The sequence below is a fragment of the Vibrio sp. TRT 2004 genome (genome assembly GCF_050113735.1).
Taxonomy (GTDB): Bacteria; Pseudomonadota; Gammaproteobacteria; order Enterobacterales; family Vibrionaceae; genus Vibrio.
In genome coordinates, this window is the sequence record NZ_JBNJOH010000018.1 from 1 (window position 1) to 57,671 (window position 57,671).

Consider the following 57,671-nt stretch of genomic DNA (forward strand, 5'->3'; position numbering starts at 1 on the left):
CCGAATACATTAGCGCAAACCAACTCCGTTATTACTAAATTGTAGTTGCAATAACGGGGCGGACCATACATTTTTATAGGTCGTTGGTAGAAGTCGCAGGCCGCAATGTCTGCACTCCTAACGATAAGTTATCGGTTTCATAACGTTATATATTGGCATCAACAATGTCGAAGTGAGTTTCATTAATGGCAGAAATCCTTGTCTATACTGAAATTAATTGAAGTTTTGCTCATGGCTATAAAAAGTTAGTTCTGGAGGAAATGAATTGATGTCAGCAGCACTTTTCCGTGGTGTCAGATACACCACTTTACTGAGTTTAGCTCTTAGCCTCATTAATCTCGCTTATGCGCTTCCTGCCCCTAAATCAGAGCCAGTTCTTTGGGTTTCGGGCAATATCACCCAATCTAACTCTAATCAGGGTGTCGTGTTTGATGAAGAAATGCTCCTCGCGCTAGAGCAAGGATCTATCATGACCAATAACCATGTTGTCGAACAAATCGTCGAGTATACCGGCCCTAAGCTTGTCTCAGTGCTTGATTATGTCGGTGCTGAGGGAGAAACGTTGAAGGTAGTTGCTTGGGACGATTACGTGGTGACGATGCCGATCGCCGATGCCGAAAAGTACGGTTTGTTGCTTGCCACTCACGAAGCCGGAAAGAGGATGACAATCGACGACAAAGGCCCCTTCTTTATTGTGTATCCATTTTCAGAGAATCCTGAACTGAGAAACGACTACTACTATAGTTTGTCGGTTTGGCAGGTAAAGGAACTGGTCATTGAGTAAAGATATGGATAAACCACTCCTCACGCAGGGGCGCTTATTTGTCATTGTTACATCAGTGCTATGTGCGGTACTGATTGTAATGGTGGTTTACTTTTTTCATTCTATGAGCGAGTTTCAGCGAATTCCGCCGCAGCCGTACGTGACAATCGTGAACAATAACATCTCCGCTAAAGGTAAGTTATTGATGCTCAAGCTGGAAATTATTGAGTTTTCACGTGACCGCTCGGAACGGTCTTTGGCGAGAATGAAGATGAAGGCGCGCGTCTATCGCTCCAGTATATTACAAGATTTGCATGCGGAGAGAACCGTTCAGATTCACCAACAGTTTGGTGACGTAAAGAAGTTAGCATCGATTCGTGCCAGATTAGATGCGCTAGGCAACAATCTAGATCAGATGACGTTGGATGAGAGTGAGCTGAAGATGAAAACCGTGTTGACTCAGTTAAATAGCCTCTACTCGCAACTCAATGTTTATATGTCATCGTTCGTCTCTGAAGTGCAAAAAAATCAGATGATGTTTGTACAACAGAAACAGCAGTTCTACAGCCAGCAATACACCTATCTCGCGGTCATTTCTGCTTGTTTGGCAATGATGGTTGGTGTGATTTCATGGATGTATCTCAATCAAATTAAACTGAGTCGAGACTTAAAAGAGCGCACGGATAAAATGGAAGAGGCTAAGAAGCTTGCCGAGCAAAGCGCGACGGCTAAAGCGCGATTTCTTGCCAATATGTCCCATGAGATGCGAACACCACTCAATGCGGTTATCGGCTTGAGCCACAAAGAATATTACCTCAACACAGACGAGCAGACGCGCAGTTTTGTGGCCATGATTAATGACTCTGGGAAACACCTACTAAAGCTCATCAATAGCGTGCTGGATTTGAGTAAGATCGAGCAGGGCAAGATGAAGCTTGACCGAGACGTTTTTTACTGTAGTGAACTCATCAAATTATCCAAGACCATTTTTGTTGATACCAACAAACCCGATGTTGAGATTATGTTTTGCTCACCGATGGAGAAGGACTACAAGATTGTTGGTGACAAAACGAAGTTACTGCAAATCATCAATAATCTTAGCTATAACGCCCTCAAGTTTACTGATAGCGGATATGTCGATGTATCGTTATCGGTTGAGACCCTAGACCAACAACGCTATCTAAAGTTATCGGTGATTGATACTGGTATTGGAATGTCGCAACAACAACTTAATAAGGTGTTTGAGGAGTTTGTTCAGGCAGATGACTCAATCACGAGGAAGTACGGTGGTACGGGATTGGGGTTATCCATATGTCAGTCACTTATCAACATGATGAAGGGTACATTAGAGGTGCAAAGTGAGCTTGGGCAAGGAACACAGTTCAACGTATCCATCCCCGTTGTAGTAGAAGGAGAAAAGACGATTCTCTGTCCACAGATTCGCAATCAGCGCATACGAGTTGTCGCGCAAGATATCCGTGTACAAAGGTTAATTTCGTCAGAGCTGAACCAACTTGGATTGTTTGACGACAACGGAGAGCTGACCGTTCACTACCTCAGTGGCGCTCAGGGATTCAGTGGCAACGATGAGATTGCGGAGGGGAAGCCGTGCATAGTGATTGGCGATCTTCATGCTGCTGTCCCTGATTCGGAGTGGGTGACAAAGCTGACCAAACCCTACGATATTTTTAGTTTAATTAACGCAGTTTGTAGCAGAAATACAGGGCAGGAAAAGAGCACGAACATTGATGTTGCGCCGAATAGTACAGGGCTCTCTGCTCTGATTGTTGAGGACATGAGAGTCAATCAGATCGTTGCACAAAAGATGCTAAATACCCTACAGGTCGAGACGACTACCGCAGGCAATGGACAAGAGTGTTTAGATATTCTCAAACAGCACCATTTTGATATTGTTTTTATGGACATCCAAATGCCGGTGATGGATGGCATAGAGGCTCTGAAAACCATCCGCAGGGAAAACTTAGCTCCAGGAACGGCGATCGTCGCCTTAACCGCCAACAACTCAGATAGAGATGCGTTGCACTACATTGAACAGGGTTTCAACGATGTTGTTCCTAAACCTGTGAGAATGGATTTAATGCAGCGAGTGCTAAATAAATATATCACAGCCAAACCCGCCCAATAAAACTCGAGTCATATCTCCAAAATGGTGAAATACAATTTGTAGTTGCACTACTATGCAGCGAGCATTGAAAATACGCGTTTAACCATAAGAGCTGTCGTAATGGCTAAGTCACTAAACAAGCGAGGTCTTCCACGGTTTCCCTGTTTGATTTGCATCAACAAAGGCGTCGATTACATTTTTTATAAAAATGTAAACAAATAGTAAATCGACGCGCGCGATGCAAGATTGCGCAAGATTTGTGCAGGTTGCGCGCTTTTAACATCGATTTTTGTCATAAAAACCATCGTTTTTTTGCGTTATCACCGCAAAATCGTTTGCTTTAAGTTACTTGCCAAAGCGCATCGGTCAAGAAATGCGCAACTCTAGTGAGATTGGAATAACTCTCAAGAAAGGAAGTAACGATGAAAAAAATCATTGCAGTGAGTCTCTTATCCGTCGTGTCATTTGTGACCTTGGCAGAACGACAGGCGCAAGAACCGATCAAAGTGATTGATCCGGTTGTAGGGTTGGATGCGAAGAAAGTTGAATTGGGAAAAACCTTATGGTTTGAGCCTCGACTATCAGCCTCTAACACGATTTCGTGTAACTCATGCCATAACGTGGCCAAGGGTGGGGTGGATAACCTACCAAGCTCCATTGGACATAAATGGGCGATTGGGCCGATCAATTCACCCACGGTATTTAACTCGGATCTCAATTTTGTGCAGTTCTGGAATGGTCGCGCCAAAGATCTTCAAGAGCAGGCAGCAGGGCCGATTGAGAATCCGCTAGAGATGGCATTTACCCATCAGTTGGCGATCGACACCTTGAAATCGATTCCTCAGTACCGCACTTGGTTCAAACAAGCGTATGGGGTGGAAGAGTTCAGCTTAGAGCAAGTTACGGACGCCATCGCGACCTTTGAGAAAACGCTTCGTACCCCCAATGCACCGTTTGACTTGTGGTTAAGAGGCGAAGACAGCGCGCTCACCACGGCCCAAGTGGAAGGTTACGAGCTGTTCAAAGCGAAGGGGTGTACGGCGTGTCATAGCGGCCCCTTAGCCGGAGGGCAGATGTACCAAAAAATGGGGTTAGTGAAGCGTTTTGAAACCGCCAACACAGATGTAGGACGCAAAGCAATTACTGGCAAAGAGTTCGATGAGTTTGTCTTTAAGGTGCCGACATTGCGTAATATTGAGCTTACCTATCCCTACTTCCACGACGGCTCAGTGTGGGATCTTCAAGAAGCGGTAGAAGTGATGGCAGACGTTCAGTTGGGGCAAAAGCTGACTAACGATGAGTCTGGCAAAATCACCGAGTTTCTTAAATCGTTGACGGGTGAGCTGCCGCAAATCGTCTTGCCGCATTTACCACCGTCTACGATTGAAACGGCGCGGCCACAAATCTAACCGATCTTCAAAGCCTCTTTTAAAGATAACTCCGATCAGTTACAAACACGCCTAACATGACTAATTGTTAGGCGATCACCATCGTTTCGGGCATACCTAGTCCTGTGAGCTTGTTTAGCGCCTTTATCATGGCATAAGCGCCTATGACTTTGAGTCGGCCCGAACCTTATTTTATGAGATTTTAATCTCATTAATGACTTTGTTTGATTATTGATTAATCAATTACTACTTTTTAATTATCTGTTTCATTCATCCAAGGGATCAGTTTTGAAAAGATTAAAAGTCGTATTCCTAGTTCAGGTGATCATCGCTCTGACCCTTGTGTTGCTCGTGTCAGCATTTATCAAATATCAGAGTTTCAAAGTTAACTTGCATCAAGAACTGGAACATTCAGTGGAAAACACGACCCAACGAATGAAGATCAGTTTGCCCAAATCGGTATGGGATTTCGATCTGGAATCGGCCAAGGTATCCATATCCGCAGAGCTCAATTTGCCAGAGATAGCAGCGATTCAGTTAGCAGACAATGAAGGCAAGGATCTGCTGTTCCTCACTCAGCAAGGGAATGGTGAACAGCGGCAAACCGTCGACGTAGTGAATAAAGCCCAATTTCTCGCTGAAAACAGCCTTAGAGCCAGTCTGATATTTGTCGAATATGGTGAGGAGCACTCAGTGGGTGAAGTGGTGGTCTACTTTGATACTGGCGCTTTAGATGCCAAGTTGGCTAGTTCGCTGAATACCAGCATTATTGAGCTTATCGTGCTCGATATCATCATCTCAATTGTTATTGTCTCTGTGTTAGCGATGACGGTAATCAGGCCTATCTCTCAGTTGACTGAGGTGATAAAAGACTTAGCGTCGGGTGATGGAGACCTGACTAATAAACTCGCGCCTGCTAAGTATCGTGAGTTTGCTGACATTACTGAAGGCATCAACAGTTTTACTGAGTCGCTGCGACAGATTGTGCAAGATGTGAATCGTTCATCGGAAGCGCTCGGTGAGAAAGCGCAGGCCAATGGTGCGACGGCGCATACCAATGCAGAAAAACTGGAAGCACAAAGGCACCAGTTGACGACCGTCGCCGCCGCTGCGACCGAGCTAAATCAATCGGTTTCGACGGTCGCCGATACCGCGTCTGAAACCGCAGAGCAGGCTCATACCGCAACCTCGTTAACGACTATTGTCAGCGATGCGATTGAAAACTCCGCAAGAGACATCATCAATATGCGTGAAGAGATGGATCATGTTAACGAGGAAATGCATGTCCTGATTGATGAGGGCCAAAAAATCACGACTTCATTGAAAGTTATCAATGATATTTCCGAGCAGACTAACCTGTTGGCACTCAATGCGGCGATTGAGGCTGCCAGAGCAGGGGAGCAGGGGCGAGGGTTTGCGGTGGTTGCGGATGAAGTCCGAAATCTAGCGGTAAAAACCAGCCAATCCACAGAGCAGATCCATAAAAACATTGTTGCGCTAGATGCGGCAACCAAATCAGTAGAGGACGAACTTACCCGAATTGCAACCTTGCTGGAAACGACCGCTTCAAGAGTCAGCGAGTCTCAAAGCTCGGTCAGTGAGGTGCAGATGCTTATTACTATTATTTCCGACCGAAGTGGCCAGATTTCACAGGCGACCGATGAACAAAGAATGGCGGTTGAGGAGATCAGCAGAGCGATTGTTGAAGCTTCTGAAGCGACTAACGAGGTGTCATCTGGTGCGACTAAGAATGCAAAACGAACGGAAGAAGTATTGAGTCTTAGCCAAAGTATTGCCAACCACATGGCTAAATTCCGTACTTAACCTACCAATCAGAGGGAATGTTATGAGGAATCTTCTATTACTAACAGTGGGTGCACTTTTGTCTGCGGCTGTGCAAGCGGCAACCATTACTGCCGCACAAGATCCATGGGCACCATTTGTTCAGACAGATAAGGCGAATCCGGGGGTATCGGTAGAGATTATTACCGAAGCCTTTAAAACGCAGGGACATATGGTGGACTTCAAAATCATGCCTTGGACTCGGGCATTGAACGAGGTCAAAGATGGAAAAGTGGATGTGCTGGTCGCGACTTGGTTCACGAGTGAACGAACCTCTTTCCTCAACTACAGCGACCCTTATCTCGAAAATTCACTCAAGTTCATCAAGCGTAAGGGCGATGGATTTGAATACAATGGCATGGACAGTTTGACGGGTAAAACAGTGGGGATTATCCGCAATTATGGCTATGGAGATGAGTTTTTGGGGGCGACGAACTTCAACAAACCAGAAGCGAATGATTTAGTGGCGAATGCTAAAAAGCTGATGGCTAAACGGATTGATTTGACACTAGAGGATGAGTTAGTTGCCAAGTCAACTCTATCGGGCGCAGGAATGAATGTGGCTGATTTTGAATTTACCGCGAATGCTTTGTCTGTCAATCCATTGCATGTTACCGCTGGATTGGCGAATCCAAATAATGGGCAATATATCGAGGCATTTAATAAGGGTTTAGCTGAGATAAAGGCCAACGGTACATTCGATAAAATACTCGCAAAATACGGTATCCAATAGCAGTGGAGAAAAGGGCCGAATGTCTGGTCAGTCGGCCCAGTGTGATAGCACTTCATTGCTCAATAGTGACTACCACAGGAAGGAACTTGTTTTGATTTGCAGGGCTAGCGGTTAGCTAGCTCTCTTCTTTACTTCAATTTGTCCTTTGGCATCGTAGGCTTTCTCACCATAGATGAAGGTTTCACAGACGGTGCGATCATCGCCGAGACTCATTAAGACGAACAGTTTTTCTTCAAGCGTAGTGGCTTGATTCATGCGAAAACGCATTAACTGAGTTGCGTGGAGATCCAGCACTACGAAATCCGCTTCTTTGCCGATTTCGAGGTTGCCTATCTTATCTTCAAGGTGAAGAGATCGCGCCCCGCCTAGTGTGGCAAGGAATAACGATTTTAACGGGTGCAGCTTTTCTTGTTGCAGTTGCATGATTTTATAGGCTTCGCTCATCGTTTGAAGAATCGAGAAGCTGGTACCCGCACCGACATCTGTCCCCATCCCAACTCTAACGCCATGCTCTTCTAACTTAGGTAGTTTGAATAGACCTGAACCTAAGAACAAGTTAGAGGTAGGACAAAACGCAATCGCGGACTCGGTATCGGCCAGTCGTTGACATTCACAGTCTGACAGGTGGATACCGTGAGCGAACACTGAGCGCTTATGCAGTAATCCATAGTGGTCATACACATCGAGGTAAGAATCACGCTCAGGAAACAGTTCCATTACCCACTCAATCTCTTTCTTATTCTCAGACAGATGAGTGTGCATATAAACGTCAGGATACTCTTCTAGCAGTTTACCGACGGTCGCCAATTGCTCAGGGGTACTGGTTGGTGCAAAGCGTGGTGTAACGGCATAGAGTAGTCGTCCACGGTTATGCCATTTCTCGATCAGTTCTTTGGACGCTTGGTAGCCAGATTGTGGAGTATCCGTCAGATAATCGGGCGCATTTCTGTCCATCAGTACCTTACCCGCAATCATGCGTAAGTTACGTCTTTCTGCTTCTTCGAAAAAGACATCGATAGACTCTTTGTGGACTGTTCCGAACACTAATGCAGTCGTGGTTCCGTTACTCGCCAGCTCATCGAAGAACAGTTTGGCCACTTTATGGGCGTAGACCGGGTTTTTAAATCGACGCTCTTCAGGAAAGGTGTAGTTTTCCAGCCAATCGAGTAGCTGTTCGCCGTAAGAGGCAATCATGCCAGTTTGTGGGTAGTGAATATGAGTATCGATAAAGCCTGAAGTGATGAGCTTATCTTCATACTCAGTTATGTTTATGTCGTTAGGTTGACGAATGAGAACGTCTTCGGTTGCACCGATATCTATGATGTGACCATTCTCGACCACGATCATACCGTCATCAAAGAATTGGTAAGAGTTATCCAGTCCGACATCTTTCGGATCAGCGATGCTGTGCAAAATAGCTGCACGATAGGCGTTGCGTTGCGTTGTCATTTTTACTTCCTTTTAAACCCGATTAGAACCGCAATCTGGGTTAGGCGATTTTCTCTTCCATTACAGAATCGCTCATTGGTATATCTTTAATGTGGCTGTTTGGGCGCTTTTGTTCAAGTGGAATCCCTTGATAGTGTGCAATTAGCTCACCAGCGACCGAGACGGCGATTTCTGCGGGGTGTTTCCCTGAAATCATGCTGACTCCGATAGGGCAAATCATGGTATTGATTTGCTTTTCACTGTATCCACGTTGGGCTAAACGCATATCAAACTTTTTACGTTTAGTCAGCGAACCAATCATGCCAAAGTAAAGGCTGTCATCACGATCGATAATGGCTCGTGCTAGATCGAAATCAAGCTGGTGGTTGTGAGTCATCACTAGGTAGTAGCTGTTCGGTGGCATATCCGCTACCTCAGCGACCGGATCGTCAGTGACTAACTTTGTGATGCCACGAGGCAATTCCTCTGGGAATACCTCTTCTCGTTCATCAATCCAAGTGACACGAAATGGAAGAGTTGAGACGATATGTAAAAGGGCTTTGGCAACATGACCTGCACCGAATACGACTAGATGTTTTTGCGCGGTGCCAATGGGTTCAAAGCTCAGAGTTGCCATTCCGCCACAACACTGACCTAAGCGAGCCCCAAGGTTAAAACGTTCAACTTTCAGTGCACCTTCTCCCGAGATAAGCATTTCACGCGCCATCTTGGTCGCGACATGCTCGAGATGACCACCACCAATGGTGGCGATCAATCTGTCTCTGGTGACCAGCATTTTGGTGCCTGCATCCCTTGGCACAGAGCCACGGTCTTCCAATACAGTCACCATTACGCAAGGTTCGCTGTTTTTCTCTAGTTGTGCCAGTTCATGAATCCAATTGTCCTTAAACATACGTCTCTCCTTGAACGGTTGAGCTGACGCTCAAATCTTTTCTTCACTCCCATACTGCTGGCTTGGGAGTGACCTGTTAGCGTGTGTTAAGCCTTCTCAGCAGTCTGCAATGCAGATTGTGCTTGGGGCTGGGTGACTTTCTGAATCGCCATTAACACTCGCTCAGGTGTTGCGGGTGTATCAAGTTTTGCAATAGCACCTTCCACGGCGACATAAGAAATGGCGTCTTTCAGGGCGCTCCAAACAGACATGCCAAGCATGAATGGGGGTTCACCGACGGCCTTAGAGTTAAACACGGTATCTTCTGGATTGGCTCGGTTTTCCAGAAGGTGGGTATGGAACTCTATCGGCATATCCGCAATCGCTGGGATTTTGTAGCTTGCAGGACCATTGGTCATCAGACGCCCTTGCTCATTCCACACTAACTCTTCGGTTGTTAACCACCCAACACCTTGTAGGAATCCACCTTCAACTTGGCCGATATCAATCGCTGGGTTTAGCGAAGCCCCTACATCGTGAAGAATGTCGGCGCGAAGGATTTTGTATTCTCCCGTTAAGGTATCAACAATCACTTCGGAGCATGACGCACCGTAGGCGTAGTAGTAGAAAGGACGACCACGTGCTTTCTCATGATCGTAATAAATCTTAGGCGTGCGGTAGAAACCGGTACTTGAGAGTGACACCTGATTGAAGTAGGCCAACTGAACAAAGGATTCAAAGGTCATGATTTCATCACGAATCATGATCATGCCATTTTTGAAGATGACCTCTTCAGGTGAGACTTTAAAGTGACTTGACGCGAAGTCTATTAGTCGTTGTTTTATCGTCAGAGCGGCGTTCTGGGCTGCTTTACCGTTGAGGTCGGTGCCCGATGAGGCTGCGGTCGGCGATGTGTTCGGTACTTTGTCGGTATTGGTAGCGGTGATTTGGATACGTTCAACATCAACTTGGAACTCCTGTGCAACAATTTGTGCCACTTTGATATTTAGACCCTGTCCCATCTCAGTACCACCGTGGTTAAGATGAATACTGCCATCGGTGTAAATGTGAATGAGCGCACCAGCCTGATTTAGGAAAGTCGCAGTGAATGAAATACCAAATTTCACCGGAGTGATCGCAAGGCCTTTTTTTAAGATCGGGCTTTGCTTGTTAAACTCAGCAATGGCTTTACGACGCGCGTGATAGTCACTACTTTGTTCTAACTGTTCGGTGATCTCAGGCAAGAAGTTATCTTCAACCGTCTGGTAGTAGTGAGTGACATCACGTCCCTCGCCACCGTAGTAATTTGCTTTGCGGACTTCGAGCGGATCTTTGCCAAGGTAACGGGCAATTTCATCCATAATATGCTCGATGGTCATCATCCCTTGTGGGCCACCAAATCCTCGATAAGCTGTGTTTGAGGCGGTGTTGGTTTTACAACGGTGACCAGTCACTGTCGCATCACCCAGATAGTATGCGTTGTCTGAGTGGAACATGGCACGATCAACAATCGAACTCGATAGATCTGGCGAGTAGCCGCAGTTCCCTGCCACGATGATCTCAGCGCCCTGTATGACGCCATTGTCATCAAAACCGATTTTGTATTGGTTGTAAAACGGATGACGTTTGCCCGTCATTGTCATATCTTCTGCGCGTGGTAAGCGCATTTTGGTTGGGCGTTTAGTCAGGTGTGCAATAACGGCAGCCATACATGCTGGTGCAGCGGCCTGAGTCTCTTTACCACCAAAACCACCTCCCATACGGCGCATATCAATCACCACCTTATGCATCGGGACGCCAAGCACTTCAGCAACCAGCTTTTGCACTTCGGTAGGGTTTTGAGTCGAGGTATAAACGATCATGCCGCCATCTTCGGTGGGCATGACGCTACTGACTTGAGTCTCAAGGTAGAAGTGTTCCTGACCACCGATTTCAAGATCGCCTTCGATGATGTGTTTTGCTTTCGCAAGCGCCGCCGCAGAGTCGCCGCGTTTTTGTTGATGGCTTTCGGTAACGAAGAGTTCTTTTTCCAACGCTTCTTTTACATCCAGAACCGGTGGTAGCGCTTCGTACTCAACAATCGCAGCCATTGCTGCTTTGCGAGCCGTCTCCAAATCATTGGCAGCCACAGCAAGTACAGGTTGACCGTAGTACTGAACAAGACCATCAGCCAGTAGTGGGTCACCAGGAAGAATTGCACCGATATCGAGTTGCCCAGGAACATCCTCATGGGTGATGGCAATCGCGACACCTTCAAACTCATAACAAGGTGAAACATCAATATGAGTGATCTTAGCGTGAGCCTGCGTACTGAGTCGAGCGTAGACGTGCAATTGATTTGGAAACTCAAGACGATCATCAATATAGATGGCTTCGCCTGTCACTTGTTTTGGGGCGCTATCATGCTTTACGCTTTTACCAACGCCAGTCTTGAGATCCTGTTTTACGATGGCGACCATCTCCTCATGAGTCATGGTCTGATGATGTGCGTTAGACATAAGACGTTACCCTTGTTTCAATCTGGTTGTTATGAAGGTTTTGCTCTATGAAGAATCGGCGCAGCATGTTCGCGGCGGTAAGAGAGCGGTACTCTTTGCTTGCTCGGAAATCTGACAGAGGCTCGAAATCGTTATGGATCTCGCTCATGGCTTCATCAATGTTGGCCTGATTCCACTCTTTGCCAAGCAAAGTATTTTCACAGCGAGTCGCGCGTTTAGGTGTTGCGGCCATGCCACCAAAGGCAATTCGAGCACCAATGACCTTGTTATCTTCGATCTGGATATTGAACGCACCACAAACCGCAGAAATGTCATCGTCTAAACGTTTCGAAAGCTTGTAAGCTCTGAATGTCTCATTCGCTTTTGGCTTTGGAATAATAATTTGCTCAATGAATTCACTCTCTTGCTGAGCGGTTACCTTGTAGCTGATGAAGTACTCTTCAATCGGCATGATACGGCTCTGTTTACCACGACGTAGCTTGATTTGAGCGTTGAGCGCAATCAGTAGGGGAGGAGCGTCACCGATCGGTGAGGCGTTGCCAATGTTGCCGCCTAGCGTACCTTGGTTACGAACTTGAAGCGAAGCGAAACGGTGCAGCAGTTCACCAAAATCTGCGTAATGCGTGGTCAGCAGTTGGTATGCGTCGCTAATGGCAACATTGGCACCGATATGCAGCGCATCGTCGCTCTCTTCACATACCTTCATATCTTCCACTAGATTGAGGTTGATAAGTGTCTCAATCTCACGGTGGAACTGCGTCACTTCTAGGGCTAAGTCTGTGCCACCGGCAACCAGTTTGGCCTTCGGGTTGGCGCTATAGATATCTGCGAGTTCGTTGATGCTTCGAGGCAGATAGGCAGTGAGGTGGCCATGACTTAGGCTAGCAGGTTGTTCCGCAAGAGTTTGTAACCTAGCGACGGTGGTTTTTTCCAACTCAACAAATTGATCCATCAAAGGTTCGTTGGAAACTAAAGAAAGTGCCGCATCAACAATTGGGCGATAGCCAGTGCAGCGACATAGGTTTCCGGCAAGAGACTCCATAACGTCTTCTTTGTTCGCGGCTGGTTTGTTTTTGCTCAAAGCGAACATCGACATAATGAAACCAGGGGTACAGTAACCACATTGTGAACCGTGGAAATCGACCATCGCTTGCTGTGTTGGATGAAGCTTGTCTTTATTTTTTAGATCTTCAACAGTAATCAGTTGTTTACCGTGAAGGCTAGAGACGAACGTCAAACAAGAGTTAACAGAGCGGTATTGAAGCTTTCCTTCAACAACTTCACCAAGTACCACGGTGCAGGCGCCACAGTCTCCTGAACCACATCCTTCTTTTGTCCCTGTTTTTTGTACTTGTGTTCTCAGGTATTGGAGAACCGTCATATTGGGTGACAGTTCACTTTCTTGTCTGAGTTCTTGATTGAGTAGGAAAGTAATCAAGAGACCTCCTTGTGCATTGACACTAATGTTCCGATGTTTTTTCTGACCTTTGGGTCAATAATTGGTTAATTTGACTCCGAGGTCAACTTTAATTTTACAAAAACGCAACAAGAAGCGGCTTGTAATTTTACATGTCAGAGGGTGGTGTTGATCTTAAGTGATTGATAAATAATGGGTTGATAGTTATGTTTGCGTAAAAATTCTTAGCGTAAAGATTTTTAATATTGTATTTTTATTTGTATACAATCTTAAGGGGAGAGATAAAAAACCCAGCTTGATGCTAGGTTTGAGTCTTGGTTGGGGGAGTGTCAGAGACTATTTACGGTTCAATATATCCGAGAAGACAACATGCAGGTCATTAGAGGCAGTGCTACTGTCAAGATTGAGCCGAGACCGAATGTGGTTGATATGCTCCTGCATCAGAGACAAAGCCTGTGTGGCATCGCCCGCTTCTATAGCGTCAAGTAGGTTGGAATGTTCATCGAGCGAACAGTTGGCGTGATTACCAGTTTCGTACTGAGCAATGAGTAGAGAGGTCTGAGAAACTAAGCTCCTTTGGAATGCCAGCAAAGGCGTATTGTGGGCCATTTCAGCGAGTTTGATATGGAATTCTCCCGACAAACGCAACCCTTTACCGTAGTCACCGTTGGCAAATGCGTCGTTCTCTTTCTCTACTAAGCGGCGACACTCTTCAATTTTGGCTGGTGTGGCATGTTCAACCGCCAATTCGGTAATCGCCAGTTCCATCACCTCACGCGCTTTGATGATCTGTTTCGCCTCATCTTTTGTTGGTGCAGATACCATCGCACCTCGGTTAGGACGAATACTCACAACTTGTTCCATCGATAGACGCAGCAACGCTCGACGTATGATGGTGCGGCTGACACTAAAGATTTCAGCGAGTGCTTCTTCATTCAGCTTTGTTGCTGGAGGTAGACGCTGCTCTAGAATTGCATCAAAGATATGACAATAAACCACGTCATCCTGGGTTTGGCCGGCGACTTTTGTCTTGACGTTTTTCGCCACAGAATTTTTTAGATTTGCCATAAGCGGCGTTCACTCTCAAACCATTTATTTCGCTAATAAAACAATCATACTTCACTTTGTATACATGTGGCTAGTTACCCTTAGAAGGCTTTGTGAAGCGAGACGACTGAAATGTTAACAAATATTGGTTAGAAGTTTGAAAATGCACATTCTACATGTTTTACTGCGCGCATATTCAACAAGTTGGGCAAGTAATGTCATGAACAAGATCAATGTAGTCGGAACCAGTGGTAGCGGAAAATCAACATTTTCAGCCCAACTTGCTCGTCACCTTGAGTGCGCACATATCGAAATGGATCGACTGTTTTGGAAACCAAACTGGCAGGAGTCCAGTGACGAAGAGTTTTTCTCTCGCCTAGAAGATGAGCTGAAAGCGCCGAGCTGGGTACTGGACGGTAATTACAATCGAACTCGTGTCATTAAATGGCATAACGTTGATACTGTGGTATGGGTTGACTACTCATTGTCGAGAACCCTCTTTCATGCAGTGAGACGAGCTTTAAGCCGCTCAATTTCAGGCAAAGAGTTGTGGCCCAACACGGGCAATAGAGAAACGCTGAGAAAATCATTTTTCAGTAGAGATTCAATTTTATTGTGGACGATCAAAACCTATCATTCGAATCGTGCAAGGTACTTAGCAGATATGGACAATCCTCAATATCAACATATTCGCTTTGTTAGATTGACAAGTCCTGCGGAGGCGAGACGATTTCTATGCGATTTATAGGGACGTGTTATAAGGACAAAGCGCTACTGACAATTTAGCAAGGATTAATGCGATTTTAGATGGTGAGCAACAGATAAGCTTTAACAACTGGGTATTAAAACTGGCGCAAGTGAAGGAAATCAACGAGAGCAACTTTGCTCAAATGCGTCCGTTTGCGCCGCGCTCTGGCTGGAGTTGGAGGCAGAAGAGGGAGACAGTCGAACGGCAAATCGCGCGCTTAAATAAAAACAATGGCTACTATATCTAACCACATCGACCGCCGTAAGGCGGTCTTTTTCAAGGCTAATTGGTTTGTTCCGTGCTTTGGACGGAGCAGCGGAATCCTGTACGATACGACGGTTCATCTCTATTTAAAGGGTCATAAGCACGAGCGACCGTGACCATGGCCCCCCAGCCTCGTATAACTTTGTACTCACCCGTTGCAGGGCCCTGAGGATCAAGTTTTGGCGACACTTTATAATAATCTTTAGCGTACCAATCATTGACCCATTCTGCTGCGTTGTAAGTCATATCGTAAATACCGAGGGGATTGGGTTCAAACATACCAACAGGGTTTAAATCCGTATCAACATTAGCGGTTTTTTCGGTAAACTCCTCATAACCCCCTAATTCTGGGTTATAGAAACCCCTTCCTCTAAACTGAATAAAGCCATTGTTGGTTGCGTAGTAGAGTTTTTGCCCACGACTACGTGCGGCGTATTCCCACTGTGCTTCGGTGGGCAGATCCACTGGTAGTGAGGTTAATTGCCCCAGCCACTGACAATAGTTTTTGGCATCTTGCCAATTTACATTTCTAGCAGATTGTCTGAGAAAGTTAGGTAAGGCGGTTTTATAAATCTTAGAGCCGCGTTCTAGGTACTGCCCTTCATAGATACTCTGTTCAAATGGTCGGCCAAGTGTTTGTAAGTAAACATCATAATCCAGCAACTCCGCTTCATACTTTGACAACGAATAACTGCTTAGGGTGACTTCATGTTGAATATCCGCCCCGCGATCAACGATCGAGAACTGACTGTAACAACTTGCTTCCGGCGTCCAGACTGGGCGATTAAGATCGTCGTTCATGCAGGGCATACGAAAGTCGCCCATAATAAAACTGCCACCTTCGACAAACATCATATTTTCAATCGACTTTACCGCGACCTCGCCGATCTTTTGTTTTAGTTCGCTGTCTGCATCTGGATAGTGTTTGTTGACATTACTAATAATGGTGTTGAGCTGCTGTTGAGAAAGCACGTTGCTGGAAATGTCGATATCGCTATTGCATGCCGCCAATAAAGGAATCGCCCCGAGAAGACCTAGCCATTTATAATTCATTATCAATCCTCATTATTTAGCTGTTTATTTTAAGCGGCTAAGCAGGTGACATGAAGTTAATGACTCGGAAATAATGTGATTTTCCTTCCTTTTCTTAATGATGCACACCCAGTTAATAATTAATCAATCTATCAAGTAATTATCATTAATGACCTAGTTAAAGATTATTTTAATACTTTAAAGAGTACGGCATTTCAGCCTCGTCATTTTCCCTCGGTAGTTAACGTAGTGACAAAGTCACTTGGTAATTAAGGTACGACAGAATCGCTTGGTGATCACATGAGCTAGCCTCACCAGCTAGCTCGAAGCTGGACAGAAATCATTTAGGGTATAAGTTCTAAACGATTAAGTTCAGATAAACTAGATTTGATCAAAACCTAGTTCCTTACAATCTATAAAGCCAAGCGTCTTGCTCGATTTTGATAGTGCTGTTCAATTAAAATCAGCACTATCAAATTAAATCATTATATCAATGGACTAATAGTGTTTGTTCAAAATAGTTATCAACTAGTTCATCTGCGTCTAATTTATACTGATGTATCGATTGATGAATAACGGTGTCAGATAAGCTTCTGAGATCACTACTTTTAAAGCTTAAAACAAATGCTCTTGCATTGGAGACTAAGGATTTCAGCCCACGCTCCCTAAGAACCACAACTGACTCGTTGAAACCAGTGTTTGATTTAACTTTCTTTGTCGGAATAATCATTGAGTAAATCACGTTAGCTCCTGGATAGAAGCGCTTAAACCAAGCAATATTGTTGTTAAATTGTCCTGTTTCTTCTTTTAATATTTCAGAACGAGTCAATTTAACTTCACTTTTACATTCTATAAATAGGTACTCACCGTTCTTAATTGCCCACAAGTTGTCAGGTCCCGACTTCCAGTTAGCATCAGGGCGTTCGGTATTAAAACCGAGAAACCTTCCCAATTCGTCAATCGCACTTTCAAATCGTTCTGCTTTAACTCCAAAAACAAGGCGCGAGAACACGTCATCCATGTAAACAAGAAAGTCTTCGAAGTCATCGTATTGACCTATAAAGCTTTTAATATTCGAAATTCTTTCATGTGCTTTAAGGTCAATCTTTGTAAATTGGTACCCATCTGGTGGCAAGAACAAGCGTTTGTTAGTTCGATGGGCGTTCACTTGCATCGCCATACCCTCGACACGATTTTGAGCATATAAATATCTAGACATTTCTTGTAGGTACCAACCCCGCTCTTCTTGGGATAGATTGATTGAGCGGTTATCTAATAGACTTTGAATAGTATTTATAGCTTTATCATGTTTTCCTTCAGCGTGAAAACACTCTGCCTTACGCTCTAGAATTAGCATTTCATCGCTACCCGATGTCACTCTACATTCATCTACATCAATCGAATTCATACTATCAATATAGAATTGTTTCCAAGACTCATCTCGTCCTAAGCCTTGGTTGATGACGGAAGTAAGCATTTGAGTATAGGTTTGCGAATCATCCTTATCCTCTCGAGCATACTTTGCTAGCTCTAAACCAATATCAATTTGCTTCCTTGTTTGTGGTGAAAGGTACGGTCGAGACCCTTTATATCTGATTTGTTTAACTAAATCGTTACCTAAGAGTAGGATTATGCAATAGTCTTTTTCTCCTCTTACTGCACGACCTAACCCTTGCTCAATTGTTTGAGCTGTTTTTATTTGGGTAAACGTACTATTTGGTATGCAACTTTCAATGTATTTTTCAGTTATAGTTTCAGTTATGGGCAACGAATCAATGACAAGAATACGGCACATGTTATCTGGTAAATCAATACCATCATACTTCGCCGCCATAACGACTGGATTCGGAAATTGGCCTTGCTTTAGCTTATCTACTTCAGTTAATAGGTTTTCTGCATCTACTGTTGTTGCGCCAAGGCTATCCCAAATTTTTGTATGCCAATTACTAGGGGCTATAGCAACAACACCGTATTGAGTATTCCTCCACTTTCCGACCCAGTTTACAATATTTTCTCTGGTTAAACTCCCATCAATTAGTGAAGGAATCAGTACCATTTTTTCACCTGACCATGTCTTTTCAAAAGTTAATGGGTTTTCTATTACCTCTTTAGTTAAACCAAGATCGCGTATAAAAAATGAATCGTTTGATATTGTTGCTGACATGAAAACACGATGAGACGCGTTGAAGAATGAACCAAACATATCCATCGGCAATAATCTAGGAGATATTTCAATTCCTTTACCTGAAAAAACAGCAGAGCAATGTTTTAAGTTGTCTTTTAAAAGGTTCCAGACAAACCATACTGATTTGTCCATATTCTTATTGTATTTTGAGAGGATTTGAACAACTTCATCGTGTTTTCCTTCCCAATCCCAATATGGCACGGCAAGGATTGCGCTTTTAGACTCATTGCAAATATCCGCATAGGTACCCGCTCCTTGCTTTTTTAACTCCTCCCCAAACAAATGAAGTAGCTCATTAAAACATTCAGATGAACGTGGTATTTTGAACTTACTTCCTGTTTTTATTATTTCGATACAGCTGTGTGCATCATCTAAAAGGAAGTTTTCAACATCAACTGAATCCAGTCCTATACCGAAGTTCGAACTCCGACCATTAAAAACCATTTGAGCATGTGTGATGAGTATCTTTTCACCATTTATAAAGTCCTCAGGCAGACCATTCTCATTGATTGCGCAATGCTGAATACCAAATTCATCTGCTTGTATACGAACTTGATCGGCTAAGTATTTGTTGGGACATATATAGAGGCTTGCCCCTTTTTTTTGGTTAATCTTGGACTGTAGTATTAGTAAACCGATAAGAGTTTTTCCTTCGCCAGTTGGTAATTTGATTATCACATCGCGCTGATCTTTGTAGTTATCAAACCAATTATCCAAGACCGTACTTTGGACAGGAACTCGAAGAGGACCTTTATTAGCATGTCGATCTAGTGTGTCGTAGATTTCACGTGGATGAGTTTTCTTTTCCGTCCCCTTACTAGATGAACGCTTTTCGAAATTAATTGGCATGCTCTGTCCTTAAGTTAAATATTTCAGGTGGTTACTTATAAAACACTCAAATAAATCACCTATCACGATAAGCACTTTGTAGCATTAAAACTATTTGGTCTACTTGATAGATCACAAACTTTACTTTTGATGGAATAGGAGACGAGATAACGATCATTAGCTGCGATTTTCGCAATAACCAGCCACACAGTTGAGGATTCGATCGACCACGATGAATTCCGAGCAAAGGAATGGTCTCTAAAACGTTTGGGGGCAAAGGTGTGTTTGCCACGATTGGCTTCAGCACACCTCTGGACAAAAGTGTTTTAGGTCTGTTGTTCTAAAACACTTGTTCCGGATTATAGAAAAAGTATCTTGATACCTTAAATGCTTGTAGAGCTACGCTGGTACCGTGAATCCACATTGTAGACACCGTTCACCACCGTAGTTTTTATTGTAGCTAAGCCCTAAACCACTACCACATTCAGGGCAGAATTCTGATATATCTAGTGATGCCCACTCCCAAGCGTCTACATACTCCGGAATACTATCCCTATCGAAACCTATCAGCTCACCAGCATTAGTCTGTTTGGCTATGTAGCTACAATAGCTATGTTCTTTTAGTAGTTCCAAAACTATCTCGTGGTTTATTTCGAACCACTCACCAACAACGTTAAGATCGCTGTATTTCTGGTGAAACTCTTTTTCTAGTTTCCGATCATTATTGCTGTTTATCCAACCCATTAGAGCTAATCTTCGGGAATTGCCAGTTTGAAGATTTTTAAGTCGTTGTGCTGGATTTTTACTAATGCCGATCTTAATTCTTTGGTCCATCAAGTCTTCATTTTCGATGATAAAGTAGAGTGCCATATATATCCATGTAGCCAAATTAAGGTGTGAACAACGCCAACCACTTTACCTAAACTGAAAGCGCCAAGCGTTGTGAATCACTCTTAAATTTATTTTTATATGAATATTGCCGCCAGTGTTATGACTATAGACCCAAGCCCAATTACAAAAGGAAACTGATAATCCGTGAAGTACGACTCTGTAGCCATATAGCGAAACCAACCAAAAAACCGCAACGACCAAAAATGAAGAGGTATGTATATAACATCAGAGATGTAATATTCAATGTCGTTGAAACTAGGACTCTCTGTTTCCCTCGTGGGAGTGAAGCCTGTCAATCCAGCATTTCCAAAGTCCACATAAAACTGATTTTGAGCTGCGATATCTTTTTCCATACTATGAGTTACACCAAAATAAGCTCGTTTTCTCAAAGGGAAGATGGTTTCATCTTTACGGTTGTCTAGCCACCTTGTCTTTCCCCCTTCTCGGTGAGATGGATCAAGGAAATAGATGTCATAAAGAGAAGGATCAACACCGGAGAGCTTTCGCCTTATCATTTTTATGAGGTACTTACGCTCCAACGAGTAGATATGCTCTTTTATGCGTCTTTTCATTTCAATGATATAAGTTTCTTCGCGATAATATTGCCAGTAACGTATGAAGAAGTAAGCAAATAATGAAGCCACTGCAACCTTTATATATTTAGGGTTATCAAGCTCAATGACTGTACCAAGTATATTGATCTTTTCAACACTTGCCCCAGTCCAGAAAAACAAAGGTAAAATTAGAGAGAAGATCATAAAATTTCGACGTTGCCTTAGAAGACCGTCAGAAATTTCTCGTTCTCTTGCTTTAGTTTCGTACAAGTTTCACCTCATTCATATAACGCCCGTTAAGGTGTGAGCAACGCAATACCGATCCTCCCGCATGCCACCTTAAACACCAAACACAACGCATAGTAAAAATGCCACGCGTTGCGAATCTGCTTAAATTTATTGTTAGTTTTTTATATCGTTCTCAGGGAAGTAAATATCATTGCTATAAATATGTGTACTTTGAAAGCCGCATCCCCGAATTACACCTACGTAAAACATCGTTAGGTAAACAGCCATTACTAGAATTACTTTTAGGCTTTCAAATGTGAATAAACCAGCATTTGATGAGAATGTAAATATATGGACAACTAGAGAGGGTGTTTCCCCATAACCAATAGTTAGGCTGAAGGCACTTGCCAAAAGAAAGGCAAAACAGTTCTTTTCTAGATTAAGTAAGTTTCTAATTTCCTGCTGTTTTTCAGCAACTACTCCAAAAGCAACTGCATTGTCGTTTTTGATTGCATAGGTCCGCATTTCTGATGAAGAAACGTAGTTCTCTAAGTATGAGTTCCGGTAGTTTCTGCAATCTGATGTCTGTAACCATTTAATAGTTGGAAGTGCTAGTACAATTTGAGACGTAATGTGTTTTGCACCTGTAACGATTACTGCCATAAACATGCTGTAAACACAGAGGAATACCAGAAAGCTACCAATAGTTACATTTGACTGAATATAACTAAAGTTAAGATCATAGATAGAAGCCCCCTGCCCATATAACAAAATACCATCTAAGAATATCACGAACGTTGATAGGAAAACAAAATAGTTGAAGCTATCAGCTCTATCCATTATTTGATTAACATAAGATAAGACTTTGTCCATTTGACTCTCCGAAAAAACTAACGCTCTGTTAAGGGGTGAACAACGCAATACCGAAACCGCCGCATACCACCTTAAACACTAAAACAAACGCATAGTAAAAATGCCACGCGTTGCGAATCCCTCTGAACAGTTTGTTATGCGACTTTTCTGCGGAGTTTTTCGTACGCATCGTTTAACCTCTGCATCATTGCTTTACTGCCCCCCTTGTCAGGATGGTGTAATGAAGCCAAACTTTTGTATCGTTTTCTTAACTCTTGAGAACTCGGCTCACTTTCATAACCCAAAATATCTAAGTCACAAAGGCCAACATCACTCTCTGAACGTTTATACCTTAGCTGATTATTTAGAGATTCAATGTCCCTTTCTGCAATTGACAACTGGCGTTTTAGGTCAGTGATTCTCATATTGGCTTGTCGGATCGTTAGGTTCGCCCGCTCTAAAGGAGTTAAAATAGGTTCTTCTACAAATGATTCACAGCGCTCACGCCACTTATCGATGGCTATTTTGGAATTTTTAGCCCTGATATTATCTGATACAACTATAAAGCCTTGCGATTGTAGCTGACAAATCTCATCTGACGTATGCTCAGCCATTACATCTAAAGCTAAAAAAAGCCCATCCAGTTCCAATATATAAAAAGCTTTCAATTGCCTACCTCTTAGCCTCGAACTTATCTGTCGCAGAACGCTTTATAGATGGATTTTTCCATCTTTTCATTCTGTCTATGTTGCTGGTATTCATTATGAAACTCAATAGGAATCAACCTGTTGTGTGAATCATCATATAGTTACGAGGTCGAGCTACGGAAAATTTTCGTATAAAAGACCAAAATACGGATTAGAATAATTTAGTCTATCGGGGTACTCGGCAGATGTTCCGATCGTAGGTCCTGAGAAGGAAAGGGGCAATAGTGAGTTAGCTATTCCTCTAAAGTCCATAAATGCACAGGAAAACGATGAAAGTGATTTCTAGTATTTTGGGATAAGAATAAGCCCGCAGCAGAGGTGCGGGCTGTAAAGGAAACGAAAAGTTGAGCATCACACTTTAAAGCGGCCAACCAAGTCGTATAGTTCGTTGGCACGGTGGTTGAGCTCTTGGCTACCAGCGCGATTCTCATTTGCCAGTTCGGCAGATTGCGAACTCTGGTCTGAAATGACAACCACACGTTGAGAAATTTCCTGACCCACTAGGCTTTGCTCTTCCGTTGCCGTTGCGATAAGTGAGTTCATATCCATGATGGTTCCGATTGATTCCTGTATCTGAATGAGCGCTTTGGCGGCGGCATTCGCTTCTTCAACGGTACTTGCACCACGTCTTTGGCTAGACTCCATCGCTTTCACTGCATCATCAGAGGCGGCTTTTAGTTGCTGGATCATCTGGTGAATCTCTCCAGTACTATCTTGAGTGCGGCTAGCCAGTTTGCGTACTTCGTCAGCTACGACCGCAAAGCCTCGGCCTTGTTCACCCGCACGAGCGGCCTCAATGGCTGCGTTCAGCGCAAGTAGGTTAGTTTGCTCAGCGATGTCTTGGATGACTTCCAGTGAAGAGGAGATATTCTGTACGTCGCCTTCTAGACGAGAAATAACGCCATTGGCTTGTGAAACCTCTTCAGCGAGAGCTTCAACCGATTGTGCCGCTGAATTAACGATGTGCTGCGCTTCTTTCGCGTAGTCATCCGCTTCTTTGGCTGATGATGCCGCCTGACTCGCGTTGTTGGAGATCTCGCTAGCTGTCGTTGTCATTTCGGTCATTGCCGTCGCGACTTGTTCTGTCTCTTCACGTTGCCCTGAAGCCAACTCATCGACTTTAGCAGCACGCTGGGACATATTGTTGGTTTCCGCGACGACTTGCTGGCCGACATCACTAACGTTTGCAATGATGGTCTGAAGGCTGGCAACGAAAGCGTTAAAGTTATTGCTTAGCCTAGCAAATTCTGGGGCTTTAAACGCTTCCATACGAGCGGTCAGGTCAGCGTCACCGCTTGCAAATGAGCTAATGGAGTTATCAAACATTTCTAGCGGTTTCATAATGGTACGATTTATCGCAACTGCGAAGACAGCAACGATCCCCGCGATGACTAGACAGAAAATGACGATAGCTGACAAGGTAGTTTGCAACGCACTAAGGGTTGCGGCTTCCATATCGGCAATGATGGCATCAATATCATCTGTGTAGAAACCAGTCCCCAGCATCAAATCCCACTCTGGAATAAAGATTGAGTAGCTCAGTTTAGGCAGAGGCTTAGTTTCGCCTGGCTTAGGGAAGTAGTAAGTGGTGAACTCGCCAGTCTTTGCGTTACGGATGAGATCTTGGATCAGGTAGTTGCCTTGTTGATCTTGTAGATTCCAGAAGTTTTCTCCGATCCCTTTTTCACTCTGCCCCTGAACACGTCGTACGCCTTTGGAGTCGTAACCAAATACGTATCCTGATTCACCGTATTCTAGTGTTTTCAGGGTTGGGTATGCCTCCGCAAGGCTCGCACCTTTCTCTAGAAAAGGTTCGATGGAGGATTTGGCCATTTGAAGATAGTTCCTTAGTTCGGCTTTCTTCAAGTTCATTAAGTTAGCGCGAGTAACTTCGATTTGTTGCTCGTTCAGTTCGGTGGTTTTCATGTAGGTAAAGCTAAGCATACCTAACGCGATAACTAGCAGCGGAACCAATGCCAAAATATATAAGCGGCTGCGAATTGTAAGACTCATACAAACATCCTGTTTAAGTAATAGTGGCTCATTGACCATACTGCGATCTAGAGGACCGAATAGGCAAGAAGCTTAATTATTGGAATCATGCTTATAGACCAAAAGTTTATCTTATAAGATTAGCCAATTTATCGGCTCAGGACTGTGAATCTTGAGGGGTTTGCAGATTCTCGTTATTAGACCTTAGTACAATCTATCGAAAACATTGCTTGTCGTCGCAGTAACTCTTTGCTGTCAACCATTTAGACTAGTGGTAAAGGTTGTTGGTAAACTTGATGTATAGCCAATCTGCCCATCGCTTTTACACGCAATGGGCAGCGGCCATCGTAGAAAATCGTCAATTTAGTTATGTTTTCACCTCGATGTTTCTCCGAAACCGTTATGGCTATTGATCATCGCTCACTGACGTTAAGTATCTGTGCCAGTTTTGACTCACTGCTTGATATTGATAGATACAAAAATCTTTACGATCCGCCAGATAGTCGTTTTCGACTTCGTCTAATAAGCTTTTATGTTGTTCAGGGTTGCTGCCATAAACTAGGCACAAAGTTGAGAAGTAGCGTTGTAAGTCAAAGCTGTGCTCGTCTATGTATTCACCAAAATCGTAATAGTCAGGACGATCTTCGGATTCAAAGGCGAACATATCGGCGGCACTGATTGCTGCATCTTCTCCATTTTCCACATATTCGATCATCATTAGCGCAGCAAAATTATCTACGGCATCTTCTTCCTTGCCTAGAATCGGGATGTTTTGGTCGGTAATATAAGCGTGTCCGGCTTCGTGAAGCAGGGTGTGTAATACGGTATCAATGGCACCGGCTTGCGCACTCTTGCCAAATTTTTTGTCATACTGATTTTTCTTAAAGTAATCCAGTGCTTGCTGATAGAACTCGTAAGGCATATGAACCTGATGCGTTTCTGGATCGTAAAGTGGGCCTTGATCGCCACCGTATTGGATGGTTAAGGTGTTTTTGAACGGAAAAATACTCTGCGATAAGTCGACTAAGGTTTGGTTTACACCACTTTGCTCAATCTCAGACTTGGCCATTTTCTCAACCTCATTTTGTGGTTTAAGATAGCGAATGACAACACTTTCTGAACCGGCAAAGACAGTAGATGCAAACAGCATTAGCGAAGGAAGTAACACACGATAAAACATACTCAATCCTTATTATTATCTTGGCATGGATGGGCTTAACTAATACTGGCATATAATGAACGATTTCGCTCTAGTTTGCCGTTGGTGACACTCAATTTTGAATGATGGATTGAGGGCAGGGTTGTTCAAGGGAATAGAGGGGAGTGAAATGATGATTATCATTAGGGAAGCAGCTATGCTTGTGCTACACTCGCCGACCTTTTCCGTTTCTATGAGATAAATCACCATGAGCCTTAAAAAAGAACTTCAAAACCTTCATAACCGTCTAGATACTTGCCAACGTAAACTGGACGCAGCGAAAGGTCGTGGTGATCAGGAAATGATTTCTCAGTTCACTGATGAAATTGAAAAACTCAACAAGAAAGTAAGCTCAATGAAGCATAAGCAGCAATTCGATCGCAACAAAGAGCGTAAGAGCTTGCAGGATATGCCATTCTCTCGCGAAATCACGAAAGCGGAACAGGCGGATATGGGTAAACTGAAAAAGTCGGTAAAAGGTTTAGTGGTGGTTCACCCAATGACAAAGTTGGGCAAAGAGTTGCGCATTGAAGTGATGACAGGCTACGCACCGACCAAGTTCTAATGCCAACGTCTTGTATGTATTTAAAAAAAGCGCCTAACGGCGCTTTTTTGTTTGGTGTTACGCCCAGTGAGCACTCACTATTCTTGAGCTGTTTGGGGTAATAGGAACACACCATTGGGGTTGATGGTTAGGTAGGCGTGGTCTGCGTAACTGGCGTCGAACTGTGATGAGTTGAGTTGTAACAATAGCTCGTGACCTTGCCATTGAACCACGACTTCATACATAGACCCCATATAAGCAAAACTGCTGACCTGACATTGCTGGCAAGCCTCTCCTTCTTCGGCGAGGAGGATTGCTTCAGGTCGTACACCAATCTCATAGTCGCCAGCGACAATGCCAGCGAGATTATCTTGATTGGCTTTCAATCGGTAGCCATGGATATCAACGTATGTACCATCGTAATGGCCGCTAAACATGTTGGCTTCACCCATAAAGTTCGCCATGAACATAGATGCCGGATGCTGATACAACTCTGTTGGTGTACCTTGCTGCATGATGTCGCCATCTTTCATAACAATAACGGTATCGGAGACGGCAAATGCCTCAGCTTGGTCATGAGTAACATAGAGTGATGTGATATTAAACCGCTGCTGTAGGTCGCGAATAGTTTCACGCATATTTCGGCGTAAGTTGGCATCTAGGTTACTGAGTGGTTCGTCAAATAGCAGAACTTTGGGTTTTAGAACCAGAGCGCGAGCAAGAGCGACACGTTGCTGTTGACCACCGGAAATTTGGTCGACGTAACGTTCGCCAAATCCCTCTAAGTCGACTAATTTTAGAGCGTCTTTAACTCGCTGTTTGATTTCGGCTTTATCTAGGCCAAGCATTTTTAAACCATAACCAACGTTGTCTGCTAGCGACATATGTGGGAACAAGGCATAAGATTGAAACACCATACAAATGTCACGATGTTGAATGGAAGTATTGGTGACATCTTCTCCATCGATAAAAATCTGCCCGCTGGTGGGTTTTTCTAATCCCGCCACTAAGCGCAAGACGGTGGTTTTGCCACATCCTGATGGTCCGAGTAGGGTGACGAGTGCCCCTTTCTTAATTTCAAGGTCTAAATCGCCAATGACGGTCTTATCCCCAAAGCGTTTGCAGACATTCTTTAAGACTACAAAGTTTTCTTTTTCCATGAGTTATATCTCCAATTGCTACTCTTGGTTATTGGCTTTGGAACGCGAGACGCGTGCTTCACCGACAAGAAAATCAAAAATCAAAATAATCGCTAACATGACAACAATTAGGATTGAGCCATAAGCAATCGCAATCCCGTATTCGCCGTCTTCCACTCGATTTAATATGTACGAGGTGGCAACGCGAGTTTCGGGGGTGACCAAGAAAATAATCGCGCTGACGGTGGTCATCGCTCTCACGAAGCTAAACACTAAGGTTGATAAAATCGCAGGGCGTAGGAGTGGCAACAGCACATGTGTAATGGTTTTAAGCGAGTTTGCGCGTAGGCTAAGAGAGGCTTCATCAAGTGCTTTATCAAGTTGGCCAAGACCGGCGATACCTGAGCGAATCCCTACCGGAACATTGCGCATTACCATAGAAATAACCACAATTGCCGCAGTACCCGTCAAGTAGATCGGAGCATCGTTAAACGCGAGAATGTAAGATACACCCGCAACCGTGCCAGGAACGGCGAAACAGAGCATGGTGGCAAATTCAATCACTTTCTTACCATGGAATTGCTGGCGAACCACAATATAGGCAATCAGCAGACCAAAGAAAGCGGTCAAAGGCGCAGCAATGCCAGCGTAGATCATCGTTGTGATAAGCGATGGCCATGCACCTTCACCAAAACCACTGCCGAATAGGTTTAAGTAGTTAGATAGGGTTAGGCTGTAGTCTACGCCCCAGTTAACCGTAAAGCTTCCATAGAAGATGCTGCCGTAGAGTAGGATGTTAAACGCCATCCAGAAGTAAAGTAGGCCACAGACCGCATGTTTTAGAGAGGTAGGCAAAGGTTGCACATCGCCGCGATAGGACTTCCCAGAGATGGTGACGTATGAGCGCTTACCAATCCATAGGTACTGAACGACGAAAATGGCGAGTGAGAAGAGCAGCAGAACCGCACCGAGAGTACTTGCTGATGCGTAGTCCAGTTGAGCACCTGCGATATAGAAATAGATCTGCGTTGCCAGTACGTCAAAGCTACCACCGAGCACAAGCGGGTTACTAAAGTCAGCTAATGACTGAACAAATATAATTAGGAAGCTATTAGCTAGTGCCGGTTTAAGCAGTGGCATGACGATTTTGAAGAAGGTTTGATAGCGGTTTGCACGCAAGGTATAAGACGCTTCTTCGAGTGAAGGGTGTAGTGACTTCATTGCCCCATCCAAAATCATAAATGACATAGGAGCAAAAGCGAGTACCTGTGCAAGCCAGATACCAGTGAAACCGTACAGCCAGTTGGTCTGTTGTAGACCAAACCAGTTGACCATGAGTTCGGTGATGTAACCAGAGCGACCCAACATCAATGTCACACCAAGGCCGACCACAAAAGGTGGGGTGACAATCGGTAAAATGGAGAATATACGTGCGATAAACGCGCTGCGCTGCGCAATACGAGTTGTATAAATAGCGAAAATCAGACCAAAGAAAGTCGCACCGATACCAACAGCGATACCTAAGCCAACCGAGTTGATTACGATCTGAATAATGTGCGAGCGACTGAGGATATCGACAAACTGCCAAGCGACAAAGTTGCCCATTTCATCCTCAAACATTGGGACGAAAATGGCAAAGCTCGGATAGATAATAAAGACGGTGATCAACAGAACGATAGCGATCAGTGAGCCCACGACGAAGGCATCTCCACCAAGGTATTCTAGGCGTGAGAATGCGAGTGTCATGACGGCACCTAACACCGTAAACAACACTATGGTGGCATAACCCATACCGTGCTCGGTGTACCAAGAAGAGATCAGCACCAGCAGCATACAAAATGCAGAGTAGCCAATATCAAACTGATGACGACGTTTGGCATATTTGTTTTGTGTTTTTAATGGACGTAGCAGCAAAACAGCAGGAAGGCCGAACCATAACCACGAAATATTGACACCACTCCAACCCATGGCGGAATAAAACTCATCAGGAGTAGAGTCGATCAAACCATAGTCGAGAGCAAAGACAGGAAGAAGAATGAAAGCGACTACCAAGCTCAATATCCAGTAAAATACGGGATCGCGCTTAGTAAGTTCAGGGCTAATATGCGCGGTGAGTTCGTTCATAATTAATACCTAAATTTATGAGCAAGTAGGGTGATGACAAGCATCATCACCCGTTCCCAGTTGGATTATTGACCCATCTTGACGATGTTCACCCATTTGTTGATCAAACGTTTACGTTCGTCTGATGAACCGTACGTTTCCATATCGTAATCAATGAGCTCAAGTGTTTTAGGATCAAGAGCGTTTGGCGATTGCTCGGCAGTCGTATTGGTTAGGATTTGGAATGATTGACCTTTTTTCCATGCAGTTTCCTGACCCTCTTTCGACAAAACGAAATCCAAGAATTTCTGTGCATTTTCTTGGTTACGCGCTCCGTTTATAATACTTACACCGCCGATTTCGTAGCCTGTACCTTCACACGGAGCGATAAGTTCTAGAGGTGCGCCTTTTGATTGTTCTAGCGAGTAGTCGTGCAAGAAGCCAATACCGATAGCGACTTCACCACGAGCGGCGTTGCGCGATGGTGTTACGCCTGATTTAGTGTATTGAGAGACGTTTTTATCCAACGCTTTGAAGTAGCTAAAGGCTTTGTCTTCATCCCAGAGCTGTATAAAGGTGGCGAGCGCGGTATAAGCGGTACCAGAGCTTTGTGGGTCTGAAATTTGAACTTCACCCACATATTCCGGCTTAGTTAGGTCACTCCAGCAGCGAGGAATTGCCAGGCCTTTTTCTGCCAGACGGTCCTTATTGACCCCAAAACCTAGAATCCCCATGTAAACCGCAGAAGAGTAGTTACCTTTGCGCTTGGCTGGGTCTTTAAAATTGTCCATGATGAATTCTAATTGAGGGGATTGGTAAGCTTGGAGCAGATCCATCTCGCCAGCTTGCGATTGAGGATCGAGCGTACCGCCATACCATACGTCCGCACGAGGGTTCTTTTTCTCGGCATCAATTTTTGCCAGCGTACTGCCTGAACCATTTCGAACGAACGACGTTTTTACATCATACTTCTCTGAGAAAGCTTTTGTTGTCGCTTCGCACATGGCGTTGGTCGCACTACAGTAAACCACTAAACGACCATCGGCGAGCGCTTGAGGTGCAGCGATTGATGCTGCAAGAATGCAAGCAGAGAGTAGGCTGCGTTTTGTTCCAACTTTCATGTTATTTCCTCTTGTTGTATCCAACTGTAGGGTTGGTAAGTCCTTGCGGTATAAGGCAACGAGAGGGAATTTATCAGTTAGGTTATGGCTATCCCTGCCCGTTGTTGAGCTTTAACAAAAGGAAGAATTAACAGTCCAATTAACGCTGCTGAGAGCGTAACGACGCTGAAAAATCCTTCCCAGTTAAACTGGTCGATTACAAGTGCGAGCGGGTATCCCGCCAGTGCAGCACCAAGGTAGGCAAATAAGCCAACAAAACCGGTCGCGGTGCCCGCCGCATCTTTGTGAGAACACTCTGCTGCGGCCATGCCAATCATCATTTGTGGCCCAAAGACAAAGAAACCAATGGCAAAGAAGCAGCCAGATAAAATGATGAAGTTATCCAAAGGGGTAAGCCACAAAGCGGCCACAGAAACAAAAATCCCCAGAGCAAATAGCAGTATCATTGGTGCTCGGTTGCCGTGAAAAAACTTGTCTGATCCCCAGCCCCCAAAGAGCGAGCCGAGTAAGCCTCCTACTTCAAACATTGACACGACACCATTGGCACTGAAGAGTTGGTATTCGTGACGCTGAGTAAGATAGAGATTGCCCCAATCATTGATTGCAATGCGAACTACATATACCAATAGATAAGAGCTGCACAGCAACCATATATATTTGTTTGCCAATACGTAGGTCTTCACTATTTGCCAAAACGGTAACCCACGCCCTTCTGCTTCATGTGCTATTTCTATGGGGTCGTTAACCCATTCACCAACTGTGGGTAGCCCCATTGAGGTCGGCTTATCACGTAGTCGGAAGCAGAGCATTACACCGACGATAATGGCTAGACTTCCTGGGAGGATAAAGCCAAAGCGCCATCCCCAAGTTACCGCGGCAAAGCCAATCGTTATGGGTATTATCGCGCCACTTAAGTTGTGGCATGTGTTCCAAATAGACCACCAGAAGCCACGTTCAGATCGTGAATACCAACTGGTTAACAGCTTGGCGCACGGTGGCCATCCCCATCCCTGAAAAAACGCGTTTAAAGTCCAAAGCAGCGCGAACATAAATAGGGAAGAACTCAAGCCAAAGGCAATGTTGATCAATCCTGTAAAAATCAGCCCAAGCCCCATAAAGTAGGCAGGTTTGGTTTGATCACTCACCATACCGGAGAGAAACTTTGACACGCCGTAGGTGATATAAAATAGCGTTCCCAAAATACCGATGTCGGAAGTCTCCAGTCCTAAGTCGGTGATCATACTTGGCATCGCAAAATTGAGACTTTTACGGGTAAAGTAAAAAACACCATATCCGACATACATCACCATCATTAGCTGAACTCGCCAATAACGGTACATTTGGTCAATTTGATTTGGGCTTTTGTCAGCGACTAACACGAGCTCCTCTCCTTGGCATGAAAGAATGGTAACCAACCCATAGATGGAATGAATTAGACGGTTTTATATATCTCTAGGAAATTTTCCTAGTTTGGTGGAGATGTTGTGTTTTTTGTGGGTAAGTTAACAAATATCCTACTCCCCAATGAATTTGAGGTGATACTCATCGTTCCTCCGAGAGCACTGACTCGTTCTTCAATGCCTCTGAGGCCTTGTCCTTTCAGCCTCCAGTTCTCAGGTAGGCCTATACCGTTGTCACGCAGTTCTAAACTGAAGCGCACGCCGGGCACTAAAGAGAGTCGTACTTGATTGGCTTGCGAATGCTTGCAGACATTATTGAGTAGTTCTTGGACGATGCGATAAAGCGTCACCGCGGTAATATCATCAAGCCGTTCGGCAAAAATACCGAAGTTAAGACTAAAATCGATATCGCGCTCGGCAAACTTCATTTCCGCCACTAACTGTCGAATCGCACTTTCAAGACCTAGCTCATCAAGGGCATGAGGGCGTAATTGTTTGAGAAGCTGACGAGTTGAATCATGGATTCTTAGTGCTAACTCGTTGGTTGTGTTAGCAATATTGATTTGTTGTTCATCACCTGCCAATCGCTTTGCGAGCATTGATTGAATCTGAATCGCGGTAATATTTTGGCCAATCTCGTCATGAAGCTCGCGAGCCACGGATTTACGAATGTCTTCTTCAACATGGACGAGTTGGCTTGCCAGTTGCTGTTTACTGGCGAGTTCATTGGCGAGTTTTAAGTTAGCTTGATGAAGTTGTTGTGCAAGGAAGTACTGACGACTGATCGCGATACCTAAACCAAGACCAATAAATGCTTGGGTTGAGATAAAAGTTTGCAATTCTAAATCGCTATCGAAGGAGCCGGTTACCTGTCGCGCAGTAGTGAGCAAAATACTGTTCATTACGCTGGCCAGTACGCCCCCTTGCCATCCGTAACGATAAGCCATGAAGATGTTGGGTAATAGAAAGATCAGCAGAGCCAAAGACTTCATCTGCTCGAATAATGTCAGCTCGGTAATTAAACCAATCGCAAAAAACAACAGGCACCAGATCAGGGCTGACGGGCGCAACACCACTTCTTGATGCACTAATGTTGGCGTGAGTGGCTGCCATACTTGGCGGCGCAGATAGTCATACACTAGGTAGAAAAACGGTGTGAGCAGAATGCCGCCAGTGAGTACCGCAATGCCACCTTGAAGCGCATACATGCCACCTAAGCCTACCGGTTTACTCAACAGCAGTAATGCAAAACCACAAACGTGAGCGTAGGCGAGAGCAAGTGCAGACAATGCGAGCAAGCGCTGCCAATAGATTTGAAGCGGTCTCCAAAACTGTTGAAACATGATCGCGATGGCATGGTTAAAACAGGCAAAGAGAATCAGAAGGTAGCAATAAATAGGCGCATTAGTTAATTGAACCAAGCTAGCCACAAGCAAAACCTCAGACATGGTGAACCAAGGCCAAAGTTTTCGCGTGGTTAAAGTATAGATAGCGAGTTTAAACCCAGTTGGTAACAGAAGACCGGCCAACAAAATATCAGGTGTTAGGTAAAGACTGACATTCCATAAACAAAACCAGCAAATAACGTATCCCAAGATGGCAAAGCTATAACTAAAGCCTTTAGTTAAAATCAGTTTTGGTAATTGCTGTCGTCGAGTCAGGTCACTCATACAGGTTCATCACTGAGCAGCTTATGATGGAGTGCAAAGCGAATCAGATCGACGTTATTGGAGAGATCCAGCTTGCTGAGGATATTTGCGCGGTGGACATGAATGGTTTTATGACTGATGGACAGCTTGGTGCCGACTTCTTTCACATCTAAACCTTGAATCAGATGATCGAAGACTTCTCGCTCGCGTTTGGTTAGCTCTTTCAATGCGGAAGAAGCTGATGAGGCATTGCTAAGATTGACTAATGCGTCGGTACACAAGTAATGATCACCTGCGGCGACCTTACGAATCGCGGTGACCAATTCACCTGGTCCACAACGTTTCGAAAGGTAACCATAGGCGCCAACATCGATGGCTTTACTGACAAACGATGCTGAATCATAAATGCTGAGCATGATGGCTTTTAAGTCAGGTTGTTTTGCTCGCAACTTCTCTAGCAGTACTAAGCCACTCTCATCGGGCATCGATATGTCGATCACAGCAACATCTATGTTCGATACAGAAAGGACGCGATATGCATCGCGTGCGTTATCAAACTCGCTGTGCACTTGTATATCGGGTTCACACGACAGGAGTTGAGCAAAACCTGAGCGGACCATAATATGGTCGTCGACAAGAGAAACAGAAATCATAGCGGTTTCCTTGAGGTAGCTTGTAGCAAAAGTTCTAGCAAAAGTGACATATTGAATTAAGTATCAACGCTAGTGAGAACAACTATAAGGAATTGTTGACTCTGTCAATAGATATCGTGGTATCCATCATTTCTGATGGTAAAAGTGCTAACACGAACCAATTTGTTTGAAAGTTGGTCCGTGTTTTTGGCACTGAATATCGAGCTTGTGAAGCAGGGAAGGGAAGCCCCAACCATTTTCACCTTCAACCACTTTTTCACCAGTCAAATACTCAAACAGAGTAGGCGCTAAGGAACCATTGGCCTCCGATCTAAGTGGCGTTGCCGCTTGACCAATTGGTGTATAGCTGGTCAGTTCTCGCCACTGAGTGGCATTACACCATGTTTGGCTCTCATTCGGGTTCACACGTTCGTCAAACCTTGTTCCATCTCGATTGGCCATGATGCGTATTTGGCAGTGATTTTCACCGCAGGCTTGTTCACGTACGATCATATAGTCCAATGAATCATCTAGGTAGTTTAGGGATTCGGCAATAATGCCTACGCTTTTACCTTGTGCATTGTTCGGCTGCCAGTTGATTAACTCAGCGTAGACTGGCTGACTGTCCCACCCTTGCTTTGAATTGAATAGGTCGAACATGAAGTTGCCTCCAGTGGTTGAGGCGACAAAATTTGGTATGCCAATTTGGGATGCCTGTCCCTTGTTCGTCTTGTTCGCCTTGAACGGAAAAATACTCTGCGATAAGTTGACTAAGGTTTGGTTTATACCCCTGATGATTGAAAATGCTTGTTTTTCTTTAGAATCAGGATCATGCTACGAACCGTGAAAATCACACTGACTCCTCAGCAGAAAATCCTACTTCGCTCTTTATTTATAAGGATACTCAATGACTTCGGAGACGATTGCACTAACCCTCGCTAGTGTTGGCTTACTGGGTTTGATTTGCCAATGGGTTGCATGGCAGCTAAAACTTCCCGCTATTTTGTTTCTACTCATAGCTGGTTTGTTAGTGGGGCCTGTACTTGGTCTATTTTCTCCTCAAGAAGCATTGGGGGATCTATTTTTTCCAGTTATCTCTTTAGCGGTTGCAGTGATTCTTTTTGAAGGCAGCTTGACGCTCAATTTTAAGCAGATTAAAGGGATAAGTAAGAGTGTTTGGAGCATAGTAACGATCGGCGCTGTGGTGTCATTGATTATTACTACCGTGGCGACGCATTATTTATTAGGCCTAGATTGGGCGCTGGCATTTTTGTTCGGGAGCCTGACGGTGGTCACTGGGCCAACCGTGATAGTTCCCTTGCTACGAACGGTCAGACCGAGTTCGAAGCTCGCCAATATTTTGCGTTGGGAAGGGATACTTATTGATCCTCTAGGCGCGCTGTTTGTAGTGATGGTATACGAGTTCATTGTCTCGCACAGTCAAATGCACAGTTTGGCGGTATTTGGTTTGATTGCAGTGATTGGTTTTTCTGTCGGTATCGCCGCAGGTATGTTGGTTGCATCTATGATACGGCGCCACTGGCTACCAGAGTACTTACAGCCTTTTGCTGTGCTGACCATCTTGTTAGGCGTGTTTGCCTTATCCAATTACCTAGAACACGAATCGGGTCTATTGACAGTAACTGTGATGGGTATTTGGCTGGCGAACGCCAAAGGCGTCAACATTAGTCATATCCTCCACTTTAAAGAAAACCTGACTATTTTGTTTATTTCTGGCTTATTCATTCTGCTTGCTGCTAGGGTTGAGTTGAGTGACTTTGCTCAGCTTGGGTGGGCAGCTTTGGCGCTGTTTATCGTGATTCAGTTGGTGTCGCGCCCAGCTTCCATTTTCTTATCCACCTTGCGCAGCAATTTAGAAATTAAAGAGAAAGCATTTCTTGCTTGGGTGGCACCTAGAGGTATTGTTGCAGCAGCGGTGTCGTCTCTATTTGCCATTAAGCTAACTCAGCAAAATGTTGAGCAAGCCAACCTACTTGTCCCACTTATCTTTATGGTCATTATCGGCACCGTGGTGCTGCAAAGTGCCACCGCTCGTCCGATTGCCAATTTGCTTGGGGTCGCTGAGCCAGCACCAAGAGGCTTTTTAATCGTTGGCGCGAACGATGTGGCGAGAGCATTGGGTAAAGCGATTCAAACTTACGGTTGTCGCGTGCTAATGTCAGATACCAACTGGGATTATGTTAGTAAAGCACGCATGGGTGGTTTTGACAGCTATTATGGCAACCCGACTTCAAGTCATGCTGATGAATACCTTGATTTGATAGGGATAGGGCAAGTGTTGGCAGTTACGCCCGATCAGCACTTAAACTCGGTGGCTAGCGTGCATTTCTCTAATGAGTTTGGTCACCGTAAGGTGTTTAGCCTGCAAGATAAGAAAGAGCAGGAGAGGTTAGATAAGCATAGCCATAACTCGGAACACGCCTACTCTTTGCTACTCGGAGGCACGACTAGTTACAAGAAGCTCGCGAGTCTGATTAGCCAAGGCGCAGAAATAAAACACACTAAGCTGAGTGATAGCTTTGGTTACGAGGATTACCAAGAGCAGTATAAATCAGCGACAGTGGTGCCACTGTTTACGGTTAACAGCAAGCAGCACATTCAAATGCTTGCTCAAGCTGATGAAACGGTCCCAGTGAGTGGCGATATTGTCGTTTCTTTGGTGAAAGAGAGTTAACACTCTTAGAGTGATTTCTTTTTAGTGCCTATTTCAGCGATTTGTGATGCATAGCCGTCTCCAATTTTGATCTGACGCAATCAAGCTTGTGACTACCTCTTTTGGGGTGGTCGAATACAATGACAACTCACATAAACTAGAGCGTAAACAACTACAATTAACACGGTTATACGTATAAGAAGCAGAATTCAGAGAGATATTCTGTCAGAAGGCGCTTCAACTAGGATAATGTGATGAGCAAGCCTAAAACGACAACTTCTGAAAGCCGTCGGCGATTTCTCCGCGATACGGCGCGAACGGCTGCAGGTGTGTGCGCCGCCGCAACCATCTTGGGTTTATAGTCAGTACAAACACAAGCGAGAGACGGCAGCGGTGTGCCCGTCCGGGGCACTGGCTAAAGGAGAGTTTGAAAAAGCCTGCACACATGACGGACTATGTGTTCAAGCTTGCCCCATATGACACGCTAAAGCTGGCGACATTACTTTCATCGGTAGAGTCAGGCACACCTTACTTTAACGCCCGCGACATCCCTTGTGAAATGTGTGAAGACATTCCTTGTGTTGTTGCCTGCCCGAGTGGCGCACTTGATCCATCGCTTACGGATATTGATGATGCGCGCATGGGTACGGCAGTGCTCATTGACCATGAGGCCTGTCTTAACTGGCAAGGGCTGCGCTGTGACGTTTGTTATCGAGTTTGTCCGTTAGTGGATGAGGCGATTACGCTTGAACATATTCGTAATGAACGTACTGGTTACCACGCCAAGCTCATTCCTACCGTTCACTCCGATAAATGTACCGGTTGTGGTAAATGTGAGCAGGCCTGTGTGACTGAAGTGGCATCGATTAAGATTATTCCAACCGAACTTGCGAAGGGAAAAATGGGCTCTCACTACCAATTGGGTTGGGAAGAAGTGACTAAGCCTCTTGGCAATAGTGAACCAGATAGGGTGATTCCATCTGGGGCATTAGAAACCTTAGGAGGGAGCAAGTAATGGCTAAGAATTTGGCGAAAGACGCGGGTAAAGAGGCAAGGCAAAAACTTGGCTGGTGGCATGCTCATCGCTTTTTGATTTTACGCCGTTTATGTCAGTTCGGCGTGATTTGGTTGTTTCTACTTGGTCCAACGATTGGGATTCTAAAAGGCAACCTTTCATCTAGCCTGCTGCTTGATACCGTGCCGCTGACCGATCCTCTCATTTTTATGCAGATTGTCTTTACCGGACATATGCCAGAACTGAGTGCCATTATTGGTGTAGCGATTGTGGTGGTCTTCTATGCCTTGACCAGCCCTAGAGCCTTTTGTGGCTGGGTGTGTCCAATGAATGTCGTGACCGACTTTGCTGCTTGGCTCAAACGTAAGCTAGAGATCAAAGCGAGCTTTCGTTGGAATCCGCAGTTGCGTTACTGGCTGTTATTGGCGTTGCTGATTGGTAGTGCCGCCTCCGGAACCGTGCTGTGGAGCTGGATTGACCCTGTTGCGGCTCTTCACAGAGGGATTCTATTTGGTATGGGTGCAGGTTGGATTCTCATTCTATTGGTGTTTGTCGTCGATTTGCTGTTGGTTGACCATGGATGGTGCGGACACTTATGCCCACTCGGTGCGACTTATGGGGTTTGGGCGTAAAAGCGTTATTCGTGTTACTGCCACAAACCGAGAAGCATGTACCAAATGCATGGACTGCTACAACGTTTGCCCAGAGCCTGTGGTGTTACGTCAACCGCTTAAAGAAGGCGACAGACGGGTGATGGATCAGAACTGCATGAGTTGTGGTCGCTGCATTGATGTCTGTCCTGAAGATGTTCTTGTGTTCAAAACCACATCTAGAGCCAAGTTTTAGTACTATAAATCACCGCTTAAACTGCGATGGATTTGGCTGGTCAGGCATAGATTTCTTTTACGCTGGATGGGCTACGACAATCATCGTACCCATCATAAGTTGGCTTTCTAGCTATTAAACACACTGTCTAATAAACAAGATGTGATTTTTGCAACTTCAAAATTTGTTGTATCTATGTAACTACTGTCATTTTTATATTCAATTTCATCCAACAATCCGCTCCCCTTAACAGTAATATTGCTTATGCCCATTTTATGTAGGTCATCAATTGAATAATACCAACCATCAGTTTTTTCCTTGGTCTGACAACTATCTTTAACTGTTTGTCCGTAAGTGGTAATTTGTTGGTCAACACCGACATAACCAAAAAACGCAGTTTCTTTGATTCGTAAACGGTTTAAGTAAGCCATAAAGGCCGGTTTATCTTTCTTGGGGACGCTTAAACCCCATAGTTCATCTGATTGTTTGGTTCCTCCATGCCAACCAATTAATGAATTTGCATTGATCGTTATACTTTTAGCTGCGGGTAAAACATAATTTGCGCAAGACGAAAAGCAAAGCTCGCTCACTTCTACATCGAGGTTCATTTCTTTGACGAAATAACCAAATTCAATACCGACGGCCATATCCCCACCTGCGCTTGTGATCTTTAGCTTTTCAATCTGTCTATTGCTTTCACGAATAACCCGCACTGCTTCGAGAACACTTTCCCCCGTTATTATTCCGTCAAAAAACAACGTGTCGCCAACGGCCAAAACTTTATGTGGAGGTGGGTATATGGTAGGGAGGCTCTGACAACCCGATAATGTGAAAATAAATGCCATAGTAGTTATACTTTTGTTTTTCATATTACTTTCCTAATTATTAGTTTGTAATTTTATGCTTAACACCATAACTTTTATGAAACTCAATATTTACCGAGATTTCTACATTCTTTACCTTGCTCCGAATGAATTAGGAACTTCGGTTACACAACCATCCTGCAACAGTAAGACTCTATCTGCGGAGGCTATCGTCTCTGGTCGGTGAGCGATCATCAGTATAGGTAAACCTATATCCTTAATAGTTTGGCAAACCAAGGATTCCGTATGTATATCCAAGCTACTAGTTGCTTCATCTAATATCAGTAATTCTGGTTTTTTATATAGTGCTCGTGCTATTAAAATTCGCTGTTTCTGACCACCTGATAAACTCGCTCCCATCTCACCTACAAGTGTATGATATCCCATGTTCAAACATTCAATATCATCATGAACCCCAGCTCTCCGAGCACATTCGATTAACCATTCTTCATCTAGTTCGCTACCGAAAAAAGTTATATTCTCGATAATAGAACCACTAAATAATTGGTCATCTTGAAAAACAGCACCTACACGTTGCCTTATTTCCTTCATTGATAAGTTCGAGTTTCCAAAAAACTGGATGTCGCCTCCTATAGGCGTGTAAATACCTAGCAACAGTTTAGATATTGTGGACTTACCACATCCTGAAGAACCAATGAGAGCAACAACCTCTTTATGTTTGAGTTGAAATGATGCATTTTTTAGTAGCAGCGGCTCATTAACGCCATAAGAGAAGCAAACTTTCGAAAAAGTAACCAAATTATCGCTATTTGCGACCACTCCTCGTTGGCAAGGTACAAAGCCATGCTCATTATTCGTTTCTTTTTGAGTGAGCACGATATCAGCTAGCCTTTCGCTATAAACAGATAACATTTTGTACTCAAAATATTTGTCGATTAGAGAGCTGATACTGCCTGAAAATCGTCCTTGATAAGATAAAAAAGCGACAAGCATTCCAATAGAAAATTGACCGGATAAAACCAAATTGGCGCCAACCCAAAGTACAGAGGCGGATACTAGACTGATAATTGTTACGTTTATCGAGTTGTAAATCATTCCTAGCTTGAGTTCATAGAGTTGTGCATTTCTTCGATTAATATTGAGATTACGCCATGACGACTCGCGCCATGGAAGTGTGTCGTTAACGCGTAAACTCGATACACCTCTAACGGTTTCTAAGAAGTAACTTTCCTCTTTTGTATTGGCTTCCCAAGTATTCTCTTCAGCTCGCTTAAATGTGCCAAACCAAGCAAAACGTAATAGCACGTAAATCAGAGCAGCAATTATCGCAATGCCCGAAAGAACGGGACTGTAAAGCAACATAACGGTAAATGTACCTATTACCAACACCGAATCGAGCATTGCTTGTATCACACTTGTTGTGAGTGTGTTTTGGATGACATTGATGGAGTCAAATTTCGCACTAATACTTCCGATATCTCGTTTTTCAAACCAATCGATAGGCAAGCGGAATAAATGATGAAAAACATTGGCACTCCATTGCATATTGAAATTTACTGATAATGTAATCGTCGCCCAGTCTTTTGCCAGACCAATTAATGTCTGTGTTGCTGTGATAAGAAAAATAGCGATGATAATTAAAATCAACAGATTCTCATCATAGCCAACCAATACTTCATCAATCACAATTTGATTAAGCATAGGCATTAAAAGAGCAAGCGCCTCCAAGACCAATGCAAAAAGAAAAATCTTTATCAAAGATGCTTTTAAGCCTATCGTTTTACCAATAAGGTCAAGAACTCTAACTTTTTCTTTTTCGTCTCGTTTTTTAAACTCATGCGTTGGGGATAGTTCAAGAGCTATCCCTGTAAAGTGTTTATTGACTTCTGATAATGTAAGGTGAACTTCCCCATTAGCAGGGTCATGAATCTCTACGCGTTTACCTTTAACTGACTTCAAAACAACAAAGTGATTTAGGTTCCAATGTAAAATGCATGGGGTACTCAATTGCTCTAACTCACTAAGATCTAGCCGAACCGCTCTGCCAGATAGTTTTAGTAACTCAGCACATTCAATGAGCCTAGCGAACGACATTCCATGTTGAGTGATACCAAACTTCGTACGTAAATGCCTTAAGCTGATTTTATGACCATGCCAATCTGCAATCATCGCTAAGCAAGCTACGCCGCACTCCGCGCTTTCTGTTTGGCGTACCAACGCCAGTTTTTTACCCCACCCCCAATCTAATTGACTGTTAATTTCCATGGGCTAAATTTTTCCTTTAATGCTATATAACGGCTCTAATATCCATTCGTATATTTTACGCGTGTCAAGCTCAACATCAGCAGTCACAGTCATTCCTGAAACAAAATGTTCTTCACGGCCATAAACTGTAATGCTTGGCTTGTTAAGTTCGACTTTTACTTGGTATAGCCCTTCGACCTTAGCACCATTAACTAAACTTCGATTTGCAATCATTTCGGGCGCAACGGCTGATTTTGAAATACTGGTAATAGCGCCACTCTGCACGCCAAACTTTTCATATGGGAATGCATCAAACCTTAGCCTTACTTTTTGTCCAACTTTCATAAAGCCGATACTACGACTTGGCGCAAATAATTCGACGAACGCCTTATCATTTTCTGGCACAATAATCAGGAGGGGTTGGCCATTTGAGACTGAATGGCCTTCCTCAGCAAGAATTGAAGCGACAATCCCTTTTATCGGGGAACGTACTTGACTATCACTCTGATATAAAAATTCAACTTTGCTTTGAAACATGGCTTCTAACTGCCGATCTATCTCCTTCAAAGCGATGCTTAAATTGATGTCTAAATTATTAAGACTAGAGTGCTGGCTCTGTCTCTCTCTTTGAAGTCTCTGCAAATTCAAGTTATGTGCTTCGGATTGAGACTGCTTCGAAATAAAGTCTAGTTGTTGCTTCTGATAATCTATTTCAGACAAGAAATTGTTTTTAAGTAACACTTTCTGTTTGTTAACAAGTTGTTCAGTAAGCTCTAGTTCTTGCTGAGAAAGTTGCAGTACCTTATTTAATGTAGCGATTTCGGCATCCAGACGAGAGATATTTTCCATCAGAGCTTGGCGCTCAATTTTAACTTTCTCAGATTCTTGCAATCGTCTTTCAATAAGTAATTGATATTGGTTTTCGATTGAAGTTAAAATTCTTTGTTTTACGCCGATCCCCAAGTAATCAAAACGTTCTGTCTTTATTTCGTATAGCGGTGTAAGAACGTCGACTTTATCTCCTTCTTTTACAAAAAGTTTTTCAGCATACCCAGAGTCATTAGCCTGCACCTTAACCATACCTCCGAGTGGACTAACAACACCAAGTAATGTCTCCCTTCTTGTATACTCAGAAAGAGTAATGAAAGATACAATCGCGATTAACACTAATATCGAAAGCATGAGATAAACATTTTGATTAAATGACGTATTGAGCAAAATGTTCCCCTCATTAGACGTCTTTTGTGCATCAAAATATTCTGGTCGATATAAGTGTTTAGCCCCTGTGACCATATAATGACCTTTTAATCTAGGTTTTTCGTTTCGATAAGAGTATTGGGATCTACAGTTAATTTTCGATTGATCTTTTTCGAAGATATATCAGTCCCACATTGGCAGACCTTGGTACGACAACGAGTAGGGGTTATTGGTAAGGTGATCTGTTCATCATATATTGAGCCAATTGTGCCGTCTTGCATACACCATGCTCTGTATATTTCACCGGAAAAAGTGATCACCATACTCTCTACACCTGCATAACAATCCCAGCCGATGAAATTTACCTGATCGTTAATTAGTAGATCAAAAGTCGATAATGTTTCCTTGGAGTCATCTAAATATTCAACCTCTAGTAAAGCTCTAGGTTCTGGCAAGTTTTTCTCTTCAGGGCGACCTCTAAAAGTCTGCATTAATGACTCTTGTTCGTCGGTATAATCGTATCTTTTTGTGATACCACCATGACCAAATCCTTCATAGAGAGGTTGCAATGCGATTGAACACTTAACTTGTTCTTTCAAGCGTTGTGCAAACAAGTAGCAGTCGTCAAAGCGTTGAGGGTCCATCATTACGTTGACGTGTGCTCTCGTATTGCTTGAGCATTCAAGTATCTTTGCTACTTCAATAAAATGAGTTTCATCTTTTATATCGTTGACGTGATAACTTAGACTGACACCATTCAAATAACCGACGTTATCTCTCCACCATTGTAAAGATTTTGAACCATTAGAAATAATAGACACCAGTCCATTATTTTTATGAATAAAATTAATTAGATCGCTGAAATAACGAAGAATAGTAACTTCTCCACCACCAAACTCAAAATAAGGTCTAAGGCCAAGTTTTTTAGAATGATTTATTATTCTTTTTACAAAACCAATTGCAATACAATATGATGGAGATTTAATTGAACCGCTATTAAGGTCGGAATGGCAGTAATTGCATTTATAGTTACAACTATTAATTAAAGCCCAATTGATAGATAAGTAAGGACTTCTTATTTTGTTAACTTGATATGCTATTTTGGAAATGTTATTTCTATTTCTCATCATAAGTTGCAGCCATTATTTTTATAACTGATAAAATTGAGCTTTTTATACCTGTTATTACAAAAAATAACATTATATATAATGTTATTCCTTTAAATCCATTCATTTCGTTAATGTTTATATTGTAGAAGAATAGAACAACACCTAACAATATTGAAGCACTAATTGGAATTAACTTTATTTTATTCATCTTATAGCCCATTTGTTAAGAAAGCCTAGTAGTAATTACTACTAGGCCAATATGTATTTATTTATTGCAAGCTCCGCTTATTGCGCCGCCAAATCCTCCAAGAGCGGCACCACCAACAGCTCCCCCTAATCCCCCAGATAATCCCCCATTCAATGCTCCCGTAATTGCACCTCCCGCAATAGCTTGTGCACACCCTCTACTTGGTGAGTTAGCTTGTTGTGATACCCCACTAGAAGAAGCTGGATATCCACCTGAATATCCACCATCACCGCCGCCATCTACCATCATGATTTCATCTTTATTTAAGTTATACATAATAATTTCCTTCTTATTAATGCAGTAAAAGAGTACTGCGCTCGGTTATGATTAACTGATCATCGAGTTAACCATATTTTCTTCTTACCCAAAGCTTCATCAATATAACCCAGTAAATTTGGCAGCCATGTTATTGTTTCCAATAGCATAGAAAACACGGGTGCTTTTAATAGTTGTTTTGTAGTAAGTTCTTTTTTTAACTCATTGTCCAATATATATAAATGAACTAACATACAATAAAAAATAAAATTTATGATACCTAGAACAATAGGAATCCAAATATTAAATAAAATCATAAAAGTTAACAAAATAAAACTAGATGGAAAAATATATTGGGTTGCAGTAATCATGAACCATGGCGTTGAAAACAAACCTGCTAACCAATGCGTTTTCCAAGCTACGACATAGGCTTCTACACGCCCTCTGGCCCATCTTCGTCTTTGTTTAAATAAACCTTTTGTATCTATCGGGCATTGTGTAGTGGCTTTTGCTTTAGGGGCATAGCCTGTTTTATATCGGTTTGATATCGCCTTCCAACACCAAGCAATGTCCTCAACTAGCCATTCACTCCATCCGCCTAACTCTTTCACTACTGACGCTCTGTGTGCAACAAAAGCACCTGCTAGGACAGGGACACACCCAAGCCTATCTTGTGCTGCTCTAATTGCTCCGTAAAAACTAATATGTTCGTAATGTTGTAGTAAGCCAATGAAGCTATCTTGATAATTATTTGGAGTAATATATCCACAAACCGCTGCGTATCGATCATCAGACCACAACTTACTAACTAATTCTTTTATTCCATTTGGTTCGATAAATGTATCGCTATCAACGACAACATACACATCACCAGTTGCAATACCCAAATTGAGTACATAATCAAGTGCATATCCTTTACGGCCATCATTAATTGATTTCTTTATTAATTTATAGTTTTGTTTTCTAGGGTTTGATAACCACTTTTCAACTTCATTGACTGATTCATTTGTAGAACCATCGTCTATAATTAATACTTCGAGCTGATTAGGAAATAATTGACTATCTAGGTATAACAACGACTTGATCAAAACATCAGGTTCTTCATTATAATATGGGAGTAAAACAGATACTTTTGGTAGCGGTTTTACGTCATTACCTTCTGCTCTAAAATTGTATGCAACAAATAAGGTTATTGTAGTAAGTAAAGTAATCGCAGATGTTGTAACTAAAATTAATTCTATTAAATCAAGCATAATGTAATACCTCAACAGTAACGAGAAATTAAATTTTTAACAGACTCCTTAGAATACTTACTAATTTTTAGGTCTTTATCGTTTAAAATGTTAAAGGTAGAGTATTTAAAATCTCTCAGTTCGAAATTAACTTTATGTACTTCTAATCCTTTACTAGATGCTATTTCTCTTATAGTGCGTCTGAAACTTTTGTCGTTAAAATCACCGATGGACATTCGTTGAGTACTCACTAATGTTCTTTTTATATCCTTTGCGATCATTAGGTTCTTAAAACATTTATCGTAAACTCCTAACTCCTCCAAAATTGCCAAGTTTTCTTGATGATCCAATTCGTTGCAAAATGTATCTAAGAGTTTTCTTATCGAATTTTTTGAGAGTACACCACCAAAGGGCGAGTATTGATTTAGTGTAAGAGTGAAGTTCTTTATCCAATTAATAATCAATAAATGGTCATCCCAAACAGCGCCTACGCCATTAGCAATAATATAGTTACCGAAATCAGGGACAGCGGTCATTGTTCCGAAATCTAAAAATCGCCCATCAACACTGATATTTGAACTCGTTAGAGAACCGTGAGGAATGCCCTTAACTCTTGAGTAAGCGACCTGTTTCGCAATTCGTAAAACCATTTCATTGCAACAATGAAGTAACTCTTTTTCACTAGATAACTCAGTGCGGCTCAAATTAAGACTGATAGGTAGAAACTTAATGCACTCACGCACACGTTGAGCATCATTGTCTCTCAGATGTATATTTTCTGATGAAGGCCAAAAAAAAGTGCATCTTTCAAAATGTGCAGGCCTAATTGAGAATTCTCTTATTGCCAAGGCGCATGGTTTTTTCGGAGTATCCTCTAAATATAAGAAGTCCTCTAATACATTTGTCTTGATAATTGCCAACGTCCTTATTGCCCCGAAAGGCAAATGTTGATGACAAACTTCTCCCCAGATAGCTTCTGAAATAGCTTCATCCAAAAATAATTTTCCATTTGAATGTGACTTACTCATGTTTTCAGATAAAAGTGGAGTTAACCCTATTCCTTTGACATGAAAGCGACCATCATACCCACAGCGTGCACTTCCTCCATTACAGACTTCGTGTCTCGATCCGTAACGATCTGCACGAAATAATTTAGTGTCGGATTTAATCAAACGGTTTGAATTTGCATAACCATAAGAAACGTACGAGTAATTATTTATTATTTGTTGCTCTATTTCTTCGTTTGTACCATCGATCTGATACTTTCTAAGTAGACTTTTATTCAACCAAAGTACATGAGTGTTCTTTAACTTATATGTATTAAATGGGGCAAACGAAAGTTCAGGTAAGCACTCATTTTCAAATATGAATCTTTCATTAAATTTTAATGACTTTTCATTCATTGGAATTTTCCCTATTGTGCTTAATTATTGAACCTTCTGAGTTTCTAATGCTCACATTAACATCTTTGTAGGACATGCTAACTTTATGCCTTAATTTCCTATATAAGTTATGTAATGTAAAGCGTGTGTCAGATTTATTTAAACAAACAAAGTCAACAATAATTAAATTTTTTCCTTCATTCCAACACATTGGGTGTAAAATGAACTGTTTACTATTCAAATAACTGTAGAGTGTTTTTTCATCTACCCAAGCCCAAAGGATATAGCCTGTAGGATTTATATCTCCTTCATCATAAAAAAATAGGTATTGATTATGAAGGATTGCAGGCTTAATCCAATATAGAAAAGAGGGTATATTTATTTCGTGCCTTCTCTCATCTTTGGCGACGACTTCAACGAACAATCCTAATTCCTGTAAAGCTTCCTCTTTGAACTTTCCTTTAATCGGCTTCCCTGTGAATTTACTGTTGATTGAGCTTATTGAGTTTTCAATTTTTTTATTCAAAACTTTCATGACGATATCCTATTAAGATAAAAAATCAAACAAAAGCTAATAACAAATTAAATTACATATGTTTATAAAATAACCTATACACCTGTTTTTTTAATGGATATATGTTGTCGCTATCCAATTTTGATATTGTTCTCACTTCATGTGAGCTATATTTGAATTGTTGAGATATTCATTCCATATTCTAGTTTCTTTTGGTATGTAGGCGTTTTCATTCTTGGTTGTAGGTTTATTCTGCAAATATCCATATGAGCACTTGTTTTGAACAAGAAATAATATGGTTTTGCGTACATTGTCAGGCGACCATTTTTCATTGTAAATCGATGGATTTTAATCGGAATAGGACGAGGTGCTTGGTTATTACCAAGAATGAACATCATTGTTTTACGTTGAGCCTTTTTGTGAAAAACGACAGACATCTGTACAACACAGCTCTGATTAGATAGCTCTTTGGTTTATGAGATTGATGAGAAAGTTATATAACTGAGTGGAAGCAGAGAAAACTAAATACGCGGAATACAGTAGGACTCGTAAACGTATTGAATTAATGATTATAGATGAGTTGATTAGTGATGAAAAATAAAAGACCATATTGAATTATTCGAAAATTAACGAACTAATCTGAAACACGATCGAAGAAAATTAGCCACAACAAACATTAGTGGCTAATTGTTCATTTAAATTACCTAGTATCCCATTAACTGCAACAGGTTTTCGGCGGTTTTGACCGCCTCTTTTCTGTTGGCGATATTGAGTTTCTGGTACAAGTTGCGAATATGGGTTTTGATGGTTGTCCCCGCTACGTCTAGCTCTTGGGCGATCTGTTCGTTGCTAAAACCAGAATAGATCAGCCCGAGAACTTGCCATTCACGCTGAGTCAGTGGACTGGTGCGAACCAACTCTGGGATGTTCGGGTGGTTGACCAGCTTTTCAACAAACTCTTCATCAAAGTGAACAGAACTGCTGCGTTGAGTGGTTGAGATATCTTTGAGTAGCTGTTGTGCGCGGTGACGTTCTAAATCTCCCAGCTCATTCTTATGGTTGAGCTTCTCCAAGATATGACCCACTTTCGCGCCATCTATGAGGAAATTACCTAACATACCCGTCTGATTGGTCAGTGCTAATGCTTTCTTTAGTTGTTCACGAGCGCTCTCTTCGTCATCTTGTGAGATGGCGAGTACAGCGGAAACAATCAGGTTTCGGTTGGTGTCGGTCAGCAACTCATTTTCCTCTGCCTGTTGCTGGAGGAAATTAAGTGTCTCAGTGGCTTGGTCAAAAAGCCCTAGTATGATTTGCGCACGCGCAATATTACGCCACTGGAGTTGAGTAAAGTGGTTACATGCATGCTGAGGCTTAACTGTTGTTTCCAACCACTGTTTGATTGACTCGTGATCGCCGCGAGCCTGCCAAAATAGGATCAGAGAGAGCGAGGCGTTGGCAGTCCAGTCAACGTGATAGGTAGATTGTTTGAGTAAGTGAACAATCTGCTCGATAAACTTACCTGCCTTATCCAGCTCGCCTCGGCCAATCGCGATACGTGCCAGCATTGAGTAGCTATGTAAGTGCTTACTCGGGCTGTGGTTACCAAGGATATCCAGACCTTTATAGGCACATTCTTCTGCTTCATCCAGTCGATTCCAACACCATAGGATCTGGGCGCGTACACGAAGTAAGAACTCATGCAGCGGAACTTGTTGCAGTTGTTGTTCTTCTATCAGTTTAAAGGCGTTGTCTTGCACTTCGAAAGCGGCTTGAACGTAGCCCTGTGCAATCAGAATTTCACTTTGTTGCAGCATCGCCCATAAAGCCTGATGGTAGACCTGATACTGGCGAGCCAGTTTCTCTGTTTGCTGCATCATTGGCAGAGCTCGGCTAAGATGACCAAGTACGTGGTTGACCTCACCCACGACTGACGTCGCAACAATACGGCTACGGTAAACCGTGCTGTCCAACTGGCTTAGCGCCAGTTCTGCTAACTCTAGCGCTTGTTCTGGTTCGTTACGGTTAATGGCAACCTGAGCGCGAAGGGCATTGAACTCACCTTGCTCTTTGGTGCTTAGAACCACATTGAGCTTACTCATCTCTTGGTCAGCTTTTGATAGCAGGTCACCAACATCGTTGTAGCGGTGCTGACTCTGCGCTAGCCAAGCCTGCAACATACAAAGCTTAGGTTCACTGTAGAGCTGTTCTGTGGTGAGAGAGTTGATCGCTTTTTCGAGTGTTTGCAGCTCACCACCATTAAACATCTTCCAGCCATACTGAGTCAGGATATCTGCGGTTAACTGGCTGTCTTTGGCTTCTTGTGCATGACGAAGAGCTTGATGAGGCGAGGAGAGTTTTAGCCACGCTTTAGCGGCTGCATGGTGGAGTTGCTTCTCTTGCTGAGGAATTCTCGCACTGCGCTCGTGAGCAAGGAACTCGGCAAACAGATTATGGAAACGGTACCAGTTTTGCTCTCCCTCGAGAGGGTGAATAAACAGACCAAAGCGATTGAGAGACTCGATCATGCTCAGTGCATCTTCTCGCTGAGTCAGTTCAGAGACCAGTTGATCGTTAAAGTGATCAAGGACAGAACACTGAAGCAAGAATTGGCGGGTTTCGGTATCTAAAAGATCAAACACTTCTTCTATCAGGTAGTCCCAGAGGTGTGCGTGGTTGAACTGAGAGAAAGACTCGGCCGACTGAGCGAGAGTTTTGTTTTGATGCTGCGCTTGCAGAGCGATCAACTGTAGTGCTGATGGCCAGCCTTCTACGTAGTTACGTAAATTGGTCGCGGTGGTATCGTCAATGCCATCGGCGATACGTTGATTAAAGAAGCGCGTTGTCTCTTCGGTATCGAAGGCGAGCATTTCGTCGCCGATCTCGATCATTAAGTCTCGCACGCGAAGGTTAGCCGTCCCCAGTGGTGGTGCTGCTCGGCTGGTCACAACCAGTGTGAGGTTGTCTGGCATATGCTTGAGGAAAAAGCGCATAGCTTCGTGAATTTCGTCATCAGAAATCAGGTGATAGTCGTCCAGAACCAAATAACACTCTTGATGAAATTGAGACATCTCAGTGAAAACTTCACCGAATAGGGAGTGAAGTGAAGAGAATTGGCGTTTTTCTGCAAGTTTTTGCGAGTTTGGGCAACTGCCATCGGTGGCTTTGTTCAGTGCCTGAAGCAGGTAGTTCATAAAGCGAAAAGAATCGTTGTCACTTTCGTCAATGCTGTACCAGCCGACGTGTGACTTGTCCGATAGCCATTGAGCTGCCATGGTGGTTTTACCATAGCCAGCGGGTGATCGGAGTAGCACCAATTTGTAGAAAGGAGCCTGCTGGAGCAGATCTAATACCCTTGGTCGTACAATGGCGTTATGTAATCGACCCGGACGCGTTAACTTAGAAGGAATCCACATCTTTTTATTCCCTATTATCCTTCCACTTTCCGTGGAGCAGCGAAGTTACCCGAAGGTGAAACACTTAATTGTGTAAATATTAACCAGTAAAGCTTATTGGCAATGATGTTACTTGAGAACAATCATAACCGTTATTGATCAACAATGGGTTTTTCGCTTAATTCACATTTTGCTACCTGCTACGCCCCTTTATTGTGATGAATGTCTCTTATTGGATCTGTGTGAGATGAGATTTTAGTGCCTGTTTGCACGAGAAATCATGAAAATTGCACTGCGAAGTAAAACTTAATGTGATCGAGTATGCATATTCATCAATTGTGTATTTTTCTCGACACCTATCTTTAATAAACCAGATATAGGCTAAATTGGTTGACGGTGTGATCTCAATCACCCGAGCTGTGATGTTAGGAAAACTTAATGAGACCTAGATCACTGAGCTACTGGTTGTACGCCCTCTACGCCCTTTGTCCTCCTCCTAAAATGGCTAGGAGTAGGAGGATGTTTTGCCAATCATGTCGATGCACGATATGGCACAGATGGATTGAAACCAATAAGTGAGATTTCTCTAATGAAACCTACGCAACAGAAAAATTTTGATAAAGCAGTGTTCCAAGCTGATGTGAAAAAACACCTTTCAGCGACTTACGCTAAAACTGTAGAAACAGCGACTGCGCGTGAGTGGTACCTAGCAATGGGCAAAGCACTGGCAGAACTAACAACCTTTGACTTGCTTAAGACTGAGCAGGATCCGAAGATCAAAAACGCGAAAAGCGTAAACTACTTGTCATTAGAGTTCCTTATTGGTCGTCTGACGGGCAACAACTTAATCAGCATGGGTTTGTACGATCAAATCACCGTAGCGATGGAAGAGTTGGGTCAAAACCTGACTGACCTTCTTGAAGAAGAGCGTGACCCATCACTGGGTAACGGTGGTCTTGGTCGTCTAGCAGCATGTTTTATGGATTCTTGTGCAGCACAAGAGTACCCAACGGTGGGTTACGGTCTTCACTATGAATACGGCTTGTTCAAGCAATCATTCAAAGATGGTCGTCAGCAGGAAGCACCAGATGCATGGCGCGGTGTTGAAGGCTACCCATGGGAAGTGGCTCGTCCTGAATTGGCACAAGAGATCGGTTTTTACGGTCATGTTGAAGTGACGCATGAAAACGGAAAAGAAGTCCGCAAGTGGGTACCTGGCATGACGGTAAAAGCAATGCCTTGGGATCTGCCAATTGTTGGTTACGAGTCTGACACGGTATACCCACTGCGACTTTGGGAATGTCAGGCTATAGCGCCTTTCTCACTAGCAAGCTTCAACAACGGTGACTACTTCGAAGCTCAGCATGCGCTGATCGACGCTGGTAACATCACTAAAGTTCTATACCCGAATGACAACCACGAGAAAGGTAAGACACTGCGTCTAATGCAGCAATACTTCCACTCGGCAGCATCAGTTCGCGATATTCTGCGTCGTCACGAGCAAGCAGGTTTTGCATTGGCGGATCTGCCTAAGCAAGAGACTATCCAGCTAAACGATACTCACCCAACAATCGCTATCCCAGAATTGATGCGCATTCTTCTTGATGAGAAAGGCTTATCTTGGGATAAAGCGTGGGAAATCAGCTCGAAGACTTTTGCTTACACCAACCACACACTTCTTCCAGAAGCATTGGAAACTTGGCCTGAATCTCTGATCCAGCGTCTGCTTCCACGCCACATGGAAATCATTTTTGAAATCAACCACCGCTTCCTACAAGAAGTTCGTGCAATGTGGCCTGGTGATGGTGAGAAACAAGCTAAGCTATCTATCATTCAAGAAGGCTTCAACCGTATGGTTCGCATGGCTAACCTATGTGTGATTGGTTCATACGCAGTAAACGGTGTTGCCGCTCTGCACTCAGAATTGGTTAAGAAAGATCTTTTCCCTGAGTTCCACGAAATGTACCCAACTCGTCTACATAACGTGACAAACGGTATTACTCCACGTCGTTGGTTGAAGTTCTGTAACCCGGGCCTGTCTCAACTTATCACGGATAAGATTGGCAGCGAGTGGCCGGCGAAACTGGAACTGCTAGAAGGTATTGCTCAGTACGCTACTGACGCAAAATTCCAGAAAGAGTTCATGGCTGTTAAGAAACAGAACAAAGAGCGTTTGGCGAAGTGGGTTAAAGACAACATGGGCATCGAGCTTGATACCAATGCGATCTTTGACGTACAAATCAAGCGTCTGCATGAGTACAAGCGTCAGCATCTAGACTTGCTACACATCCTGTCGCTGTACCACCGCATCATTAACGAACCTGGTTTCGAATGCACGCCACGTGTTGCATTCTTCGCAGCGAAAGCAGCGCCGGGTTACCACCTAGCGAAAGAAATCATCTTTGCTATCAACAAGATTGCGGACAAGATCAACAACGATCCGCGTATTGGCGATAAACTGAAAGTGGTCTTCATTCCTGACTACCGCGTGAGCATGGCTGAAATCATTATTCCTGCGGCGGATGTATCTCAGCAAATTTCTCTAGCGGGTAAAGAAGCATCGGGCACGGGTAACATGAAGATGGCGCTGAACGGTGCATTGACTATCGGTACTATGGATGGCGCTAACGTTGAGATTCGTGAAGAGGTGGGTGATGAGAACATCTATATCTTCGGTCTTGAAGTTGACCAAGTCGTTGCGACTAAAGCAGCGGGTTACAACCCTTACGACTACTACCACGCAGATCCTTTGCTAAAAGCGTCACTAGACCTGCTAGTGGGCGAAGAGTTCACACCTGGTCAACCTGGCCTGCTAAGAGCAACGTACGACAGCCTGCTTGATGGTGGTGACCCATACTTATGTTTAGCGGACTTTGCATCATATGTTCAGGCGCACGAGGCGATGGGTGCACAGTACAAAGACCAAGCTGGCTGGGCGAAGAAAGCCATCTTGAATACGGCCTTGATGGGTAAATTCACCTCAGACCGTTCGATTCGAGACTACGTCAATAACATTTGGAAATTAGAAGCGGTATCGCGCTAATTGAACCAGACAAAGCCAAGGCCTAGCGCCTTGGCTCTACTCTTTATAACGATTTAATAACCCTACATTTTGAAGGTATAAGCAGTCCTTCGGAGAGAGCGATGAAACAAGATAACGCATTAAAACAAGTCGCTGAAATGGCGAGAATTGCCGACAGCTACGTAAGCGCGTGGGGAGATGAAGCAAAAGTTGCTGATGAAACAATTCGTCGACTACTCGCTTCTTTAGGCTATGACACAACCAATGATGAAACTCTTCTAAAATCAGCGGAGAAAAAGCACAAGCAAGAGGTGCTCGCTTCTGTTCAGGTAGTCCGTGATGGAGAGCCAATTGAAGTGGTGCTCAATCTTGGTGCGAGTGCTCGCGAAAGTGAGTTCAGCTGGCGTCTCGATACAGAGCAAGGAGAGGTACTTGAAGGCTATCTTCAATCGCAAATCGTTCGTGATGAGCGCAAAGAGGGTGGCCCTTTAGTGTTTGCATTACCAAGTGATATTGCTTGGGGTTATCACAAACTGACGATTTCTCGTAAACGTCGTAAAGCGCCTTATGAAATGACGCTAATTGTGACGCCAAAAGCATGTTACAAGCAGGATGCTATCGTCGATGGTAAGAAAATGTGGGGCCCAAGTGTCCAGCTTTATACGCTACGCACTCAGCATAACTGGGGTATTGGTGATCTCGGGGATCTGAAACAGTTAGTGGCAGATATCGCTTCCCGCGGTGGTGATTTTGTTGGTCTTAACCCTATTCATTCACTGTTCCCTGCCAACCCAGAAGGCGCGAGCCCATACAGCCCTTCATCGCGTCGTTGGTTGAACATTCTCTACATTGATGTGAGCTCAGTACCTGAGTTTTCGCTTAGCATTGAAGCGCAGCAAAAAGTGGGCAGTGCGGAGTTCCAGCAACGTCTACAAAAAGCACGTGAATCTCACTGGGTGAATTACAGCGAAGTCGCGGATCTCAAAATGAGTGTGCTACCGCAGCTGTTTACTGAGTTTAAAAAGCGTCATCTGGATAAAAATAGCGAACGTGCACAGGCTTTCTTAGCGTTCGTCGAAGAAGGTGGCGAAAGCCTAATTCACCAAGCTGCGTTTGATGCTCTGCATGCGCAACTGCATGCGAAAGATTCAAACATCTGGGGCTGGCCAGTATTCCCGGAAGAGTTGCGTAAGTTTGAAAACCGCGCGGTTCAGGATTTTATCGAGCAAAACAAAGATCAAGTACATCTTTACATGTACCTGCAATGGGTGGCTGATATCCAAATTAAAGAGGCGCAGGCTCTAGCAGAAGAGAAAGGCATGTCTGTTGGCTTGTACCGTGACCTTGCCGTCGGTGTTGCGGATTCTGGTTCAGAAACATGGGCAGATGAAGGTAGCCTAGTCATGGATGCGAGCATTGGTGCTCCACCAGATATTCTTGGTCCTTTGGGTCAGAACTGGGGTCTACCACCGCTTAACCCGCAAGTGCTGCAGGCGACAGGCTATGATGCCTACATCAAGTTACTGCGCGCTAACATGAAGCATTGTGGTGCACTGCGTATTGACCATGTATTAGGTTTACTGCGTTTGTGGTGGATCCCTAAAGGTGAATCTGCGACTCAGGGTGCTTACATCTACTACCCAGTAGAAGATATGTTGGCAATTCTTGCTCTGGAATCACACCGTCACCAATGTAGTGTGATTGGTGAAGACTTAGGTACTGTGCCGGATGAGATTGTTGATATTCTGCGTGACGCAGGTGTTCACTCATACAAGGTATTCTTCTTCGAAACGTCAGAAGAAGATGGCGGCTTTATCTCTCCGGCACACTACGCTGAACAGTCTATGTCTGCTCTGTGTACGCACGATATGCCGACCCTACGTGGTTTCTGGCATTGTGATGACCTGAAAATGGGTCAAGAGCTTGGTCTGTACCCTGATGCTAAGCAACTAGAGGGTCTGTTCGCAAGCCGTCTGGAATGTAAACAAGGTATCCTAGATTCCGTTGCATGGCACGGTTACTTGCCTGAAGGCGTTGGTCGCGATGCTCAGTACGTACCTATGGATTCCTACCTAGCGGAAGCACTGCAACTGCACGTTGCTGCGGGATCTTCGACCCTGCTGAGTATTCAGTTGGAAGATTGGCTGGAAATGGACAAGCCAGTTAACATTCCAGGCACGGTTGACGAGTACCCGAACTGGCGTCGTAAGCTGTCGATGAACCTTGATGAGGTTTTTGCTCATGAAGGGGTAAATCGTATTGCTCATAAGCTCACCGAAGTTCGCGCTAAAGTGAGTAAATAAAACGGATTTACAAGGTGTACATGGAAAATTTTTCGGTCAGGTCACTCTATGTAAACGCCGAATTCGCTACACTGTTGTAACGCTAATTAAGCCCGCTACCTAGCGGGCTTTTTGGGTCATAGAACCCCTTTATATTTCAGCCAAACTCATTTGAATAAAGAAAGTTAGGTTAGGGAGAGAATAACTTGAAAACGACAACGTTAGATAAGGCGACAAAGATATATAACCAACTTTCACATGCGACATTTTCTGACCCTTTTTCTTTCATCGGCCCATTTTTAAGTGGTGAACAAGAGGCATTGCGTGTTTGGATGCCAGGTGCGGACAAAGTTGAGTTAGTTATTGATGATCAACGTATCGAACTTGAACGTGAGGACGCTTCGGGCTTTATCCTCAAACAAAACAAAGATCTACGCTTTAGCCACTATCTATTAGCCGTTGATTGGAATGGAACCGAACAACTGATTGACGACCCATATCAATACCACACGATTTACGCAGAGTATGACGATCTGCATACACCAAAAGAGATGTACAAGCACATGGGTGCTCAATTCATCACTTTGGAACGAGATGGTAAACAGATCTCCGGTATCCGCTTTCTGGTTTATGCACCGCATGCGTCAGCGTGTAGCTTAGTCGGTGAGTTCAACCAGTGGGATGGTCGTCGCACGCCAATGCAGCGTCTCGATTATGGTATCTGGGGTATCTTCATTCCAAACCTCGCTGAAGGCACACAGTACAAGTTCGAATTAAAAGGTCCTAATGGTGAAGGCTTACCGCATAAAGCGGACCCTTGGGGCGCATACTCTGAGCAATATCCATCGTTTGCTTCTGTGACTTATGATCACAACCGTTATCAGTGGAATGATAAAACATGGCAAGAGCGAGAAGTTACACAGAAACGTAAGCAGGCGCTCTCATTTTATGAGCTACACGCAGGTTCTTGGCGCCGCAATGCCGATGGTGATTTCCTTAACTATCGCGAACTGGCGGATCAGTTAATTCCTTATTTAGTCGATATGGGCTATACACACGTTGAACTGATGCCGGTTTCTGAGCACCCATTCTATGGTTCTTGGGGCTATCAGCCGGTTGGCCTGTTTGCGCCAACCAGCCGTTATGGTTCGCCAGACGACTTCAAATACTTTGTTGATCAATGCCATCAGTCGGGTCTTGGCGTGGTACTCGACTGGGTTCCTGCGCACTTCCCATCGGATGACCATGGCTTGGCGA

Annotated in this window: 41 protein-coding genes and 1 pseudogene (1 of these 42 running past the window's edge); 13 read left to right on the plus strand and 29 right to left on the minus strand. The window is 43.6% G+C overall.

The annotated features are described in order from the left end of the window. The first annotated feature begins 268 nt into the window (after positions 1-268). From ACQEXR_RS09330 to ACQEXR_RS09350, 5 genes are all read left to right on the plus strand, one after another. Positions 269-784, plus strand: coding sequence for a hypothetical protein (locus tag ACQEXR_RS09330; protein ID WP_427020183.1), 516 nt, complete (start codon positions 269-271; stop codon positions 782-784). 4 nt (positions 785-788) lie between these two features. After that, entirely contained in the window at positions 789-2,909 is a 2,121-nt protein-coding gene (locus ACQEXR_RS09335) for an ATP-binding protein (RefSeq protein ID WP_427020184.1), read from the plus strand. 401 nt (positions 2,910-3,310) lie between these two features. After that, positions 3,311-4,297 (plus strand): cytochrome-c peroxidase, encoded by a 987-nt coding sequence (locus ACQEXR_RS09340; RefSeq protein WP_427020185.1) that lies wholly within the window; start codon positions 3,311-3,313, stop codon positions 4,295-4,297. A 267-nt stretch (positions 4,298-4,564) separates the two neighbouring features. Next, positions 4,565-6,100, plus strand: coding sequence for a methyl-accepting chemotaxis protein (locus ACQEXR_RS09345; RefSeq protein ID WP_427020186.1), 1,536 nt, complete (start codon positions 4,565-4,567; stop codon positions 6,098-6,100). Between the two features lie 22 nt (positions 6,101-6,122). Further along, a complete protein-coding gene (locus ACQEXR_RS09350) occupies positions 6,123-6,851 on the plus strand; it encodes a transporter substrate-binding domain-containing protein (RefSeq protein ID WP_426951715.1) in 729 nt (242 codons plus the stop codon). A gap of 111 nt (positions 6,852-6,962) precedes the next feature. On the opposite strand, the gene guaD is transcribed toward ACQEXR_RS09350, so the two are convergent. From guaD to ACQEXR_RS09375, 5 genes are all read right to left on the minus strand, one after another. Next, the gene (gene guaD, locus ACQEXR_RS09355) at positions 6,963-8,300 is read right to left on the minus strand and encodes a guanine deaminase (RefSeq protein WP_426951713.1); all 1,338 of its coding nucleotides are present in this window, start codon (positions 8,298-8,300) and stop codon (positions 6,963-6,965) included. 40 nt (positions 8,301-8,340) lie between these two features. Then, positions 8,341-9,192 carry a xanthine dehydrogenase accessory protein XdhC gene (gene xdhC / locus ACQEXR_RS09360; protein ID WP_427020187.1) on the minus strand — a complete coding sequence of 284 codons (852 nt, stop codon included), beginning with the start codon at positions 9,190-9,192 and terminating at the stop codon, positions 8,341-8,343. 86 nt (positions 9,193-9,278) lie between these two features. Then, complete coding sequence (gene xdhB, locus ACQEXR_RS09365; protein WP_426951710.1) at positions 9,279-11,669, minus strand: xanthine dehydrogenase molybdopterin binding subunit; 2,391 nt, start codon at positions 11,667-11,669, stop codon at positions 9,279-9,281. Further along, positions 11,662-13,050, minus strand: a complete 1,389-nt coding sequence (gene xdhA / locus ACQEXR_RS09370; protein WP_426951819.1) for a xanthine dehydrogenase small subunit — start codon at positions 13,048-13,050, stop codon at positions 11,662-11,664. The genes xdhB and xdhA overlap by 8 nt, the downstream gene beginning before the upstream one ends. 372 nt (positions 13,051-13,422) lie before the next feature. Then, positions 13,423-14,154 carry a GntR family transcriptional regulator gene (locus tag ACQEXR_RS09375; protein ID WP_427020188.1) on the minus strand — a complete coding sequence of 244 codons (732 nt, stop codon included), beginning with the start codon at positions 14,152-14,154 and terminating at the stop codon, positions 13,423-13,425. A gap of 199 nt (positions 14,155-14,353) precedes the next feature. On the opposite strand from ACQEXR_RS09375, the gene ACQEXR_RS09380 reads away from it, so the two are divergent. Next, positions 14,354-14,881, plus strand: coding sequence for an AAA family ATPase (locus tag ACQEXR_RS09380; RefSeq protein WP_427020189.1), 528 nt, complete (start codon positions 14,354-14,356; stop codon positions 14,879-14,881). A gap of 282 nt (positions 14,882-15,163) precedes the next feature. On the opposite strand, the gene ACQEXR_RS09385 is transcribed toward ACQEXR_RS09380, so the two are convergent. The 8 genes from ACQEXR_RS09385 to ACQEXR_RS09420 all read right to left on the minus strand — a co-directional run bounded on the left by ACQEXR_RS09385 (position 15,164) and on the right by ACQEXR_RS09420 (position 25,594). Further along, complete coding sequence (locus ACQEXR_RS09385; protein ID WP_427020190.1) at positions 15,164-16,198, minus strand: formylglycine-generating enzyme family protein; 1,035 nt, start codon at positions 16,196-16,198, stop codon at positions 15,164-15,166. Positions 16,199-16,667: 469 nt separating this feature from the next. Beyond that, on the minus strand, positions 16,668-19,211 hold the full coding sequence (locus ACQEXR_RS09390; RefSeq protein WP_427020191.1) for a helicase C-terminal domain-containing protein: 2,544 nt from the start codon (positions 19,209-19,211) through the stop codon (positions 16,668-16,670). 378 nt (positions 19,212-19,589) lie between these two features. After that, positions 19,590-20,060 (minus strand): GIY-YIG nuclease family protein, encoded by a 471-nt coding sequence (locus ACQEXR_RS09395; protein WP_427020192.1) that lies wholly within the window; start codon positions 20,058-20,060, stop codon positions 19,590-19,592. Between the two features lie 95 nt (positions 20,061-20,155). Then, positions 20,156-20,905, minus strand: a complete 750-nt coding sequence (locus tag ACQEXR_RS09400; RefSeq protein WP_427020193.1) for a hypothetical protein — start codon at positions 20,903-20,905, stop codon at positions 20,156-20,158. 132 nt (positions 20,906-21,037) lie between these two features. Further along, on the minus strand, positions 21,038-21,736 hold the full coding sequence (locus ACQEXR_RS09405) for a hypothetical protein (protein WP_427020194.1): 699 nt from the start codon (positions 21,734-21,736) through the stop codon (positions 21,038-21,040). Positions 21,737-21,870: 134 nt separating this feature from the next. After that, positions 21,871-22,383 (minus strand): J domain-containing protein, encoded by a 513-nt coding sequence (locus ACQEXR_RS09410; protein ID WP_427020195.1) that lies wholly within the window; start codon positions 22,381-22,383, stop codon positions 21,871-21,873. A gap of 390 nt (positions 22,384-22,773) precedes the next feature. Then, on the minus strand, positions 22,774-24,435 hold the full coding sequence (locus tag ACQEXR_RS09415; protein WP_427020196.1) for a methyl-accepting chemotaxis protein: 1,662 nt from the start codon (positions 24,433-24,435) through the stop codon (positions 22,774-22,776). Positions 24,436-24,820: 385 nt separating this feature from the next. Then, positions 24,821-25,594 carry a DUF4344 domain-containing metallopeptidase gene (locus tag ACQEXR_RS09420; protein WP_427020197.1) on the minus strand — a complete coding sequence of 258 codons (774 nt, stop codon included), beginning with the start codon at positions 25,592-25,594 and terminating at the stop codon, positions 24,821-24,823. A gap of 226 nt (positions 25,595-25,820) precedes the next feature. On the opposite strand from ACQEXR_RS09420, the gene ACQEXR_RS09425 reads away from it, so the two are divergent. Further along, a complete protein-coding gene (locus ACQEXR_RS09425) occupies positions 25,821-26,177 on the plus strand; it encodes a YibL family ribosome-associated protein (protein WP_427020198.1) in 357 nt (118 codons plus the stop codon). 77 nt (positions 26,178-26,254) lie between these two features. Here ACQEXR_RS09425 and fbpC read toward each other — a convergent pair whose 3' ends face one another. From fbpC to ACQEXR_RS09460, 7 genes are all read right to left on the minus strand, one after another. Further along, positions 26,255-27,316 carry a ferric ABC transporter ATP-binding protein gene (gene fbpC / locus ACQEXR_RS09430; protein WP_426953143.1) on the minus strand — a complete coding sequence of 354 codons (1,062 nt, stop codon included), beginning with the start codon at positions 27,314-27,316 and terminating at the stop codon, positions 26,255-26,257. 18 nt (positions 27,317-27,334) lie between these two features. Then, the gene (locus ACQEXR_RS09435; protein WP_331418099.1) at positions 27,335-29,419 is read right to left on the minus strand and encodes an iron ABC transporter permease; all 2,085 of its coding nucleotides are present in this window, start codon (positions 29,417-29,419) and stop codon (positions 27,335-27,337) included. Positions 29,420-29,484: 65 nt separating this feature from the next. Next, positions 29,485-30,519, minus strand: coding sequence for an ABC transporter substrate-binding protein (locus tag ACQEXR_RS09440; RefSeq protein ID WP_331418098.1), 1,035 nt, complete (start codon positions 30,517-30,519; stop codon positions 29,485-29,487). 77 nt (positions 30,520-30,596) lie between these two features. Then, on the minus strand, positions 30,597-31,898 hold the full coding sequence (gene uhpC / locus ACQEXR_RS09445) for an MFS transporter family glucose-6-phosphate receptor UhpC (protein ID WP_426953144.1): 1,302 nt from the start codon (positions 31,896-31,898) through the stop codon (positions 30,597-30,599). A gap of 86 nt (positions 31,899-31,984) precedes the next feature. Continuing rightward, on the minus strand, positions 31,985-33,589 hold the full coding sequence (locus ACQEXR_RS09450; RefSeq protein WP_427020199.1) for an MASE1 domain-containing sensor histidine kinase: 1,605 nt from the start codon (positions 33,587-33,589) through the stop codon (positions 31,985-31,987). After that, entirely contained in the window at positions 33,586-34,221 is a 636-nt protein-coding gene (locus ACQEXR_RS09455; protein ID WP_427020200.1) for a response regulator, read from the minus strand. Before ACQEXR_RS09455 ends, ACQEXR_RS09450 begins: the two co-directional genes overlap by 4 nt. Positions 34,222-34,368: 147 nt before the next feature. After that, positions 34,369-34,860 (minus strand): hypothetical protein, encoded by a 492-nt coding sequence (locus tag ACQEXR_RS09460; protein ID WP_427020201.1) that lies wholly within the window; start codon positions 34,858-34,860, stop codon positions 34,369-34,371. Between the two features lie 247 nt (positions 34,861-35,107). Here ACQEXR_RS09460 and ACQEXR_RS09465 point away from each other — a divergent pair, with 247 nt between their 5' ends. The 3 genes and pseudogenes from ACQEXR_RS09465 to napH all read left to right on the plus strand — a co-directional run bounded on the left by ACQEXR_RS09465 (position 35,108) and on the right by napH (position 38,735). Continuing rightward, positions 35,108-36,895 (plus strand): cation:proton antiporter, encoded by a 1,788-nt coding sequence (locus ACQEXR_RS09465; protein WP_427020202.1) that lies wholly within the window; start codon positions 35,108-35,110, stop codon positions 36,893-36,895. Between the two features lie 406 nt (positions 36,896-37,301). Next, a complete protein-coding gene (gene napG / locus ACQEXR_RS09470; RefSeq protein ID WP_427020203.1) occupies positions 37,302-37,889 on the plus strand; it encodes a ferredoxin-type protein NapG in 588 nt (195 codons plus the stop codon). Further along, a pseudogene (napH, locus tag ACQEXR_RS09475) lies at positions 37,889-38,735 on the plus strand (quinol dehydrogenase ferredoxin subunit NapH). Before napG ends, napH begins: the two are co-directional and overlap by 1 nt. A 107-nt stretch (positions 38,736-38,842) precedes the next feature. Here the strand turns inward: napH and ACQEXR_RS09480 are convergent. From ACQEXR_RS09480 to malT, 9 genes are all read right to left on the minus strand, one after another. After that, positions 38,843-39,583, minus strand: coding sequence for a hypothetical protein (locus ACQEXR_RS09480; protein ID WP_427020204.1), 741 nt, complete (start codon positions 39,581-39,583; stop codon positions 38,843-38,845). Positions 39,584-39,670: 87 nt separating this feature from the next. Next, positions 39,671-41,803 carry a peptidase domain-containing ABC transporter gene (locus tag ACQEXR_RS09485; protein WP_427020205.1) on the minus strand — a complete coding sequence of 711 codons (2,133 nt, stop codon included), beginning with the start codon at positions 41,801-41,803 and terminating at the stop codon, positions 39,671-39,673. 3 nt (positions 41,804-41,806) lie between these two features. Beyond that, the gene (locus tag ACQEXR_RS09490; protein ID WP_427020206.1) at positions 41,807-43,075 is read right to left on the minus strand and encodes an HlyD family secretion protein; all 1,269 of its coding nucleotides are present in this window, start codon (positions 43,073-43,075) and stop codon (positions 41,807-41,809) included. Positions 43,076-43,086: 11 nt separating this feature from the next. After that, entirely contained in the window at positions 43,087-44,109 is a 1,023-nt protein-coding gene (locus ACQEXR_RS09495) for a radical SAM protein (protein ID WP_427020207.1), read from the minus strand. Positions 44,110-44,353: 244 nt separating this feature from the next. Continuing rightward, on the minus strand, positions 44,354-44,611 hold the full coding sequence (locus tag ACQEXR_RS09500) for a hypothetical protein (protein WP_427020208.1): 258 nt from the start codon (positions 44,609-44,611) through the stop codon (positions 44,354-44,356). 59 nt (positions 44,612-44,670) lie between these two features. Further along, complete coding sequence (locus tag ACQEXR_RS09505) at positions 44,671-45,843, minus strand: glycosyltransferase family 2 protein (RefSeq protein WP_427020209.1); 1,173 nt, start codon at positions 45,841-45,843, stop codon at positions 44,671-44,673. 11 nt (positions 45,844-45,854) lie between these two features. Beyond that, complete coding sequence (locus ACQEXR_RS09510; RefSeq protein ID WP_427020210.1) at positions 45,855-47,225, minus strand: protein adenylyltransferase SelO family protein; 1,371 nt, start codon at positions 47,223-47,225, stop codon at positions 45,855-45,857. Next, positions 47,218-47,739: a toxin-activating lysine-acyltransferase gene (locus tag ACQEXR_RS09515; RefSeq protein ID WP_427020211.1), complete on the minus strand. Its 522-nt coding sequence runs from the start codon at positions 47,737-47,739 to the stop codon at positions 47,218-47,220. Before ACQEXR_RS09515 ends, ACQEXR_RS09510 begins: the two co-directional genes overlap by 8 nt. Before the next feature lie 683 nt (positions 47,740-48,422). Continuing rightward, the gene (malT, locus tag ACQEXR_RS09520) at positions 48,423-51,131 is read right to left on the minus strand and encodes an HTH-type transcriptional regulator MalT (RefSeq protein WP_138971251.1); all 2,709 of its coding nucleotides are present in this window, start codon (positions 51,129-51,131) and stop codon (positions 48,423-48,425) included. A gap of 568 nt (positions 51,132-51,699) precedes the next feature. Here malT and ACQEXR_RS09525 point away from each other — a divergent pair. The 3 genes from ACQEXR_RS09525 to glgB all read left to right on the plus strand — a co-directional run. Then, complete coding sequence (locus ACQEXR_RS09525; RefSeq protein WP_426953149.1) at positions 51,700-54,153, plus strand: glycogen/starch/alpha-glucan phosphorylase; 2,454 nt, start codon at positions 51,700-51,702, stop codon at positions 54,151-54,153. Positions 54,154-54,254: 101 nt separating this feature from the next. Further along, complete coding sequence (malQ, locus tag ACQEXR_RS09530) at positions 54,255-56,435, plus strand: 4-alpha-glucanotransferase (protein ID WP_427020212.1); 2,181 nt, start codon at positions 54,255-54,257, stop codon at positions 56,433-56,435. Positions 56,436-56,620: 185 nt separating this feature from the next. Further along, positions 56,621-57,671: the beginning of a 1,4-alpha-glucan branching protein GlgB gene (glgB, locus tag ACQEXR_RS09535; protein ID WP_426953150.1), read on the plus strand. It continues 1,127 nt past the right edge of the window; the window shows 1,051 of its 2,178 coding nt (coding positions 1-1,051); the start codon lies at positions 56,621-56,623; its stop codon lies beyond the right edge, outside the window.

What these genes read in the sequence shown, in the direction of transcription:
- guaD (WP_426951713.1), bottom strand. Translation starts at nt 8,300, where the DNA reads ATGACAACGCAACGCAACGCCTATCGTGCAGCTATTTTGCACAGCATC.
- ACQEXR_RS09425 (WP_427020198.1), top strand. Translation starts at nt 25,821, where the DNA reads ATGAGCCTTAAAAAAGAACTTCAAAACCTTCATAACCGTCTAGATACT.
- ACQEXR_RS09340 (WP_427020185.1), top strand. Translation starts at nt 3,311, where the DNA reads ATGAAAAAAATCATTGCAGTGAGTCTCTTATCCGTCGTGTCATTTGTG.
- ACQEXR_RS09500 (WP_427020208.1), bottom strand. Translation starts at nt 44,611, where the DNA reads ATGTATAACTTAAATAAAGATGAAATCATGATGGTAGATGGCGGCGGT.
- ACQEXR_RS09525 (WP_426953149.1), top strand. Translation starts at nt 51,700, where the DNA reads ATGAAACCTACGCAACAGAAAAATTTTGATAAAGCAGTGTTCCAAGCT.
- xdhC (WP_427020187.1), bottom strand. Translation starts at nt 9,192, where the DNA reads ATGTTTAAGGACAATTGGATTCATGAACTGGCACAACTAGAGAAAAAC.
- ACQEXR_RS09510 (WP_427020210.1), bottom strand. Translation starts at nt 47,225, where the DNA reads ATGAATGAAAAGTCATTAAAATTTAATGAAAGATTCATATTTGAAAAT.
- ACQEXR_RS09420 (WP_427020197.1), bottom strand. Translation starts at nt 25,594, where the DNA reads ATGTTTTATCGTGTGTTACTTCCTTCGCTAATGCTGTTTGCATCTACT.
- ACQEXR_RS09450 (WP_427020199.1), bottom strand. Translation starts at nt 33,589, where the DNA reads ATGAGTGACCTGACTCGACGACAGCAATTACCAAAACTGATTTTAACT.
- malQ (WP_427020212.1), top strand. Translation starts at nt 54,255, where the DNA reads ATGAAACAAGATAACGCATTAAAACAAGTCGCTGAAATGGCGAGAATT.
- xdhA (WP_426951819.1), bottom strand. Translation starts at nt 13,050, where the DNA reads ATGACGGTTCTCCAATACCTGAGAACACAAGTACAAAAAACAGGGACA.
- ACQEXR_RS09380 (WP_427020189.1), top strand. Translation starts at nt 14,354, where the DNA reads ATGAACAAGATCAATGTAGTCGGAACCAGTGGTAGCGGAAAATCAACA.
- ACQEXR_RS09435 (WP_331418099.1), bottom strand. Translation starts at nt 29,419, where the DNA reads ATGAACGAACTCACCGCGCATATTAGCCCTGAACTTACTAAGCGCGAT.
- ACQEXR_RS09335 (WP_427020184.1), top strand. Translation starts at nt 789, where the DNA reads ATGGATAAACCACTCCTCACGCAGGGGCGCTTATTTGTCATTGTTACA.
- ACQEXR_RS09485 (WP_427020205.1), bottom strand. Translation starts at nt 41,803, where the DNA reads ATGGAAATTAACAGTCAATTAGATTGGGGGTGGGGTAAAAAACTGGCG.
- ACQEXR_RS09515 (WP_427020211.1), bottom strand. Translation starts at nt 47,739, where the DNA reads ATGAAAGTTTTGAATAAAAAAATTGAAAACTCAATAAGCTCAATCAAC.
- ACQEXR_RS09405 (WP_427020194.1), bottom strand. Translation starts at nt 21,736, where the DNA reads ATGGACAAAGTCTTATCTTATGTTAATCAAATAATGGATAGAGCTGAT.
- malT (WP_138971251.1), bottom strand. Translation starts at nt 51,131, where the DNA reads ATGTGGATTCCTTCTAAGTTAACGCGTCCGGGTCGATTACATAACGCC.
- ACQEXR_RS09480 (WP_427020204.1), bottom strand. Translation starts at nt 39,583, where the DNA reads ATGAAAAACAAAAGTATAACTACTATGGCATTTATTTTCACATTATCG.
- ACQEXR_RS09505 (WP_427020209.1), bottom strand. Translation starts at nt 45,843, where the DNA reads ATGCTTGATTTAATAGAATTAATTTTAGTTACAACATCTGCGATTACT.
- ACQEXR_RS09460 (WP_427020201.1), bottom strand. Translation starts at nt 34,860, where the DNA reads ATGTTCGACCTATTCAATTCAAAGCAAGGGTGGGACAGTCAGCCAGTC.
- ACQEXR_RS09395 (WP_427020192.1), bottom strand. Translation starts at nt 20,060, where the DNA reads ATGGCACTCTACTTTATCATCGAAAATGAAGACTTGATGGACCAAAGA.
- ACQEXR_RS09455 (WP_427020200.1), bottom strand. Translation starts at nt 34,221, where the DNA reads ATGATTTCTGTTTCTCTTGTCGACGACCATATTATGGTCCGCTCAGGT.
- ACQEXR_RS09375 (WP_427020188.1), bottom strand. Translation starts at nt 14,154, where the DNA reads ATGGCAAATCTAAAAAATTCTGTGGCGAAAAACGTCAAGACAAAAGTC.
- ACQEXR_RS09440 (WP_331418098.1), bottom strand. Translation starts at nt 30,519, where the DNA reads ATGAAAGTTGGAACAAAACGCAGCCTACTCTCTGCTTGCATTCTTGCA.
- ACQEXR_RS09465 (WP_427020202.1), top strand. Translation starts at nt 35,108, where the DNA reads ATGACTTCGGAGACGATTGCACTAACCCTCGCTAGTGTTGGCTTACTG.
- xdhB (WP_426951710.1), bottom strand. Translation starts at nt 11,669, where the DNA reads ATGTCTAACGCACATCATCAGACCATGACTCATGAGGAGATGGTCGCC.
- ACQEXR_RS09390 (WP_427020191.1), bottom strand. Translation starts at nt 19,211, where the DNA reads ATGCCAATTAATTTCGAAAAGCGTTCATCTAGTAAGGGGACGGAAAAG.
- fbpC (WP_426953143.1), bottom strand. Translation starts at nt 27,316, where the DNA reads ATGGAAAAAGAAAACTTTGTAGTCTTAAAGAATGTCTGCAAACGCTTT.
- ACQEXR_RS09350 (WP_426951715.1), top strand. Translation starts at nt 6,123, where the DNA reads ATGAGGAATCTTCTATTACTAACAGTGGGTGCACTTTTGTCTGCGGCT.
- ACQEXR_RS09385 (WP_427020190.1), bottom strand. Translation starts at nt 16,198, where the DNA reads ATGAATTATAAATGGCTAGGTCTTCTCGGGGCGATTCCTTTATTGGCG.
- ACQEXR_RS09490 (WP_427020206.1), bottom strand. Translation starts at nt 43,075, where the DNA reads ATGGTCACAGGGGCTAAACACTTATATCGACCAGAATATTTTGATGCA.
- ACQEXR_RS09495 (WP_427020207.1), bottom strand. Translation starts at nt 44,109, where the DNA reads ATGATGAGAAATAGAAATAACATTTCCAAAATAGCATATCAAGTTAAC.
- ACQEXR_RS09415 (WP_427020196.1), bottom strand. Translation starts at nt 24,435, where the DNA reads ATGAGTCTTACAATTCGCAGCCGCTTATATATTTTGGCATTGGTTCCG.
- ACQEXR_RS09330 (WP_427020183.1), top strand. Translation starts at nt 269, where the DNA reads ATGTCAGCAGCACTTTTCCGTGGTGTCAGATACACCACTTTACTGAGT.